The following is a 57,671-nucleotide window of genomic DNA, read 5'->3' as shown; positions in this document are numbered from 1 at the left end:
TCGCCCTCCTTCATCGGCCGCAGCGGCGTTCCGCACTCCGGGCACTCGGACGGCATCACGAACTCCCGCTCGGTGCCGTCCCGCAGGTCCACCACCGGACCGAGGATCTCCGGGATGACGTCACCGGCCTTGCGCAGCACCACCGTGTCACCGATGAGCACGCCCTTGGCCTTCACCACCTCCTGGTTGTGGAGGGTGGCGAACTCGACCTCGGAGCCCGCGACCGTGACCGGCTCCACCTGCGCGTACGGCGTCACCCTGCCCGTCCGGCCCACCCCCACCCGGATGTCGATCAGCTTGGTGTTGACCTCCTCCGGCGCGTACTTCCATGCGATCGCCCAGCGCGGCGCCCGCGAGGTGGAACCGAGCCGCCCCTGGAGCGGGATCTCGTCCAGCTTGACGACCACGCCGTCGATCTCGTGCTCCACCGAGTGCCGGTGCTCGCCGAAGTACGCGATGAACTCCCGTACGCCGTCGATGTCGTCGACCACCTTGTTGTGCCGGGCGGTCGGCAGGCCCCACTCGCGCAGCAGCCCGTACGCCTCGGACAGGCGGGTGATCTCCAGGCCCTCCCGGGCGCCGATGCCGTGCACCACCATGTGCAGCGGGCGCGTGGCGGTGACCTTCGGGTCCTTCTGGCGCAGCGAACCGGCCGCCGCGTTGCGCGGGTTGGCGAACGGCTTGTCACCGGCCTCCACCAGGCGGGCGTTGAGCTCCTCGAACTTGTCCATCGGGAAGTAGACCTCGCCGCGGATCTCGACGAACTCCGGGATCCGGTCGCCCTTCAGCCGGTCCGGGACGTCGGCGATCGTGCGGACGTTGGGCGTGATGTCCTCGCCCGTGCGGCCGTCGCCACGGGTCGCCGCGCGCGTGAGACGGCCCTTCTCATACGTCAGGTTCACGGCCAGGCCGTCGACCTTGAGCTCGCACAGGAAGTGATAGCCGGAGGTGCCGACGTCCTTGGCGACCCGGTCCGCCCACGCCACCAGCTCCGCCTCGTCGAAGGCGTTGTCCAGCGACAGCATCCGCTCGCGGTGCTGGACGGCCGTGAACTCCGTCTCGTACGACCCCGCGACCTTCTGGGTCGGCGAGTCGGGCGTACGCAGCTCCGGATACTGCTCCTCCAGGGCCTCCAGCGAGCGCAGCAGCCGGTCGAACTCGGCATCGCTGATGACCGGCTGGTCCTTGACGTAGTACCGGAAGCGGTGCTCCTCGACCTGCTCGGCCAGCTGCGCGTGCTGCTCCCGTGCCTCCGCCGGCACGACATCCTGCTGTTCGACAGCCACCGTCATTCCTCCCGTTACTGACGTCACTCAGGGTTGTCCGCGAGCGATCTCGCCGCCTTGACGCAGTGGGCGAGCGCCGAGCGGGCATACGCGGGCGAAGCGCCCGCCAGCCCGCACGTCGGGGTGATCACCAGCGACTCGGCGAGAGTCCCCGGATCCAGCCCCAGCCTGCGCCACAACGTCCTGACACCCATGACGCTACCGGCAGGGTCCGACAATGGGCCGTCCGTGGACCCCACCACGCCCGCGAACAGCTTCGTACCGCCCTCGACCGCCTCACCGAGCTGCTCCTCGTCACGCTCCGTGAGCAGTCCGAAATCGAACGAAACGCCCGCCGCGCCCGCCCGCCGCAGCAGCGCGAACGGCACGTCCGGCGCGCACGAGTGCACGATCACCGGCCCGCCCGAGGAGGTGTGCGCGGCCATCACGTCCCGCAGCGCGCTCTCCACGGCCTGGCGGTCCACCGCCCGGTACGTCCGGTACCCGCTCGCGGTCCTGACCTGCCCGCGCAGCACGGCGGTCAGGGACGGCTCGTCGAGCTGGAGCACCACCCGCGCGCCCGGCACCCGCCGCCGCACCTCCGCGAGGTGCGCCCGCAGCCCCTCGGCCAGCGAGGCCGTCAGGTCCCGGCAGGCGCCCGGGTCGCCGAGCGCCGCCTCGCCGCCCCGCAGCTCCAGGGCGGCGGCCAGCGTCCACGGCCCCACCGCCTGGACCTTCAGCGGGCCCTGGTACCCCTGGGTGAACTCCTCCAGCGCGTCGAGGTCCTCCCGCATCCACGACCTGGCCCGCCGTGTGTCACGCCCGGGCCGGTCGCTGACCCGCCAGCCGCTCGGCTCGACGTGCGCGTACATCTCCACGAGCAGCCCGATGGTCCGCCCGATCATGTCGGCGCCGGGGCCGCGCGCGGGCAGCTCCACCAGGTGCGGGAAGTCCTCGAAGGTCCCGGTGACGGTCCGGGCGGCCTCCCGCGCGTCACCGCCCGGCATGGACCCGACCCCGGTGGCCGGGCCCCAGCTGAAGTCGTCGTTGTCGCTCACCCGGGAAGCGTACGCGGCGCTTCTAGCGTCCCGGTCGCACCGTCAGGTCGTTGATCTCCGCGTCACGCGGCAGGTCGATGGCCGTCAGGATCACCGTCGCGACCGACTCGGGGTCGATCCAGCGCGCGGCGTCGTACTGCTTGCCCTCCTGCTGGTGGACCTTGGCCTGCATGGGGCTGGCCGTACGGCCCGGGTAGACGGAGGTGACGCGTACGCCGTTGCCGTGCTCCTCCTGGCGCAGCGAGTCGGCCAGGGCCTTCAGGCCGTGCTTGGAGGCCGCGTACGCGGACCATTCGGCGTGGGCGTTGAGGCCGGCGCCCGAGTTGACGAAGACGACGTGCCCCTGGGAGAGCCGCAGTTGCGGCAGGAGCAGCCGGGTGAGCTCGGCGGGCGCGATCAGGTTCACGTCGAGCTGGTGGCGCCAGGTCTTGGTGGTCAGGTCGCCGACCCGGCCGAGGTCGACGACGCCCGCGATGTGCAGCAGCGAGTCGAGCCGGTCCGGGACGGACTGGTGGGAGAAGGCCCAGGAGAGCCGGTCGGGGGTGGCGAGGTCGCCGACGAGGGTGCGGGCGCCGGGATAGGTGTCCGCCAGCTCCTTGGCGCGCCCGGCGTCGCGGGCCAGCAGGACGAGGTCGTCGCCCCGCTCGTGCAGCCGGCGCGCGACGGCCGCGCCGATGCCGGAACCTGCTCCGGTGATCATGTGGGTAGCCATAAGGGCCATGCTCGCATCAAGGGGCGCCACCCGGCCCCGGCGCCTTCCTTCAGGCCGTCGTGGAAACCGGCCGCCTTCAGCGGCACGACCGGCTCGGTGGCGGGGAATCCGGCGCCGTGGGCGGCTGTTGTGCCGGTCATGACCTCAGGACACCGCATCACCGTCGAGCCCGGCACCGACCACGTACGCGTGGTCCACGACGGGAAGCTGATCGCGGAGAGCAGCCGGCCGCTGCTGCTGCGCGAGACGGGCTGCCCCGTGCGTTACTACCTGCCGGCGGAGGACGTACGGATGGAGCTGCTGACCGCGTCCGACACGCACACGTACTGCCCCTTCAAGGGCACCGCGTCCTACTGGTCCCTGCCCGGCGCGAAGGACGCCGCGTGGGCGTACCCCGACCCCAAGCCGGAGGTCGCCGCCATCGGCAACCACCTCTGTTTCTACGGAGCAGAGGTGGTGGAGCGGTGACTCAGGCGCTGACCGCGGCCCTGCGGGTCGTCGTCGCGATCGTGGCCGAGCCGACCACGCGGGTGCCGTCGTAGAGGACGATCGCCTGGCCGGGGGCCACGCCGCGGACCGGTTCGGCGAAGGTGACGCGCAGTTCGCCGTCCTCCAGCCAGGCGGTTACGGGGGTCTCCCCGCCGTGGGCGCGGAGCTGGGCCGTGTACGTGCCCGGGCCGGAGGGGGCCGTGCCGCACCAGCGGGGCTTGATCGCGGTCAGGCCGGTGACGTCCAGGGCTTCGGCAGGGCCCACCGTGACGGTGTTGTTCACGGGCGAGATGTCCAGGACGTAGCGCGGCTTGCCGTCCGGGGCCGGGTGGCCGATGCGCAGGCCCTTGCGCTGGCCGATGGTGAAGCCGTACGCGCCCTCGTGCGTACCGATCCTGGCGCCGGACTCGTCGACGATGTCGCCCTCCGCCTTGCCCAGGCGGGAGGCCAGGAAGCCCTGGGTGTCACCGTCGGCGATGAAGCAGATGTCGTGGCTGTCGGGCTTCTTGGCGACGGCCAGGCCCCGCCGCTCCGCCTCGGCGCGGATCTCGTCCTTGGTGGTGAGGGTGTCGCCCAGCGGGAACATCGCGTGCGCGAGCTGCTTCTCGTCCAGGACACCCAGGACGTACGACTGGTCCTTGGCCATGTCGCTCGCCCGGTGCAGCTCGCGGCTGCCGTCCTCGCGGACCACGACGGTGGCGTAGTGGCCGGTGCACACGGCGTCGAAGCCCAGGGCCAGCGCCTTGTCCAGGAGCGCCGCGAACTTGATCTTCTCGTTGCAGCGCAGGCACGGGTTGGGGGTGCGGCCCGCTTCGTACTCGGCCACGAAGTCCTCGACCACGTCCTCGCGGAACCGCTCGGCCAGGTCCCACACGTAGAACGGGATGCCGATCACATCGGCCGCGCGGCGGGCGTCGCGCGAGTCCTCGATGGTGCAGCAGCCGCGCGCGCCGGTGCGGAAGGACTGCGGGTTCGCCGAGAGGGCCAGGTGCACCCCGGTGACGTCGTGCCCGGCTTCGGCGGCACGGGCGGCGGCGACGGCGGAGTCCACGCCGCCGGACATGGCGGCGAGCACACGGAGGGGGCGCTGGGAAGTCTGAGTCATAGCCCTACCAGGGTACGGGCCCCGGGAACCTTGGTCGCGTGGGTATGCGTTGACGATCACATGGGCGAGAAAAAGCGGGGGATCGGCCGGCGCGCGGTGCTGATCGGCGGCGGGGCGGCCGTGGTGGGCGGGGCGGTCCTGGCGCGGGACGAGCTGCGGCGCGCCTGGTACCGGGTGCCGGGGGTGGAGAAGGACCGCGTGGCGGGCCGGCTGGACCATCCGGGCGCTGTGTGGACGGCGGCGTCCCCGGCCAACTGGCGGCTCGCGGACCGCCCGGCGGACTTCACCATCGACCGGGTCGTCATCCATGTCGTCCAGGGCAGCTTCCCGACCGCGCTGAAGGTGTTCAAGGACCCGGGGCACGGTGCGGCCACGCACTACGTCGTACGCAAGGACGGGCACATCGCGCAGATGATCCGCGAGCTGGACGTGGCGTTCCACGCGGGCGACCGGGCGATGAACGAGCGCAGCATCGGCATCGAGCACGAGGGGTTCGTTGACCGGCCGCAGGACTTCACGGACGCCATGTACGCGTCGTCGGCGCGGCTGACGGCCGGAATATGCGCGCGGTACGGCATACCGGTGGACCGGGAGCACATCATCGGCCATGTGGAGGTGGAGGGCACCGACCACACGGATCCGGGGCCGCACTGGGACTGGGACCGGTACATACGGCTCGTACGGTCGGCTCCCGCGCCGACGAAGAACGGCGGGAACGGCGAGACGGCGCGGACGACCGCTAGCTGAGGCCCGCCGTGCGGGCGCGTGCCACGGCCGGGCCGATCGCCTTCGCGACGGCCTCGACGTCCGCGCGCGTGGAGGTGTGGCCGAGTGTGAAGCGCAGCGTGCCGCGGGCGAGGTCCGGGTCGGTGCCGGTGGCCAGCAGGACGTGGCTGGGCTGGGCGACGCCGGCGGTGCAGGCGGAGCCGGTGGAGCACTCGATGCCCTGGGCGTCCAGGAGCAGCAGCAGCGAGTCGCCCTCGCAGCCGGGGAAGGTGAAGTGGGCGTTGGCCGGGAGGCGGCCCGCGGGGTCGGGGTCGCCGCCGAGGAGGGCGTCCGGGACAGCCGCCCGGACGGCGTCGGCCAGTTCGTCGCGCAGGGCGCCGATCTCGCGGGCGAACCGCTCGCGGCGCTCGGCGGCGAGCCGTCCCGCGACCGCGAAGGCCGCGACGGCGGGCACGTCGAGGGTGCCGGAGCGGACGTGGCGCTCCTGGCCGCCGCCGTGCAGCACCGGGACGGGGCTGTACTCACGGCCCAGCAGCAGTGCGCCGATCCCGTAGGGCCCGCCGATCTTGTGGCCGGAAACCGTCATGGCGGCCAGGCCGGAAGCGGCGAAGTCGACCGGGACCTGGCCGAAGGCCTGGACGGCGTCGGCGTGCAGCGGCACGTCGAACTCGCGCGCCACGTCGGCCAGTTCGCGTACCGGCATGACGGTGCCGATCTCGTTGTTGGCCCACATGACCGTGGCGAGGGCGACGTCGGCCGGTTCCCGCTCGATGGCCTCGCGCAGCGCGTCGGGGTGGACGCGCCCGTACGCGTCGACGGGCAGGTACTCGACGGTGGCGCCCTCGTGCTCGCCGAGCCAGTGCACGGCGTCCAGGACGGCGTGGTGCTCGACCGGGCTGGCCAGCACCCGGACGCGGCGCGGGTCGGCGTTCCGGCGGGCCCAGTACAGGCCCTTGACGGCGAGGTTGTCCGCCTCGGTGCCGCCGGAGGTGAGGACCACCTCGCTGGGGCGCGCCCCGAGGGCCTCCGCGAGGGTCTCGCGGGCCTCCTCGACGGTACGGCGGGCCCGGCGGCCGGCGGCGTGCAGCGAGGAGGCGTTGCCCGTCACGGCGAGCTGGACGGTCATCGCCTCGATCGCCTCCGGCAGCATCGGAGTGGTAGCGGCGTGGTCGAGGTAAGCCATGGTGACCCGATTCTACGAGTCCCCTGGTCGCGGAGGTTCAGCGCCGTACCGGCCGTATCCGCCGCCGTACCGTGCGAAGCCGGTCGGGTGACCGTCAGGCGAAGCTCCAGGACACGGTGCCGTCGAGCGTGACCAGGGTGGCGAGCACGATGAGATCGGCGATGCCGAGCCCCAGGCCGAGCAGGGCGCGGCCGCGGCGCGCGGTGCCGCGCCGCAGGGCGATGACGGCGAGACCGATGGCGATCGGCCCGAGGAGGATGTTCATCACCAGCAGCCCCACCAGTCCCAGGACGAACGCGGCGACGGCCATCCCGTCCGCGTCACGCAGACCGGTACGGGGGCGCGGGGTGGACAGGGCACGTTCCATGACGGGCTCCTCAGCGGTGCTGTCGTTAGCGGTGCTGTCGTTAGCGGTGCTGTCGTTCCCGGATGGTGAAGATCGCCAGCCATGCGGCGATGGCGATGGCCGCGACGAGGCTGACGGGGACCGGCACATGAGCCACGGTCCCGAGCAGGACGCCCAGCATGAGCAGGGCGGCGACGATGAAGAACATCGGAAGACCTCCCTCGGTCTCTCGGATCTCTCCGGTCTCTCGGTCTCTCCGGTCTGTCCGGTCTGTCGGGTCCGTCCGGTCTCTTACTGCCGGTACTTCCACGACACCGCGGGCCTCGGCGTCGCCCTTGTCGACGAGGCCCCGGGCAGCCTGCACGGCACGATCCGTACGACCCTGACCGCGACGGGCGACAGCGAGGAACGTGCCGCCGCCACGGTCGAGTTGATCGGCCGGCTCGTGGGCGAGTACCCCGCCCACGCCGGTTTCATCGCACCAGAGCCCATGGCGGGACTGACGCGGGGGCCGTCAACCCCGTGGGGCGCGGGCGAGTTGGCGGGACTGGGCGACGAGCCGGTCGGCGCTGTCCCAGACTTCGGCGTCCTCCTCCAGGAAACCGCCGGCCAGGTTACGGGTGGTGATGGAGACCCGCAGCGGACCCGGGGCGGGGCGGCAGCGTATGTGGGTGGTGAGCTCCACGGTCGGGGTCCAGCCCTTGAGGCCCAGCTCGAAGGAGGTCGGCGGCAGGGCGTCGACGGTGAGCAGCAGGGACAGCGGGTCGGGGTCGCGGCCGTCCGCCAGGCCGAACCAGCCGCGCATCTCGCCCTTGCCGGACGGGGCGCCCACGGCCCAGCCGAGCGTGGTGGGGTCGAGTTTGATGTCCAGGCGCTCGGTGATGGCGGACGAGCCGGGGATGGGCGCCGGGCTGTCGGACGGGCCGAGGCAGTGCTCGCGCGGCGGGATGGCGGGCGGCTTGGCGGTCGTCCGGACGTCGTCCGGGAGGGAGTCGAGGTCTCCGTAGGAGGCGAGGACCCGGATGCGCTCGACCTCGGTGCCGTCCTCCGCGTACTGCGAGAGCGACGCCTGACCGGTGGAGAGCGTGCGGCCGGTGCGGACCGTCTCGGTCCGGATCACCGCGGGGCCGGGTACGGACGGCGTCAGGTAGTGCGCCGATATCGTGAACGGGTCCGGGTGCGGCAGCGCGTCGCCGAGTGCGCGGCCGAGCAGGGCGAGCAGGTAGCCGCCATTGACGGCCTGGATGATCGTCCAGCCGGCGGAGAGCTCCGCGTCGTAGACGCCGGGCTCGCGGAGGGTCACCGCGGTGTCGCGGTCGAACTCGCTGTCCATGGGCGGAACGGTACAACAGCCAACTACTAAGCGGTAGCTTTCTCGGCGAGCCGCTCCTCCGAGGCCGCCGAGCGCCGGTTCCAGGCGCGGGGCGCCCGCCAGTGGAAGCGCATGGCCAGCAGGCGCAGCAGGAACGTGGTCACGGCGGCCAGCGCGCTGGTGAAAGGGTTCAGCATCTCGAAACGGATGCAGAGCGCGACCATGGTGGCGCCCACGATGGCCGGCACGGCGTACAGGTCGCGGTCCCAGCGCAGCAGCGACGGCACCTCGTTGGCCAGCACGTCGCGCAGGACGCCGCCGCCGACGCCGGTGGCCAGGCCGAGCACGGCCGAGAACGTGAGGCCGAGACCGTGCTCGTACGCCTTGGTCGTGCCCGCGACGCAGAAGAGCCCCAGCCCGGCGGCGTCGAAGACATTGACCGCGGCCTGGGTGCGCTCGACGACCGGATGCAGGAAGAACACGAGCCCGGTGGCGATGAGGGGCATGAGGAAGTAGCCGAGGTCGGTGAACGCGGCCGGCGGTACGGCGCCGATGACCAGGTCCCGGAACAGCCCCCCGCCCAGTGCGGTGACCTCGGCGAGGACGGCCATGCCGAAGACGTCGAAGTTCTTGCGTACGGCGAGGAGAGCGCCGGAGATCGCGAAGACGAAGATGCCCGCGAGGTCGAGCGCGTGTTGCACGGAGGGGGTGAAGAATTCCTGGAGCACCGCCCAATTGTGCCGGTTCCCCCCGGGGGCTCCCGCCCCCGCCGGACGGCTACCCCCAGCCGCGTCCCCCGGCCCGCCGGGCGCGGTGCTCCCGCACCGCCGGTGCGGTCCTCCCGGCTCCCGCCGTGGACCGGGGCGGGGCCGAGAACTCCGGTCGGGGGTGTGCGGACTCTCCCTCGCAAGCTCGGTCGTTTTACGTCCGCACACCCCCCACCTCCGCCCCCGTCCCCTCACGCCGGTGGGGTCCGGGGGGCCGACCCCGGAGGGGACCCAACGGCAGCCGAACCGGAAGGCCGGCCGCGTTACAGCTTCTTCGGGGCTGGGCCCTCCGGCACGGCGGGCGACGCCGCTGTCTTGGGCGTGGCGTCCACGACCTCGATCGCCTCCCCCGCCGAGGCCAGGGCCGGGTCGCCCGGGGCCTGGTCCGGGGCGTTCTCCGGGTGGTGGCAGGCCACGCGCCGGCCCGGCGCCAGTTCCAGGAGCGGCGGCTCCTGGGCGCGGCAGATCTCCGTGGCCTTCCAGCACCGCGTGTGGAACCGGCACCCGCTCGGCGGGGCGATCGGCGACGGCACGTCGCCCTTCAGAAGGATGCGCTCGCTCTTCGCGCCGCGCCGCCTGGGGTCCGGCACCGGGACCGCCGACATCAGGGCCTTGGTGTACGGGTGCATCGGCGCCTGGTACAGCGACGTACGGTCCGCGAGCTCCACGATCTTGCCGAGGTACATCACCGCGATCCGGTCCGACACGTGCCGGATGACCGACAGGTCGTGCGCGATGATCACATACGTGAGCCCCAGCTCGTCCTGGAGGTCGTCCATCAGGTTGACCACCTGCGCCTGGATCGACACGTCCAGCGCCGAGACGGGCTCGTCCGCGACGACGAGCCGGGGCTTGAGCGCCAGGGCCCGCGCGATGCCGATGCGCTGGCGCTGGCCGCCGGAGAACTCGTGCGGGTAGCGGTTGTAGTGCTCGGGGCTCAGCCCCACCCGCTCCAGCAGGCCCTGGACCTCCTTCTTGACCCCGCCCTCCGGCTCGACGCCCTGGAGCCGGAAGGGCGCCGAGACGATGCTGCCGATGGTGTGACGCGGATTCAGCGAACCGTACGGGTCCTGGAAGATCATCTGGATGTCGCGCCGCAGCGGCCGCATCCCGCCCGTGCTCAGGTGCGTGATGTCGGTGCCGTCGAACTCGATCCTGCCGCCGCTCGGCTCCAGCAGCCGCGTGATCAGGCGGCCCATCGTCGACTTGCCGCAGCCCGACTCGCCCACGACGCCGAGGGTTTCCCCGCGCCGTACCTCGAAGTCGATGCCGTCGACCGCCTTCACCGCGCCGGACTGGCGCTGGAGCAGGCCCTTTTTGATGGGGAAGTGTTTGACCAGGCCCTCGACCTTCAGAAGGGGGTCGTTCGTACGCGTGGGTTCGTTGGTCACAGCTTCGGCGCAATCTCTTCGGTCCAGATCCGCGTGCGCTCCTCCTGGGCCATGTGGCAGGCGGAGAAGTGGCCGGAGGCCACCTCACGCAGTTCCGGGCGCTCGGTGCGGGTGATCCCGCCCTTGGGCACATCCGCGTACGGGCAGCGCGGGTTGAAGGCGCAGCCGCTGGGGACGTTGATGAGGGACGGCGGCTGCCCCTTGACCGGGATGAGCCGGTCGGTCTGTTCCCGGTCGATGCGCGGCATCGACCCGAGCAGACCCCAGGTGTAGGGGTGCTGCGGCTCGTAGAAGAGCTTGTCGACCGGGCCGCGCTCGACGCACCGGCCGCCGTACATCACGAGAATGTCGTCGGCGATCTCGGCCACCACGCCCAGGTCGTGCGTGATGATGACGACCGCCGAGCCGAACTCCTTCTGGAGGTCGCGGATCAGGTCGAGAATCTGTGCCTGGACGGTGACGTCCAGCGCGGTCGTCGGCTCGTCGGCGATGAGCAGCTCGGGGTTGTTGACCAGCGCCATCGCGATCATCGCGCGCTGGCGCATACCGCCGGAGAACTCATGCGGGTAGGCGTCCACGCGCTTGGCGGGCTCGGGGATGCCGACGCGGTCGAGCAACTCGATGGCGCGCCTGCGGGCGACCTGCTTGGACACCTTGTTGTGGACGCGGTAGGCCTCCACGATCTGGCTGCCGATCGTGTAGTACGGGTGCATCGCGGACAGCGGGTCCTGGAAGATCATCGCCATCTCGCGGCCGCGCAGCCGGCGCACCTCGTCGGGGTCGGCGTTGACCAGCTCCTTGCCGTCGAGCCAGATCTCGCCGCTCATGCGGACGTGTCTGCCGCGCGCGCCCAGCCGGTGCAGGCCCATGATGGCGAGCGAGGTGACGGACTTGCCGGAGCCGGACTCGCCGACGACGCCGAGCGTCTTGCCCTTCTCCAGCTGGAAGGACAGCCCGTCCACGGACTTGACCAGGCCGTCGTCGGTCGGGAAGTGGACTTTGAGGTCGCGTACGTCGAGGAAGGCGCGCGGCTCGGAGGTGCCCGGCCGCTCGTCCACCACGGCGCCGGTCTTGGACAGTTCGGTCATGACACCCTCACGCGCGGGTCGACGACGGCGTACAGAAGGTCAACCACGAGGTTGAGGAAGACGACGAAGAACGCCGCGAGCAGGGTGACGCCGAGGATCGGTGGCAGGTCGTTGGCGACGATCGACTGCACCGCGTACTCGCCGATGCCGTGCAGCGAGTACACCGACTCGGTGATCACCGCGCCGCCGAGCAGCAGGCCGATGTCCATGCCGAAGACGGTGACGATGGGGGTGAGCGCGGCCCGCAGGCCGTGCTTGGCGACCACGGTGCGCTCGCGCAGGCCCTTGGCCCGGGCGGTGCGGATGAAGTCCTCGCTCATCGCCTCCAGCATCCCGGAGCGGGTGAGGCGGGCGTAGATCGCCGCGTACAGCAGTGCCAGCGAACACCACGGCAGGAAGAGGGTGTTGGCCCACTGCGAGGGGTTCTCGGTGAACGGCACATAGGTGCGTCCGAAGATCTCCAGCTTGTAGCTGAAGAGCAGCAGGAACAGCTGGGCGGTGAAGAAGATCGGCAGGGACACGCCGGCGAGGGCGCCGCCCATGGCGGCCCGGTCGAAGAACGAGCCGGGCTTGAGGGCCGAGATGACACCGACCACGATGCCGGAGACCAGCCACAGCAGGGCCGCGCCGACGGCGAGGGAGATGGTGACCGGGAGCCGGTCGACCAGCTGCGGCCAGACCTCCAGGTTGTTCTTGAAGGAGTAGCCGAAGCAGGGGGCGTCGCAGCGTACGGCGGTCGGGCCCCGCTCGTAGGTGGCGCCGGTGACGATCCCCTTGATGAAGTCCCAGTACTGGGCATAGACCGGGTCGTCGAGGCCAAGGTTCCGCTTGACCGCCTCGATGTCCTCGGGCGTCGGGTTCTTGCCGATGTACTGCTGGGCCAGCTGATCGGCGGTCTGTCCGGCCAGCTTCGGCAGGATGAAGAAGATGCCGAAGGTGACCGCCGTGACGACCAGCAGCAGGATCACTGCCGCGATCAGCCGGCGGATGATGTACGAGATCACGGGGACCGGCGCCGGTGCCCGCGGGCCGCGCGCGGTGCGCGGGGGCCCGCGGGCACCAATGCCTTCACCTGCCTTCCGGGGCTACTTCTTCGTGGTGCCGATGTTGAGGTAGTCGTACTGACCGCTCCACGCCGCCGAAGCGGTCATGTTCGTGCCGTGCGGCGAGCGGTAGTGCAGGACCTTGAAGTAGGTCAGGGGCACGATGGCCGCCTGCTCCATGACCTTCTTGTCGATCTCCGCGTACGCCGCGTCACGCGCCGCCTTGTCGGTGTTGGCGATGGCGTTGTCGAGCAGCTTGTTGATCGTCGGGTCGTTCAGCTCGGAGAGGTTGGTGTTGCCGGACTGGCCGATGGCCTTGCCGTGCACGATCTGCTTCAGGTAGCCGTAGCCGGTCGGCCAGTCGGCGCCCCACTGCATCATGATCAGACCGATGTTCTCCTTCTTCGTGAAGGACGGGACACCGGCGTAGTCGGTGAAGTACTTGCTGCCCGGGTACTGCTTGATCTTGGCGTCGATGCCGACCTTCTTCAGCGACGCGACGACCGCGGTGGCGGCGTCGACCTCGGTCTGGCGCTCACTGCGCGCCGAGATGAAGGTGGAGATCTTCTCCTGGCCGCAGGCCTTCAGGTGCTGCTTGGCCTTGGCGACGTCACCCTTGTTGTCCTTGGTGGGGTACAGGTCGAACTTCTGGTAGCCCGGCAGGTCGTTCGGCATCACCGTGGTGGCGATGTCGCCACGGATGGGACCGCCCATGGACGTCTGCACGGAGACCTTGTCGATGGCGTACTGCACGGCCTTGCGGCACTCGACGTTGTCGAACGGCTTCACCTTGGTGTTGATCGCCGTGTAGACGAGACGACCGCCGTACGCGTTGTCGGTGTTGGCCTTCAGCTCCTCCTTGGCCAGCACCTGCGCCTGGGTCTGGGCGTCGACTCCCGCGCCCTTCAGGTCCGCGATGATCTCGCCGGCCATCAGGTCCTTGTCGATGGTGGCCTGGCTGACCTTGAGGTTCAGGACGATCTTGTCCGGGTACTGCTTGCGCAGGGGGTCGGTCTTGGCGTCCCAGTGCTCGTTGCGGACCAGGACGACCTGCTTGCCGTCCTCGTACTTCTCGAACTTGTACGAGCCGGAGGAGACGATCGACTTGGTGTAGTCCGCGCCCTTGTCCTTGGCCTTCGGCACCGGGGCGGTCTGCGGGGCGCTGACCAGGTAGTCGAAGTCCGCGAACGGCTCCTTGAGCTTGAAGACGATGGTGTGGTCGTCCGGCGTCTGTATGGACGCCAGGCCCTTGTCGCTCTTGTCCTTGTAGGGGCCCTTGTACGCGTCCCCGCCCGCCAGGAGCGTCTGGAAGTAGTTGGGGCCGTTGGACAGCACGTCACGCGCGAAGTTCGAGCGCTCGACGGCGTACTTGACGTCCTTGGCCGTGACCGGCGTGCCGTCGCTGTACTTGACGCCCTGGCGGATCTTGTACGTCCAGGTCTTGCCGCCGTCGCTGGGGACACCCATGCCCTCGGCGAGGTCGGGGACCAGCTCGTTGCCCTTCTCGCCGGGGGCCGGCTTGAAGGTCGTCAGCGGACGCGCGTAGAGGCGGCTGAAGTTGTAGATGAAGGCGTAGTACGTGTTGCCCGGGTCGAACGACTCGGGGGCGTCGGCCATCGCGTAGGTGACCGTGCCGCCCTTCTGGTCCGAGACGTTGACGACACCGGTCGTCGCCGCGTTCGCCTTGGCGTTGCCCTTGGTGCCGGAGCCGCCGTCGTCCGCCTTGCTGCAGCCCGCGAGGAGCAGGCTGGCACTGCTGACGACCGCGAGAGCGGCCACTGCTGACCTTCGCATTTTCGTCGAACTCCCCTTTGTTTTCGGAAACTTGCCGGTACGGTTCCGGCCCGGCGGAAGCCGCCGCGGATGACGTGGCAGACGTCAGCGGCTGCGCGGGTCGAGAGCGTCCCGAAGGCCATCACCGAGCAGGTTGAAGGCCAGTACGGTGATGAAGATCGCGAGGCCGGGGACGAGCATGAACTGCGGGTCGACTTCGAAGAAGGTGACCGCCTCCCTCAGCATGCCGCCCCACGAGGCCTGCGGTGGCTGGATTCCGACGCCGAGGAAGCTGAGCGACGCCTCGAAGATGATGTTGGTCGGAATGAGCAGTGTCGCGTAGACGGTGATCGGCCCCACGAGGTTCGGCAGCAGCTCGCGGAAGAGGATGTACGGGCCCTTGGCCCCCATCCCGCGCGAGGCGTCGATGAACTCGCGCTCGCGCAGCGCCAGGGTCTGCCCCCGCACGATACGGGCCATGTAGGGCCAGTTGAAAAAGCCGATCACGAAGATGAGCACACTGATGTGCAGGGGCAGGCCCTGCAGGCCGAACGCGCCGCCCTGGAGGGTCGCCGAGATGGCGATGGCGAACAGCAGCAGCGGGAAGGCGAGGAAGGTGTCCATCAGCCGGCTGACGAAGGTGTCCACGCGGCCGCCGTAGTAGCCGGCGATCAGGCCCATCACCACGCCGATGACGTTGGACAGGACCGTCGCGCCGAAGGCGACGACCAGCGAGACCCAGGAGCCTTCGAGGATGCGGGCGAGGATGTCGCGGCCGAACTTCGGGTCGACACCGAGCGGGTGGTCCCAGCTCATGCCGCCGAACCCGCCCTTGGGGAGCGAGGTGTTGGGGTCGACGAGGTCCTGCTGGAAGGCGTTCGGGTCGAGGCCCAGCATCGCCTGGATCGGCCGGGAGAGCGCCGCGATCAGGATGAGCAGAATGACGACCACTCCGCCGGTCACGGCGATCCTGTCCCGCTTGAAGCGGGTCCAGGCGATCTGACCGAGTGAACGACCTTCGATCTGCTTGGACTTGACACCTTCGGGTACGGCCTCAGGCGCTGCTTCGGCCTGCGATCCGGTGGTCTCCATGGGTGCGGTCATCGTCCCTCGTGCTCGCCCGTGCCGACGGTCGCCGACAGTGCTCGACAGGCCGCCCGGGTCTGCGGTGCGGTCCGTTCAGGGGGTACGGAAGTGCGCAGCACGCATGTACGACGCCCCCTGGTTGGGGGGAGTCTTCAATGGGTTCACGATCACCCGCCAGCCCTCACGGGGAATGTTTGCGCAACCGTGATGCGGTCCGTGGGCTTCCGTTATCCGGACGAGGTGATCGCCTGAGCGGACCAACTCGGCCGCTACTCCACCGAAACGGACAAGTGGTCGCGTCAGCCCCGGGGCGGGTAGCCGTACCCGGCGCCGGGCACGAGGGGGGCGGTGGCGTGCGCCTCGCGGTCGTAGAAGGGGCGGGCGTTGGCCCGCAGCCACATGGTCACCGGGTCGTACTCGTCGGACATCGCGACCGTCGACACGGGCAGCCCGTCGGGGACGGCGGCGACCGTCTGCCGCATCATCGCGCGCACCGCGTCCACCGCCGCCTGGCCGGTGTCGTACAGGTCCAGGCCGATGGCGAGGTACGGGGTGCCGAGGGCCGGCTGCACCCAGGCGCGGCGCAGCGAGCGGACGGCGGGGGTGCGGTGGGCGTTCTGCGTGAGCAGGGCGTAGAACTGGGGGATCTCGATGGCCGGTTCGGACAGCTTGAGCGGTCCGGCGGGCATCCGGTCGAGGCCGGTGGCGATACGGCGCAGGTCCGGCCACGGGATGCCGAGGCCGCCGCCCGGGGCGTGCGGGTTGAGCCAGATGCCCCAGCGCTCGGGGTAGAGGGCGCGGGCGATGTCGCGCCCGCTGATGACCTCGTGGGCGCGGTTCCAGCCGGAGGCGGCCAGCTCCTGGGTGGAGGTGACGCACGGCGCGTACCCGAGGCCGTCGACCTCCATGTTCCCGTACTGGGCGTCGGGCGAGCCGGCCTGACCGTGCCACAGCAGCATCCAGAGCCGGCCGTCGGCGAGGGCGTGCAGCAGCGCCTCGTACGCGTCGTAGCGTCCGGGCGTCACCTGGCTCAGCAGGTGCTCGACCTGCCCGGCCGCCTGCCCGGCCGCCGCGGTGCCTGACGCGCTCACCCTGGGTCCCGCCCCTCTTCCATCCACCCCACCAGCTTATGCGTGCCCGCGCTGGTAGAAGGGCCGTATCTTCTCCAGCATCCAGTCGCCCACGGGGTCGTGCGCGATGTCGAGCAGGACCATGTTGACCGGCCATGGCACCCGTACGCGGCCCAGCGCCCGGCCGAGGGCGTCCATCGGTACGTTACGGTCGGCGCCCTCCCAGGAGGACAGCTGGACGCCGATGAAGAGCGTCGGGCTGTCGCCCTCGATGCTGGCGAGGCAGCGGCGGGCGGTGAGGACCGTGCCGGTGGCGTCGAACTCGGCGGCCGCGGCGGACAGCAGGTCGACCGGGTCGTCCTGCCAGTCCGGCTCGAACAGCCGTACGCGGGCGCCGCTCGCGCCGTCCAGGGGTGTGCGGCCGGCCCGGCACAGCTCGGCCACGGCGGGCGGCGGCAGCGGGGCGCCGACCGCGCCGCCGGGGTTCACGGCGATACCGAGCTGCGGCGGCAGGCCGCGCGCGAACTCGACGGCCGGGGCGACGGTGTACGGCATGTGGGCGCCGACGCAGCGCAGGAACTCCTGCTCGGAGCTGAAGACGGGGACGTACGCCTGGCCGTCGATCTCCAGCGTCGGCAGGTCCAGGTCCGGACTGTCGGGGCCGCCGCCGTTCGGCAGGGGCACCCACAGGGGGCTGCGGCCCAGCACCTCGACGAGGCGGCCGCCGGCCGCGGGGTTGCCGAGCGAGGCGGCGAGCACCTCTTCGAGTTCGTTGCCCGGCCATGCAGTGTCCACTGGTGCTTCCGGTCCTTCCCGCGCGTGCCTGTCGCTGCCCGCAGCACCCTAACGCGGGGCCGGCCCGCCCGTGTCAGGCGAACGCGATACGCGTCAGCGCGGAGGCGGCCGGGCGGTCCAGCAGCACCGCGGACGCGCAGCCCCAGGGCACGACGCCCCGCTCCGCGTCCCGCACCAGCCGCCCGACCGCCCTGCGGTGCCGCGCGAAGGCGTACCCCGACACGCCACGGCCGCGCTCCCGCTGGCCCTCCCGGGCCGTGCCGGGCTCGACGTCCAGCAGGAGCAGGTGCAGGGCGCTGCCGCGCCGCCCGGCCTCGCGGGCCAGCCAGCGCCGCACCCAGGCCTGCGTACCGCAGTCGTGGACCACCACGCTCTTCCCCGAGCGCAGCGCCCGGCGCAGCCCCGCGTAGTGCGCGAGCCGGACGAGGGGGCGGTAGACCGCGTACGGCAGGAAGCCCGGCACCCGGCGCTCCCACCGCTCCCGGGCGTCCTGGGAGTCGATGCCCCGTCCCTGGGCGGCGCGGGCGATGAGGGTGGACTTGCCGCTGCCCGGCAGTCCCGAGACGACCACCAGGTCACCGGCCGCGAAGGTCAGCGCCCGTGGGCCGCGCCCGCCCCGGTCCCGCAGGTCGCGCACGACCGGCAGGGCGGGCGCCACGAGGGCCCGCCCGCCCGCGGGCACCCCGGCGGTCGTCGCGTACGCCTCGGTCCGCTGCACCGTCATCGCTGCTCCCCCTGCTAGGTCCGGAACCGACCCTTGCCCAAGAAGTGTAAAGAAAGGGTAATGAGTCACAAGTGATTTGCCGATCAGACCCCGCGTGCAATGATGTGCGCGCCAAGCGCAGTGCGGTCCCCACGACCGTACCGACAACCGCATACCGGCCGCTCGAATCCGCGCGGGAGAGTTCCGGGGCCTACCGCCCCGGGCGCCGAAGGAGCAAGTTCCTCCCTTGAATCTCTCAGGCCCCGTACCGCGTGGATGAGGCAGATCTGAAAAGCGGGCCGCCCCGGCGGCTCCACCCAAGGTGCAAGCCGAAGACCGTCCCGTACGGTCACGGTGAACCTCTCAGGTTCCGATGACAGATGGGGAGGACCGTCTTCGAGCCATGCCCCCTGGGAGCCACATCCATGAGCACTGCCCCCCGCCTGACCGCCCTCGATGCCGTGCATCGGGCGCTGGGCGCGACCATGACCGACTTCGCGGGCTGGGACATGCCGCTGCGGTACGGGAGCGAGCGCGACGAGCACAACGCCGTCCGCACGAAGGCCGGCCTCTTCGACCTCTCCCACATGGGTGAGATCACCGTCACCGGACCGCAGGCCGCGGACTTCCTGAACTACGCGCTCGTCGGCGACCTCGCCGGCGTCGGCGTCGGCCGCGCCCGCTACACGATGATCTGCCGCGAGGACGGCGGCATCCTGGACGATCTGATCGTGTACCGGCTCCAGGAGCAGGAATACATGGTCGTCGCCAACGCCTCCAACGCCCAGATCGTGCTGGAGGCGCTGACCGAGCGGGCCGCCGGGTTCGACGCCGACGTACGCGACGACCGCGACGCGTACGCGCTGCTCGCGATCCAGGGCCCCGAGTCCCCCGGCATCCTGAAGGCTCTTACCGACGCCGACCTGGACGGGCTGAAGTACTACGCGGGCCTGCCCGGCACCGTCGCGGGCGTCCCCGCGCTGATCGCCCGTACCGGCTACACCGGCGAGGACGGCTTCGAGCTGTTCGTCGAGCCGCGGCACGCCGAGAAGCTGTGGCAGGCGCTGACGGAGGCGGGCGCCCCGGCCGGCCTGATCCCGTGCGGCCTGTCCTGCCGCGACACGCTGCGCCTGGAGGCGGGCATGCCGCTGTACGGGCACGAGCTGAGGACCGACCTGACCCCGTTCGACGCGGGTCTGGGCCGGGTGGTCAAGTTCGAGAAGGGCGACGACTTCGTCGGCCGGGACGCCCTGGCGGCCGCCGCCGAGCGCGCCGCCACCAAGCCGCCGCGCAAGCTCGCCGGGCTGGTCGCCCGGGGCCGCCGGGTGCCGCGCGCCGGGATGGCCGTGGTGGCGGACGGCACGGTCATCGGCGAGGTGACCTCCGGCGCCCCGTCGCCGACGCTGGGCAAGCCGATCGCCATTGCGTACGTGGACGCGGAGCACGCCGCGCCGGGCACCGAGGGCGTCGGTGTCGACATCCGCGGTACCCATGAGCCGTACGACGTCGTGGCGCTCCCCTTCTACAAGCGCCAGAAGTGACCTCGCGCACCACTCCCCCGTTCACCAGCACTCCCCCGCGTACAGGAGAATTCCAGTCATGAGCAACCCCCAGCAGCTGCGCTACAGCAAGGAGCACGAGTGGCTGTCGGCCGCCGAGGACGGCGTGTCGACGGTCGGCATCACGGAGCACGCGGCGAACGCCCTGGGCGATGTCGTGTACGTCCAGCTCCCGGAGGTCGGTGACACGGTGACCGCGGGCGAGACCTGCGGTGAGCTGGAGTCGACCAAGTCCGTCAGCGACCTCTACTCCCCGGTGACCGGTGAGGTCGTCGAGGCCAACCAGGACGTCGTGGACGACCCGTCGCTGGTGAACACCGCCCCCTTCGAGGGCGGCTGGCTCTTCAAGGTACGGGTCGCGGAGGAGCCGAAGGACCTGCTCTCCGCGGACGAGTACACCGAGTTCTCCGGCGCCTAAGGACGGATGGCCATGTCGCTTCTGAACACCCCTCTCCATGAGCTCGACCCGGACGTCGCCGCCGCCGTCGACGCCGAGCTCCACCGTCAGCAGTCCACCCTGGAAATGATCGCCTCGGAGAACTTCGCTCCGGTCGCGGTCATGGAGGCCCAGGGCTCCGTCCTCACCAACAAGTACGCCGAGGGCTACCCCGGCCGCCGCTACTACGGCGGCTGCGAGCACGTCGACGTGGTCGAGCAGATCGCCATCGACCGCGTCAAGGCGCTCTTCGGCGCCGAGCACGCCAACGTCCAGCCGCACTCCGGCGCGCAGGCCAACGCCGCCGCGATGTTCGCGCTGCTGAAGCCCGGCGACACGATCATGGGTCTGAACCTCGCCCACGGCGGGCACCTGACCCACGGCATGAAGATCAACTTTTCCGGGAAGCTCTACAACGTCGTCGCCTACCACGTGGACGACACGACCGGCCAGGTCGACATGGCAGAGGTCGAGAAGCTCGCCAAGGAGCACAAGCCGAAGCTGATCGTCGCCGGCTGGTCCGCCTACCCCCGCCAGCTGGACTTCGCGGCCTTCCGCCGGGTCGCGGACGAGGTCGGCGCGTACCTGATGGTCGACATGGCACACTTCGCGGGCCTGGTGGCCGCCGGTCTGCACCCCAACCCGGTGCCGCACGCCCATGTGGTCACCACCACCACCCACAAGACGCTCGGTGGCCCGCGCGGTGGTGTCATCCTCTCGACGGCCGAGCTCGCCAAGAAGATCAACTCGGCGGTCTTCCCCGGTCAGCAGGGTGGTCCGCTGGAGCATGTGATCGCGGCCAAGGCGGTCTCCTTCAAGGTCGCGGCCTCCGAGGAGTTCAAGGAGCGCCAGCAGCGCACCCTGGACGGCGCCCGCATCCTGGCCGAGCGCCTGGTCAAGGCGGACGTCGCCGAGCACGGCGTGTCCGTCCTGTCCGGCGGCACGGACGTGCACCTGGTCCTGGTCGACCTGCGCAACAGCGAGCTGGACGGCCGGCAGGCCGAGGACCGGCTCCACGAGGTCGGCATCACCGTCAACCGCAACGCGATCCCGAACGACCCGCGGCCCCCGATGGTCACCTCGGGTCTGCGGATCGGCACGCCGGCCCTGGCCACGCGCGGTTTCCAGGCGGAGGACTTCACCGAGGTCGCCGACATCATCGCCGAGGCGCTGAAGCCCGCCTACGACGCTGACGCCCTCAAGGCCCGGGTCTCGGCGCTGGCCGCGGCCCACCCGCTTTACCCTGGTCTGTAGCCTCTGTCAGCGTTAGGTATGTAACAGACTGGATTGCGGGGCACCGCGCACACTGAACAGTGAGTGCGGTGCCCCGTCCCTTGCCCCACCCCAGCCCCTCCTGCACCACCCCGGCAGACAGCGGCGCCTTCCCCACCCAAGGAGTTTCCCGTGGCCATCTCGGTCTTCGACCTGTTCTCGATCGGCATCGGCCCGTCCAGCTCCCACACGGTCGGCCCCATGCGCGCGGCCGCGATGTTCGCCCGCCGCCTGAAGAACGAGGGCCTGCTGGCCCACACCGCTTCGGTACGGGCCGAGCTGTTCGGCTCGCTGGGCGCGACCGGCCACGGCCACGGCACCCCCAAGGCCGTCCTGCTGGGCCTGGAGGGCAACTCGCCGCGCACGGTCGACGTCGAGACCGCCGACGAGCAGGTCGAGCGGATCAAGACCGCCGGGCGCATCAACCTGCTGGGTGTCCACGAGATCGGCTTCGACGTCGACGAGGACCTGATCCTGCACCGCCGCAAGGCACTGCCGTACCACGCCAACGGCATGACCCTGTGGGCGTACGACGACCAGGGCACGGCCCTGCTGGAGAAGACGTACTACTCGGTCGGCGGCGGGTTCGTCGTGGACGACGACGCGGTGCGCGGCGAGAACCCGATCGTCCCCGACGACACCGTGCTGACCTACCCCTTCCGCACCGGTGACGAGCTGCTGCGGCTCACCAAGGAGACCGGCCTGTCGATCTCCGCGCTGATGCTGGAGAACGAGAAGGCCTGGCGCAGCGAGGCGGAGATCCGCGAAGGGCTGCTGGACATCTGGCGCGTGATGCAGGCGTGCGTGGCGCGCGGCATGTCCCGCGAGGGCATCCTGCCCGGCGGTCTGAAGGTCCGCCGCCGCGCCGCGAACACCGCGCGCAAGCTGCGCTCCGAGGGTGACCCACAGGCCCTCGCCATGGAGTGGATCACGCTGTACGCGATGGCCGTGAACGAGGAGAACGCCGCCGGCGGCCGGGTCGTCACCGCCCCGACGAACGGCGCCGCGGGCATCATCCCGGCGGTCCTGCACTACTACATGAACTTCGTGCCCGGCGCGGACGAGGAGGGCGTGGTGCGCTTCCTGCTCGCCGCGGGCGCGATCGGCATGCTGTTCAAGGAGAACGCCTCCATCTCCGGCGCCGAGGTCGGCTGCCAGGGCGAGGTCGGCTCGGCCTGCTCGATGGCGGCCGGCGCGCTCGCCGAGGTCCTGGGCGGCAGCCCCGAGCAGGTGGAGAACGCCGCCGAGATCGGCATGGAGCACAATCTGGGCCTGACCTGCGACCCGGTCGGCGGCCTGGTCCAGATCCCCTGCATCGAGCGCAACGGCATGGCGGCGGTCAAGGCCGTCACGGCGGCCCGGATGGCGATGCGCGGCGACGGCAGCCACAAGGTCTCCCTCGACAAGGTCATCAAGACCATGAAGGAGACCGGCGCCGACATGAGCGTCAAGTACAAGGAGACCGCCCGCGGCGGCCTCGCGGTCAACATCATCGAGTGCTGAGGGGCGACGGCGCCGCCGCCTCGCGCGGGGCGACGGCGCCGTTCGTCCGGGTGGTCACGCCTTGCTGAGGTGCGCCCAGAACTCGTCGAAGGTGAGCAGGCCGTCACCGTTGCCGTCCTGGGCGTTGATCACGGCCTGGGCAACGGTCTCCGTGACGTTGAAGTCGCCCAACTGGGCCATGACGCTCTTGTACTCGGCGGCCGAGATGAGCCCGTCCCCGTTCACGTCGTACCGCTCGAATGCCTTGCGCGCCGACTCGATGTCCGCCACTGTCCACCCCTTCTTGGTGCATAACTGACGGCGGTCAGATTATCGGCAGGGTGGTGGGGACCGGCCCGGGGGCCATGGTCAGCGGAACACTCCGGTGTGGCCGAGCGAGTAGCGGCCCGGCTGCGGGTAGACGGCGAGGCCGTGCGGGCCGCCGCCGACCGGGATGCGGGCCAGTTGCCTGCCGGTCCTCGTGTCGATCGCGTACACCTCGGAGTCGTACCGCCCGGACAGCCACAGCACCTTGCCGTCGGCCGACACCCCGCCCATGTCCGGGGAGCCGCCGTCCGGGAGCCACCACTTCTTCGTCAGCTTGTTCTGGGCGAAGTCGAACACGGAGATGGAGCCCTCGCCGCGGTTGGGGACGTACATCTCCCTGGAGTCCCGGGAGACGTACAGGCCGTGGCAGCCCTTGCCGGTCGGCAGGAGCGTGGGGGTGGTGAAGCGGTCGCCGTCGAGCACCCACATGCCGTGCGCCATCATGTCGGCGATGTAGAAGGTCTTGCCGTCCGGCGAGAGCTTCACGTCCTGTGGCATGGCGCCCTGGAACGGCAGCTTCTGCTGGGCGACGACCTTCATCCGCTCGGTGTCGACCTTCAGCAGTTCGCCGGAGAACTCACAGCTGACGATGAAGTACCGGCCGTCGGCGGAGAAGTCGGCGTGGTTGACGCCGTAACAGGTCACCGGCTCGGTGTGGCGCCGCTCCATGGTGTGCGGGTCGAGGAAGACCAGCTCACGGTCGAGGGAGGCCATGACGACGGCGTACCTGCCGTTGGGCGTGAAGTACAGGTTGTACGGGTCGTGCACCTCGACGTCCTTGCCCCTGGTCCCGGTCGCCGGGTCGATGGGGGTGAGCGTGTGGCCCCGGTTGTTGTTGACCCACAGGGTCTTCAGGTCCCAGGAGGGTACGACGTGCTGCGGCTGGACGCCGACCGGGATGGTCTCGATGACCTTGTACGTCGCGGGGTCGATGACCGAGACGGTGTTGGAGAGGGTGTTGGGGACGTACACCCGGGACGGGAAGCCCTTGACCACCGGGGACAGCTTGCCCGGCCGGTCGGCCGCGTAGATGTCCTTGGGGTCGAGGACGGGCGGCATGCCCGGCAGGCCCGCCGGGGCCGTCTTCCCGGGTACGGCGACGGGCGCGGCGGACCGCGAGGCGCCCGGCCCGGTCGGTTCGCCGGCGCCGCCGCACCCGGCGAGGGCCGCGAGCAGGGCGGCCGCGAGCAGGCTCTTCGATCGCTTCGTCAGATGCAGCATCGTCACGCGCCCATTTAAGGGGCGTAAGGGGTGCGGTCCGCCTGGCCGACCGGCGCCCAGCCCCCCGCTGCCACGCCATACGGGCGATGAATCAACCATCGAATCCCATAGTTATTCATGCTTTACGAGGTCCATGAGCCAGCTCACCTACGATCCATTTACCGACTGACCCGATTTGCTGATTTTCATCCCGGTTTGGTCTTTTGGTGGCAAGGCCGCCCGTCTGCCATAGTCGATGGCACGACCCCCATTGACCCGGGCCAGGTCGTTCCGCGCCCGTGGATACACCCCCAACGTCCACGGTGCGCTCCACACGGAAGCCCCCACGGCGCCGCATCACGGCGCGAGGGGGCTTCCGCGTTTCCGGAGCGGTGTCAGCGGTCGGACACACGCATTTCGAACCACGTGGTCTTGCCGCGCGGCAGCAGGTCGACCCCCCACCGGTCGGACAGCTTGTCGACGAGGAAGAGCCCCCGCCCACTGGTGTCCAGCTCGTGCACCGGCATCAGACAGGGCAGCCCCCGCGACGGGTCACGCACCTCGACGCGGATCCACCCCCGGCGGCGCACCATGCGCAGCCCGAAGACCCGCGCCCCGGTGTGCCGGACGGCGTTGCCGACGAGTTCGGAGACGAGCAGGATCGCGTGCTCGGCGATCTGCGGGGTGAGCGCCCACTGACGGAGGACGACGCACTGGGTGAGCCGGCGGGCGGTCGCGGCGGACTCCGGAAGGGACGGCAGCCGCACCTCGCTCTCCGTCGGGTTGCCGAACAGTTCGAGCGCCTTGAGCGCCTGCTCGTCATCCGCGGCCGGTACCCACCGCGCGGCGGTAGCGCCGCCGCGCTGCCGTGGTTGCTCTGCACCTTCCAGCCCCGCCATGCCCACCATCATGGCCGCCCGGCGGCCTCCGTGTGGCCGTTCCGGGTGAATCGATGCCCCGGAATGAACCATTCCGGGGACACCACCCGACATATGCCGCTGGCAGAAGGAATCCATGAAATCCCGGCTGACCTGCGGCAAAGCGGGGCCCGTCAAAGCCCGCCGCGGCATGCGGAGATGACGCGCTTAAGGCACCCTTAAGGCCCCGCTAAACCACCCGTACGGCTGACAACTCGCTTTCGCTTACAGGAACTTGGCCTTGCCGGGGCCCTCCTCCACGAAGCTGCGCATCCCGCGCTCCCGGTCTTCCGTCGCGAACAGCCCCGCGAACCAGTTGCGTTCGACGGTCAGGCCCGTGTCGATGTCCGTCTCCAGGCCCGCGTCGATGGACTCCTTGGCCGCGCGCAGCGCCAGCGCCGGTCCCTGGGCCAGCTTCGCGGCCCACGCGTGCGCCTGCTCGTACACCGCGGCCGCCGGTACGACGCGGTCGACCAGCCCGATCGCCAGGGCCTCGTCGGCCCTCACATGACGCCCGGTGAAAATCAGGTCCTTGGCCTTGGACGGGCCGACGAGACGGGCCAGGCGCTGTGTACCGCCCGCGCCCGGGATGAGCCCGAGCAGGATCTCCGGCTGACCCAGCTTCGCGTTGTCACCGGCGATACGGAAGTCGGCGCACAGCGCCAGCTCGCAGCCGCCGCCCAGCGCGTACCCGGTGACGGCGGCGACGACGGGCTTGGGGATCCGGGCCACGGCGGTGAACGAGTCCTGGAGGGCCTTGGAGCGCAGCACCATGGCCGCGTGGTCCATGGCCTGCATCTCCTTGATGTCCGCGCCGGCCGCGAACACCTTCTCGCCGCCGTACAGCACCACGGCACGGACGTCGTCCCGGCGCCCCGCCTCCTCGGCGAGCTCGCGCAGCCGGTCCTGGGTGGCGATGTCCAGCGCGTTCATCGGCGGGCGGTCCAGACGGATGGTGCCGACGCCTTCGGAGACTTCGAGAGTGACTGTCATGCAGGGCAGGTTAGCCGTGGCGGGTCTGGGGGGTCTGCCCCACGGAGCACGGCATGACGAGGGGCCCGGTGCCGTCCCTCACCACGACAGCACTGGGCCCGCACAGCTCACCGTGTTACTTGATCCACTCCGACCAGGGCATGTTCCAGCCGTTCAGGCCGTTGTCCGGCTGGATCTGCTTGTCCTTGGAGTTCTTCACGATCACCACGTCACCGATGATCGAGTTGTTGAAGAACCAGGCCGCCGGGGTGGAGTCGTCGTACGCGCCGCGCACATCGCGCAGCCCCACGCACCCGTGGCTGACGTTGGCCGAGCCGAAGGTGTCCCTGGAGGCCCAGTAGTTGCCGTGCACGAAGGTGCCGGAGGTGGACAGGCGCATCGCGTGCGGCACGTCCTTGATGTCGTACTCGCCGCCGAAGCCGACCGTGGCGCCGTTCATCCGCGTGACCTCGTACTTCTCGCTGATGACCATCTGGCCGTTGTACGTGGTCGTGGACGGGGCGCCCGCGGTGATCGGGATGGTCTTGATCAGCTTGCCGTTCCGGACGACCTTCATCGTCTTCGCGCTCGCGTCCACCGTGGAGACCTGGCTGCGGCCGATGGTGAACGTCACCGTCTTGGCCTGCTTGCCGTACACCCCGGGGCGGCCCTCGACGCCGTCCAGGTTGAGCCGCACCGTGACCTTCGTCCCGGGGGCCCAGTACTTCTCGGGGCGGAAGTCGAGGCGGTCGTTGCCGAACCAGTGGCCCTCGATCCGCACGGACGGCTCGGCGGTCACCGTGATGGCCTTCTCGACGGCCTCCGGGTTGGTGATGCCACGGGTGAAGTTGATGGAGACCGGCATGCCGACGCCGACGGTCGAGCCGTCCTCCGGCGTGTAGTGGCCGATGAAGGTGTTCTTCGGTACGAGGGTGGTGAAGGTGGTGTCCTTCGCCGACTCACGGCCGTCCGCGTCCTTGGCGACCGCGTGCACCTTGTACTTGGTGGCGGCCGCCAGGTGCCGGACCGGCTCCCAGCTGGTGCCGTCCGCGGCCATCTTGCCCTCGACCCGGTTGCCCTTGGAGTCCGCGACCGTCACCGCGGTCAGCTTGCCCTTCTCGGCGGTGATCTTCAGAGCGCCGCTCGTCGGGACCGACGCGGCGCCGTCCTTGGGAAGGATGGTCACGACGGCCTGCGAGGCCGCGTTCTCCACCGTCCCGCCGTCGCGCTCCTTGCCCCCGCCCTTGCCGCCGCCGGCCGGGCCCGGTCCCCCGCACGCCGTCACCAGCAGCAGCAACGCCCCCAGTACCAGGGCCGGCAGACCCTTGCCGGCCCCGCCCCCGCGCCTGCCAGTCGCCCCGGCCGATGCACCCGATATCGGCTGCACGTTCACTTTGCTGTTCTCCCCTCGCACGGCCTGGCACCGCCACGGCCCGCACCCCCGCGCGCCCACTCGCACGCACCGCGATAGATAATCACACCGCAGGCGCGGCCCAGCACCTACGAATGTCACCGTTCAGTCCCAAGTTGTCCAGAACGGGGGCGCGCCACGCCCGGCCGGCGGGGGTGGCGAGGTCAGCGCAGGGCGGAACCGGCCTTCCACCGCCTCCAGTCCATGTTCCAGCCGCCCAGGCCGTTGTCGGGAGCGACCTTCCGGTCACGTGAGTTGACCACTTCCACGACGTCCCCGATCAGCGTGCGGTCGAAGAACCAGCCCGCCGGCGCCGCCGCGCTGCCGCCCTTCACATCGCGCAGCCCCACGCACCCGTGGCTGACGTTGGCCGAGCCGAACGCCGAAGCCGGCGCCCAGTAGTTGCCGTGCAGGAACGTCCCCGACTCCGTCAGCCGCATCGCGTGCGGAACGTCCTTGATGTCGTACTCGCCCTTGCCGTCCTTCTTCTTGAAGCCCACGGTGGCGCCGTTCATCCGCGTCACGTCGAACAACTCGGTGACCACCATCTTCCCGTTGTACGTGGTGGTCTTGGGCGCCCCCGCCGTGATGGGCAGTGTGGCCAGGAGCCTGCCGTCGCGCCGTACCTCCATGGTGTGCTTCTCCGCGTCCACCAGGGAGACCTGCGAGCGGCCGACCGTGAAGCCGACCGTCTTGTGCTGGATGCCGTACACCCCCGGCGCCGCCTCCACATCGCGCAGTCGCAGGTCGACGGTGACCTGGGTGCCCGGCTTCCACAGCTCGCGCGGCCGGAAGTCCAGCCGCTCCTTGCCGAACCAGTGGCCCACCACCTCCACCGGCGGCCGGGCGGTGACGCGGATGGCGCGCTCGACGGCCGCGCGGTTCTCGATCGGCCGGCTGAAGCCGAACGAGACGATCATGCCGGTGCCCACGGTGGAGCGGTTCTCCGGCTTGAAGTAGCCGATGAAGCGGTGCTCGGGGACCGCGGTGGTGAACGTGGTGTGCCGGGCCGAGCGGCGTCCGTGGCCGTCCAGGGCCACCGCGTCCACGCTGTACTTGGCGGCCAGCGCGAGCCGCGTACCGGCCGCGGGCCGCCAGCGCAGACCGTCCTCGGAGACCGCCCCCGCCACCTCGGCGGGCTGCGCGTCCTCGACCTTCCTCACCGTGACGCGCTCCAGCCGCCCGCTGGGCACCCGCACCTCCAGCGGGTCGTCCGGAGCCACCCCCTTCGCCCCGTCCTCCGGCACCACCCGGATCGTGTCCCCGGACGAGCCCCCCTTGCCGCCGATGCCGAGGTCCAGACCGCCGTCGCCGGTGCATCCGGCCAGCGCCGCCACCAGCCCTGCCCATGTCGCGGCAGCGGCCATGCCGAGCCCTGCCCGCTTGAGTACGTGTCTCACGACGCGATCAACGAGTGCGCCCCTCCAGGGGAAACGTGAGTACGGGTCATGTTGGGAGGCGGGCAGTCCGGGCAGAACAGGTGGAGGACCTAGTGCGGGACCACGGCCGGGACGCCGTGCGTCCCGCCCTTGGGTCCATGGAGCCGGACGAGCCGCGGGAGGCCGGCAGGTGTCGAGCGCAGCCGAACAGCAGGCAGTGCAGCGTGCGGTGGGTGACGCACTGCTGGACGGGAGGTCGGCCCCCGCCGGGGCGCGGCGCCATGGGCTGAACGGGCTCCCCCAGGGCCCCGACACGCCCGCCCCACCGGTGTGGCCGGGGGCGCCCACCCCCCTGGGTGCCCGGTTCCGGGCCGGGCCCGGCGGGGCGGCCGGAACGAACTTCGCGCTGTGGGCGGGCGGGGCCGAGGCCGTCGAGCTGTGCCTCTTCGACGAGGGCGGCACCGAGACGCGGTTGCCGCTGACCGAGCTGACGCATGAGATCTGGCACGGCTTCGTGCCGGGCGTGCGGCCCGGGCAGCGGTACGGCTACCGGGTGCACGGCCGGTGGGACCCGTGGACGGGTGCCCGCTGGAACCCGGCGAAGCTGCTGCTGGACCCCTACGCGCGGGCGGTGGACGGAGAGTTCGAGCTGCCGCCCGAGGTGTACGGGCACGTCCGCGACTGGCCCGACCAGCACGTCGCCGACACGGTGCGCGACGACCGGGACTCCGCGCCGTACGTGCCCAAGGGCGTCGTCGTCCACGATGACGACGACTGGGCGGACGACCGGCGGCCCAAGACGCCGTGGGCCGACTCGGTCATCTACGAGATGCACGTACGCGGCTTCACCAAGCGCCACCCGGGGATCCCGGAGGAGCTGCGGGGTACCTACGCGGGGCTGGCGCACCCGGCCGCGATCGAGCACCTGGTGGGGCTCGGGGTGACCGCCGTCGAGCTGCTCCCCGTCCACCAGTTCGCCCACGAGGATCATCTGCTGCGGCGGGGGCTGAAGAACTACTGGGGCTACAACTCCATCGGCTATTTCGCGCCGCACGCCGCCTACAGCGCGTCCGGCACGACCGGGCAGCAGGTCGGTGAGTTCAAGCGGATGGTGAAGGCGCTGCACGCGGCCGGCATCGAGGTCATCCTCGACGTGGTCTACAACCACACGGCCGAGGCGAGCGAGCTGGGGCCGATGCTGTCGCTGCGCGGCATCGACAACCGCGGCTACTACCGGCTCCAGGCCGACGCCCGCCGGTACGCCGACTACACGGGCTGCGGCAACACCCTGCATGTCGTCCAGCCGCACGTCCTGCGCCTGATCACGGACTCGCTGCGCTACTGGGTCACCGAGATGGGCGTCGACGGGTTCCGCTTCGACCTGGCGGCGGCGCTCGCCCGCTCCATGCACGACGTCGACATGCTCTCTCCGTTCCTCGCGACCATCGCCCAGGACCCGGTGCTGCGGCGGGTGAAGCTGATCGCCGAGCCGTGGGACGTCGGCACCGGCGGCTACCAGGTGGGGGCCTTCCCGCCGCTGTGGACGGAGTGGAACGACCGCTACCGGGACGCGGTGCGGGACTTCTGGCGCGGCGCCCTGCCCGACGTACGGGAAATGGGCTACCGGCTGTCCGGGTCCAGCGACCTGTACGCGTGGGGCGGGCGGCGCCCGTACGCGTCGATCAACTTCATCACCGCCCATGACGGCTTCACGCTGCGCGACCTCGTCTCCTACGAGCGCAAGCACAACGCGGCCAATGGGGAGGGCAACCGGGACGGCACCAACGACAACCGGTCGTGGAACTGCGGCGCCGAGGGCGAGACCGAGGATGCGGCGATCAACGCGCTGCGCCGCCGTCAGGTCCGTAACCTGCTCACCACGCTGCTGCTGTCGACGGGTGTGCCGATGCTGGTCGCGGGCGACGAGATGGGGCGCACGCAGGGCGGCAACAACAACGCCTACTGCCAGGACAACGAGATCGGCTGGCTCGACTGGTCGCTGCCGAAGCGGCCGGGGCCCAAGGGGCTGCTGGAGCTGACGTCCCGGCTGCTGGCGCTGCGCCACGCCCATCCGGTGCTGCGGCGCCGGGCGTTCTTCTCGGGCCGCCCGCAGCGGGCGGACGGCCTGCGGGACCTGGCGTGGTTCACGGCCGGGGGCGCGGAGATGACGGAGGCGGACTGGTACGCGCCGACCGCGACGATCGGCCTGTACCTGTCGGGCCGGGACATCCCGGGCCGGGACGCGCGCGGGGAGCCCATCGCGGACGACAGCTTTCTGGCGGTCCTCCACGCCGGTGCCCAGCCGGTGGACTTCCGCCTGCCGGGGCCGCCGTGGGCCCAGGCGTACGAACTGGTGGTGGACACCTCCCGCGAGGACCAGGCCGAGGCCCCGGGCACGGTGCACCCGGGCGGGGAGGTGGTGACGGTCCCGGAGAGGTCCGTGCTGCTGTTGCGCGTACGGGAGTAGGAGCGGGCCGGTCGGCCGAAAAGCACGTGAGCGTTGTCAGTGGTGAACCGTAGGCTCGGTGCTGATGACTGACCGTTCAAGCACTCGCTCGCTGCTGCGTCTGTGGCCGTATGTCCGTCCGGTGCGGACGCGGCTGTGCGTCGCGGCGCTCGTCGCCGTCGTGGCGTCCTGTCTGGGCCTGGTCATTTCGCTCGTACTGAAGTGGATCGTGGACGGCCCGGTGGCCGGGCGCGACCCGGGCGGGGTGTGGTGGGGGGCGCTGGCGCTGCTGGTGCTCGGGCTCGCGGAGGCGGCGCTGTTCGGGCTGCGGCGGTGGCTGGTGGCGCGGCCGCTGGCCGGGGTGGAGTCGGCGATGCGCGCCGATCTGTACCGCCATGTGCAGCGGCTGCCGATCGCCTTCCACGACCGGTGGGCGTCGGGACAGTTGCTGTCGCGGGCGACGACGGATTTGTCGCTGATACGGATGTTCCTGGCGTTCCCGCTGACGTTTCTGTTCGTCAACGGCGTGACGGTGCTCGTCGGTTGTGGCCTGCTGCTGGCGCAGGACTGGGCGCTGGGGCTGGTGCTGCTGGTCCCGGTCGTGCCGCTGATCGTGCTCTGCTCGCTGTTCGAGACGCGGTACGCCCTGGTGGCGCGGCGCGCCCAGGACCAGGTGGGCGATCTGACGACGGTCGTCGAGGAGAGCGTGCTGGGCATCCGCGTCATCAAGGGCTTCGGGCGTCACCGCAGCCAGGCGGCCGCGTTCCGGGCGCTGTCGCGGCGGCTGCGCGGGACGGAGCTGGCCAAGGCGCGGCTGCTGGCGGGGATCTGGGCGGTCATCACGATCGTGCCGGAACTGGCCATCGGGGCGGCCCTGGTGCTGGGCACCGTGCGGGTGGCGGACGGGGGGCTGTCGGCGGGGACGCTGGTGGCGTTCTTGTCGATGGCGCTGGCGCTGCGGTGGCCGGTGGAGTCGATCGGCTTCCTGCTGGCGATGAGCCAGGAGGCGGCGACGGCCGTGGAGCGGTTCTTCGAGGTGATGGACGAGGCGGAGGAGGACGGCGGGGGCGCGGGCGGGGGCGGCTCGGTCGCCGGGCGGTCCGGTGGGCTGCGCTTCGAGAACGTCACCTTCCGCTACCCGGACGCGCCGCCCGACGCGCCGCCGGTGCTGGCCGGCGTCGACCTGTGGGTGCGGCCGGGCGAGACGCTGGCGCTGGTCGGCGCCACCGGCTCCGGCAAGACGACGCTGACGGCGCTGGTGCCGCGGCTGCACGAGGTGACGGGCGGGCGCATCCTGCTGGACGGCGTCGATGTGGCGGCCATGCCCCGGCAGCGGCTGCGGGAGCTGGTGTCGGTGGCCTTCGAGGAGCCCACCCTGTTCTCGGCGAGCGTGGCCGAGAACGTGCTGATGGGCGCGGAGGGCGCGGACGACGCCGAGCTGCGGCGCGCCCTCGGCGTCGCGCAGGCCGGTTTCGTACGCGAGCTGCCGCAGGGCGCGGCGACCCAGGTCGGCGAGCAGGGGCTGAGCCTGTCGGGCGGCCAGCGTCAACGGCTGGCGCTGGCCCGCGCGGTGGTGGGACGGCCGCGGTTCCTGGTGCTGGACGACCCCCTGTCGGCGCTCGACGTGCACACGGAGGCGCTGGTCGAGGCCGCGCTGCGGGAGGTGCTGCGGGAGACGACCGCGCTGGTGGTGGCGCACCGGCCGTCCACGGTGATGCTGGCCGACCGGGTGGCGCTGCTGTCGCGGGGCCGGATCGCGGCCGTGGGCACGCATCGGGAACTGCTGCGGGACAGTGCGGAGTACGCCTGGCTGATGTCGGGCGCGGAGACGGGGACGGGCGGTAGGGGATGACGGAATCGGGCGACGCGTTCGACCGGGACACGCTGCCGGCGCCGGAGGGGGCCACCGGTGCGCTGCTGCGGTCGTTGCTCCGGCCGCGGCGCCTGCGCGTCGCGGTCGCCGCGCTGCTGCTGGTGCTGCAGCAGGCCGCCGTACAGGCCGGGCCGCTGCTCGTCGCGTACGCCATCGACCGCGCCGTGCCCGCCCTGCGGCGTGAGGACTACGGGCCGCTGATCGCCGTCGCCGCCGGGTACGCGGGGTGCGCGGCGGGCGCGGGACTGCTCCACTACGGCTTCATCCGCACCTCCGCCCGGGTCAACCAGGACGTCCTGTTGGACCTGCGGGGGCGGATCTTCCGGCACGCGCAGGCGCTGAGCGTCGACTTCCACGAGCGGTACACGTCCGGCCGGCTGATCTCCCGCTCCACCACCGACGTCGAGTCGCTCCGCGAACTGCTCAGCGAGGGGCTCCAGGAGCTGGTCGGGGTCGTCCTGTCCTTCGCGTACATCTCGGTGCTGCTGCTCTGGCTGGACCTGGGCATCGGCGCGGTGGCGGTGGCCTCGTTCGTCCCGCTGTATCTGCTGGTACGGCTCTACCGGCGGCGCGCGGCGGTCGCGTTCAGCGCGCGGTCGACGGCCATCGCCGCCGTCATCGTGACGTTCGCGGAGACGATGAACGGGATCCGGCCGGTCCGGGCGTTCCGCCGGGAGCCGGCGAACGACGCGCGGTTCCACACGCTCAACCACCGCCACGAGCGCCGCAACGGCGACGCCATCCTGGAGATGGCCCGCTATGTCGTCGGCTCCCGGCTGGTGGCGAACACGGCGGTCGCGGGCATGGTCCTGTGGGGCGCCCACCGGGTGGCGGGCGGGACCCTCGCGCTGGGCATCCTGGCGGCGGCCGTGCTGTACGTACGGCGGCTGTACGACCCGATCGACCGGCTCGGGATGTTCCTCAACTCCTACCAGTCGGCGGCCGCGTCGCTGGAGAAGATCGCCGGGCTGCTCGCCCAGACCCCGTCCGTCCGGGAGCCGGCCGCGCCCCGGGAGCTGCCGCCGGCGCGCTCGGGCACTCCGGGGCGCGAGGTCGTCTTCGAGGACGTCCGCTTCGCGTACCGCACGGGCGGCGAGGTCCTGCCGCGTTTCGGCCTGACGATCCCGGCCGGGCAGACCGTCGCGGTGGTCGGCTCGACGGGCGCGGGCAAGTCGACGCTCGCGAAGCTGCTGGCCCGCTTCTACGACCCGACCGAGGGCCGGGTGCTGCTCGACGGCGTCGACCTGCGGGACCTGGCCACGCCCGAACTGCGGCGCGGGGTGGTGATGGTGACGCAGGAGGCGTTCCTGTTCTCCGGGACGGTCGCGGAGAACATCGCGCTGGGGCGGCCGGAGGCGACGCGTGCGGAGATCGAGCAGGCGGCGAAGGCGATCGGCGCCCATGACTTCATCGCGGACCTCCCGGACGGCTACGACACCGACGTACGCAAGCGCGGCGGGCGCATCTCGGCGGGCCAGCGCCAACTGGTCTCCTTCGCCCGCGCCCTGCTGGCCGACCCGGCGGTGCTGATCCTGGACGAGGCGACCAGCTCCCTGGACATCCCGGGCGAGCGGGCGGTGCAGCGCGCGATGGACACCGTGCTCCACGGCCGCACGGCGGTGGTGATCGCCCACCGGCTGTCGACGGTGGAGATCGCCGACCGGGTCCTGGTCATGGAGGGCGGCCGGATCGTGGAGGACGGCCCCCCGGCCCAACTGATCGGCGCGAAGGGCCGTTTCGCGGGCCTGCACCGGGCGTGGCGGGACAGCGTGGTCGGGTGACGGCGGCGGGGAGAGCCGGGTGGGCCGTACGAAAATCCCACCGGCCGCCCGGCCTGGCCGGGGTACAGTCCCCGCCCGGGCAATCGCCCGCGCCGCCCGTCACCCCATCGGGAGTTCATGTGACATCCCTCATCCGGCACATCACCGTCGACTGCGCCGAGCCGCACGACCCGTACGAACTGGCGGAGTTCTGGAGCCAGGTACTCGGCTTCCCGGTCGACCCACGGGACGAACGGGGTGATGACGAAGTGGCACTGGAGGTGCCCGCCGGGCATCCGGCGCTGCTGTTCCTGCGGGTGACGGGCGAGAAGACGGTGAAGAACCGGGTGCATCTCGATCTCCAGCCGGAGCTTCCGCGCGACAAGGAGGTGGCGCGGGTGGTGGCGCTCGGCGCGACCGTCGTCGACGACCGGCGCACACCGAACGGCCGGGGCTGGGTGGTCATGGCGGACCCGGCCGGCAACGAGTTCTGCATCGAGGTCAGCGCGGCCGAACGCGCGGCGCTCAGCGGGACCAACGGCTGACGGAGCGCCGGAACGTCCGGTTAACGGACATGACTTTTCGGGCAACGGACGAATTCTGGCCAATCTGTTGACGCGGTCCTGACAGTAAGCCGTCGCGACTGCCACTCTTCCCCCATTCTCCGCACCACTTGTTCGGCACACGTTCGGGTGTTCGTCCCGCAGGTGTTCCGCGCGTGTTCAGACTCGCTCCGCCCCGGTCGGTTCACCCAGCCGCCCGGTACCCCCCTCGCAAAAGGAGTCTGCGTGAGATCCACGCCAAGCCGTCGCGCCACCGCGACCGGTGCTCTGATAGCCGCCGCCGCCATGCTCGCCGTCGGCGTGCAGACCGGCCCCGCCACCGCTGCCGCCGCCCCGAAGGCACCGGTCGCCGACACGGCCGACCCCGGCGCCCTGCCCGCCGACCTCTCCCCCGCCCAGCGCACCGCGCTGATACGCGCGGCCGACGCGGCCAAGGCCACCACCGCGAAGGAACTGCGCCTCGGCGCTCAGGAGAAGCTCGTCGTCCGCGACGTCGTCCAGGACCGCGACGGCACCACCCACACCCGCTACGAGCGCACCTACGCCGGGCTCCCCGTCCTCGGCGGCGACCTCGTCGTCACCGAGACCAAGGCGGGGCGGACCGAGGCCGTCAGCAAGGCCTCCCGGGCCGAGCTGAAGGGCGTCGACACCAGCGCGGACATCGCCCCGGCCGCCGCCGAGAAGCAGGCCCTGAGCGCCGCCCGGGCCGAGGGCTCCAAGGCGACCGACACCGAACGCGCGCCGCGCAAGGTGGTGTGGCTCGCGCAGGGCACGCCGGTCCTCGCGTACGAGACCGTCGTCGGCGGCCTCCAGCACGACGGCACCCCGAACGAGCTGCACGTCGTCACCGACGCGACCACCGGCGAGAAGCTCTTCGAGTGGCAGGCCGTCCACAACGGCACCGGCAACACCCAGTACAGCGGTCAGGTCACGCTCGGCACCGCACCCTCGTACACGCTGACCGACACCGGGCGCGGCAACCACAAGACGTACAACCTCAACCGCGGCACTTCCGGCACCGGGACGCTGTTCTCCGGACCCGACGACATCTGGGGCGACGGCACCCCGCAGAACCTGGAGACGGCCGGCGCCGACGCCCACTTCGGCGCCGGGGTCACCTGGGACTACTACAAGAACGTCCACGGCCGCTCGGGCATCAGGGGCGACGGCGTCGGCGCGTACTCCCGCGTGCACTACGGCAACGCGTACGTCAACGCCTTCTGGACCGACAGCTGCTTCTGCATGACGTACGGCGACGGCGCGAACAACGCCAAGCCGCTCACCTCCATCGACGTCGCCGCCCACGAGATGACCCACGGCGTCACGTCCCACACCGCCAAGCTGGTCTACAGCGGCGAGTCCGGCGGCCTGAACGAGGCGACCTCGGACATCTTCGCCGCCGCCGTCGAGTTCTACGCCAACAACGCCCAGGACAAGGGCGACTACTTCGTCGGCGAGAAGATCGACATCCGGGGCAACGGCACCCCGCTGCGCTACATGGACAAGCCGAGCAGGGACGGCTCGTCGAAGGACTCCTGGTACTCCGGTATCGGCGGCATCGACGTGCACTACTCCTCCGGCCCGGCCAACCACTGGTTCTACCTGCTCTCCGAGGGCAGCGGCACCAAGACCATCAACGGCGTGACCTACGACTCGCCGACCTCCGACGGCCTGCCCGTCACCGGGATCGGCCGCGACAAGGCCGCGCTCATCTGGTACAAGGCGCTCACCACCAAGTTCACCTCGACCACCAACTACGCCGGCGCCCGCACCGGCACCGTCGCGGTCGCCACGGAGCTGTACGGCGTCGGCAGCGCCGAGGTGAAGGCCGTCGAGAGCGCCTGGGCCGGCGTCAACGTCGGCTCCCGCCCCGGCGGCGGCGACCCCGGCACGGGCAAGGTCTTCGAGAACACGACCGACGTCGCCATCCCGGACAACGGCGCCGCGGTCACCTCGGCCGTCAGCGTCACCGGCGTCGCGGGCAACGCCCCCTCCACCCTCAAGGCGGACGTGGACATCGTCCACACCTGGCGCGGGGACCTGGTCGTCGACCTGGTCGCCCCGGACGGCACCGCCTACCGGCTGAAGAACTCCAGCAGCAGCGACTCGGCCGACGACGTCAAGGCCACCTACACGGTCAACGCCTCCAGCGAGGTCGCGAACGGCTCCTGGAAGCTGAAGGTCCAGGACGTCGCCGCGCGGGACACCGGCTACATCAACGGCTTCAAGCTGACCTTCCCGTAAGCCGGGAGGGATATGACAGACCGCCCGGTGGCACTCCCTGTGCCGCCGGGCGGTCGTGCGCCCGCCGGTGGTAGAGCAGGGGCGTACGGTCCGGGTGGTGGACGCTGTGCACCACCCGCCCCACCAGCAGCGTGTGGTCCCACACGTCATAGCAGCTGTCGACGGCGCAGACGACGCTGGCCGCCACCCCCGCCAGCACCGGCTGGCCGTCCTGGATCGCCCACGGCACGCCCGTGAACCGGCGGCACGGCGGTTCCTCGGCGAACCGCCGCGTCAGGTCCCGCTGTTCCCAGCTGAGCAGGTTGACCGCGAAGGCGCCGACCCGCCGGATCTCGCGGGCGGTGCGGCCGGCGGCGGCCAGGGAGACCAGCAGACCCGGCGGGTGCAAGGAGAGCGACAGGACGGCACTGGCCGTGCAGCCGACGGGGCCGTGCCGTGCGGAGGCGGTGACGACGGTGACGCAGGTGGGCATGTGCGCCATCGTGGCCCGGAAGGCGTCGGCCTCGGCCGTGCCGGTGGTGTCGGTCATGTCCCGCTCCGGTACGGCGCGAGCGCGGCGCGCAGCTCGTCGGGCACCGGAACCGGCCGCATTCCCTGCTCGGTGCGGCGCATGCACGCCACTGTCTGGCCGCCCCGCGCGACGAGCTCGGGCACGGCGGAGTTGGTGCGGTAGTAGGCGAAGCCCATGCCGACCTGGTGCTCGCCCGACGCGGTCAGCGACATCCGGATGGCGACCCGGTCCATGGCGTACAGCTCGCTGAAGAACGCGCAGTGGCAGTCCACGGTCACCAGCGCGAGCTCGCCGCGCAGCGCCCGCAGCACCCCCGGCGCCCGCTCGCCGAGAAAACGTTCCCGGCAGTGCCCCTGCCAGCGCAGGTAGTTGGTGAAGTACACGTTCCCGACGAGGTTGGTCTCCTCCAGGGTGACCAGATGGTCGTACGTGTACGTGGGTGTCGTCACCGTCGTCATCGGCTCTCCTCCGGTCCGCTCAGCACCGCCACCGCCACCGGCCGCTCCACCCGGGCCACCCGTACGACGCCCGAGGCGATCAGGGCGTCACCGGAGCGCAGCCGGACCCAGCCGCCGTCGAAGACACCGTCGACCGAGAGCGGGGCGCGGGGCGGCCGGCCCGCCTTGGCCAGGCACTCGACCGCCGTCCACACGCGGGTGGCGGCCACCGCGAACGGTTCGCCGCTCCGGCGCCGCAGCAGCTCGGTCAGGGCGAGGTGGTCCGTACCGAGCGTCCGCCGCCAGTCGTCCTCGCCGCGCGCCGTCACCGCCTCCCAGTCGCAGGCCACCCGCCGGTGAGCGGCGCCTTCGATCTGGAGGACCAGTCCGTCGAGGTGGCTGCGGGAAAGCCCCGGCCGGGGCCGGTGTGCGTGCGCGGAGCGCTCGCCCGCCCCGATGGTGATCGTGAGGCCGTCGCCGAGGCCCAGCGCCGTGGCCGCCCGCTCCAGGAGGACGGCCAGCAGCGGCGCCGGCCAGGGGCGCTCCCCGCGCGGGAGCGGCCCGACGTCCTTGAGCCGCAGGCCGCGCCACCGCACGACCACACCACCCGTGGCGTCCAGCCCCTCCGCGTCCCAGGTGTACTCGCCGTCCGCCGCGCCGAGCTCCTCGCCCCGTACCCGGGTGACGGGCCCTCCTTCCGGGCGGATCGTCAGCGACTCGGCGGCCACCGGCAGCAGCCGGCGGTGCGGCACGCACGCCTGGAGCGCGTGCAGCGTGGTGTCGTTGGCGGACGGGTCGCCGAGCAGCGGGGCGGCGAGCGGTGCCGGGAACCACGGGGCGGGCTGCCCGGCCGACAGGGTGGCCAGGCAGGCGCGCGCGGACGGCGCGGTCAGGCTCCGCACCCGCCGGAAGCGGCCGGTGTGGAAGTACAGCGGCCCGTACAGCTCGTCGGCGCCCAGCGCCTCACCGCTCCCGGCGGGCCACGGGCGTTCCCCGTCCGGGGAGGGCGCCGCGAGCGGGAAGACGGCCCGGAAGTGGTCTACGCAGAAGTCGTCCTCGTCGCTGCGCAGCACGGCCTCGACGCGCTCCCCCCGGTGCAGGGCGCACACCCGGACGGTACGAGGTCCCTCCTCCGGTACGGTCACCGGGCGCGCCCAGGCGATGTCGCGGGCCTCGTACAGCGGCCGGCCGGCCACGGCGGACGCCGCCTGGGCCATGGCCTCCAGACCGAGGACGCCGGGGAGCCAGACGACCCCGTCCAGCCGGTGGCCGTCCAGGTAGGCGTCGGTGCCCAGGTCGAGCCGCGCTTCGGCGACCAACTCGACGGCCGGGTAGTGGACACGGAGGTCCGCCAGGAACCGCTGCGGGGGGCCGGGCGGAGGCGGCACCGGCATGTCGTGCCCCAGCCTGCCGTGCACGGCGACCGTCGGCGGCGTGGAGCCCCCGGCCGCCAGGAGGCGCAGGAACAGGTCGACGCCGGTCTCCGGCGCGATGGGCGTGACGTCCTCGCGCACGAGTGCGTCGAGCACGCCGAGGCGCACGCCCATGCCGGCGCCGCTCCACACCGACCAGTCGACGTTCAGCACCCGGCAGTGCGCCGGCGCTCCGGCCGCCAGCCGTTCCAGCTCGGTGCGCAACAGGCCGTTGGCCAGGGCGTAGTGGCTCTCGCCGGGCAGGCCGTACCGGCCGATCACCGAGCCGAAGGCGACGAGCAGCCGCAGCCGGTCGGTCGGCAACGCCGCGAGGAGGTGGCGCAACCCGGCCACCTTCGGGGCGACATGGGCCTCCACGCGCGCCTCGTCCAGGTCGGTGAAGCGCACCGGTTCGTTGACCCCGGCGGCGTGCAGGACGCCGGTGACCGGGCGGCCGAGCCGGCCGGTGAGGCGGCGCACCGCGTCGGCCACCGCCGTGGCGTCGGTGAGGTCGGCCGCCTCGTACGCGGCGCTCACCCCCGCCGCGTCCAGCGCCGCCAGGTTCGTACGCAGCGTGTCGTCGCTCTCCGGCCGGGCCCGGCCGATCAGGGCCAGCCGCACCCCGGTGCTCCGCGCGAGCGCCAGGGCGCAGGCGTGGCCGATGCCCTTGCCGCCGCCGCTGACGAGCAGGACGTCGTCGGGGCCGAGCGGCAGCGGGCCCCCGGGGCCGGGGAGGCGCAGGGCCTGTGCCGTCGGGACGTGCGGCGTGCCGTGGTCGTCGAGGACCAGTTCCCGGTACCGGCCCGGTTCGGCGCCCGCCCAGCGGGTGGCGTGGCGCAGGCCGGACGCGGTCGGCGGGACGCGCAGCAGGGTGACGCCCAGGGCGGGGTGCTCCTTGCGGAGGCTGCCGAGGAACCCCGCGAGGGCGGTGTCGTGCGCCACGACGACCAGGCGGCCGGTGCGCAGGGCGGCGCGGGCCGTGGCCAGGAGCCGGGCGATCGGCGGCGGGCCCGAGGCCGGCGGTACGTAGAGGAGCTCGGTGTCCTCGCCGGCGGCGGAGCCGTACAACTCCTTGGCCTGTACGGACAGTTCGCCGTCCCCGAGCACGGTGGTGCGCCACCCGGCGCTCGGCGCCGGCAGGCCGCGCCGGGCCGGGCGCAGCCGTTCGGTGAAGCAGTGGACCCAGGTGTCGACGCCGGTGGCGGCGGTGTCGGGTCCGGGTTCGCCCGCGGACGGCAGCGCGTCGAGGGCGTCGACGAGGTCGCGGACCCGGGCGTCGGCCAGGGAGAGCGGGGCGGCCGGTGGGCGGCGGCCCGTGCGGTGGGCGGCGGTGGCGGCGAGCTGGGTCACCGTCAGGGACGTGAGGTGCAGGTCGGTCAGGAGCCGGGTGTCCATGCCGATCAGCCCGGGGTCCAGTTCGGTGGCCCGCGCGAGGAGGTCCCGGACGGCGGTGGCGGTGTCCGGGGCGGCGGCGGTGTCTGCCGCAGGTGTGGCCGACGGTGCCTGCGAGGCCGGTGCTTCCGACGGCGCTTCCCGGCGCGGCTCGCCGAACGGCGGCGGCGCCGAGCAGGGGCTGCTGAGGAAGGTCCTCTCCCGCCAGATGTCGATCGGCCTGGCCGCCCGGCCCGCCGTCAGCGCGTCCAGCCGCGCGCACGCCCCGGCGGCGAACAGGGCGGCCGCCGCCTGGGCGGTCGCCGCGGCGCCGGGGTCGTCCGGGCCCACGGTGACCACGGGGACGCCGCAGCCCTGGTCGGCGAGGAGGGAGGCCAGGCCCTGCCCCGGCCCGCAGGCGCACAGCAGGTCGGTGTCCGGCAGGGCGCCGCTGACCGCGTCCCAGAACCGCACGGGCGCGGTGACCTGGTCGGCGAGGAGGGCGGCCAGGTCGTCGTCCGGGGTGAGCGCCCTGCCGTGGACGGTGGACAGCAGCCGGCGCGAGGGCGGGCCGAAGTCCATGGTGTCCAGCACCTGGCGCAGCGGCGCCACGCAGGGCCGGACCGCCGGGGAGTGGAAACCGTGCGACACGGGAAGCAGCGTGCGGGCGATCCCCGCCCGGTCGGCGCGCCCCGCCACCTCCCGCAGGTCCGCCACCGGTCCGGCCACCACCACCGAGCGCGGGCCGTTGTACGCGGCGACGACCAGGTCGGTGCCCGCGCACAGCGCGAGGGCGGCGGCCGGCTCCGTACGCAGGCTGAGCATGCCGGTTCCGGAGGTGCCGAGGGCGGCCATGAGCCGGCCGCGCGCGCGTACCAGCCGGAAACTGTCCCGTACGGACAGGGCGCCGGACCACACCAGGGCGGTGATCTCGCCCAGGCTGTGCCCGACCGCCGCCGACGCCGTCACGCCCAGGGCGTCCAGCGTGCGCAGACCGCGCAGGGCGGCGCGGTGGATGGCGGGCTGGGCCGTCTCGGTGCTCGCGGAGCCGGCCAGGCCGGGCGCGCCCTGGCCGGGGAACAGCAGCGTGACGCGCCCGCGTACGCCGTACCCCACCCACACGCCCGGCAGGCGGGTCAGCCCACCGGGAGCGCCGCCCGCCGTCAGGCAGGCGGCCACGGAGGCGGCGCGGGCGGCCAGTTCGTCGGGGGTGGCGGCGACGATCGCGGCCCGCACGGGCCCGGCGGCCCGCTCGCGGGCCAGTTGGGCGGCCAGGTCGTGGATCTCGGCGAAGGACAGCCGGGGTGCGGTCTCGGCGACCCGCGCGAAGAACTCCCGCAGCTGGCCGGGGTCGTCCCCCGCGACCGCGATGACGGCATGCTCGGGCGCGGGACGCCGCACGGCCAGCCCAGCGCGGGGTACGGGAGGGACAACCCCGGTCAGGGGCACGCCGGTGCGGGCCTCGGGCGCGGGCAGGCCGCCGCGAGGGTCGAGCACGGCGGCTCCGGCCACGGGCACGGCGGCTTCGGCCAGGGGCAGGCCGGCACGGGGCTCGGGCCCGACGGTTCCGGTCAGGGGCACGCCCGTGCGGGCCTCGGGCGCGGCGGCTCCGGCCACGGGCCCGGCGGTTCGGGTCAGGGGCACGCCGGTGCGGGCCTCGGGCGCGGGCAAGCCGCCGCGAGGGTCGGGCCCGGCGGCTTCGGCCACGGGCAGGCCGGCACCGGGCTCGGGCCCGAGCCCCGCACCGGCCACCGGCGCGGCGGCGTCACGCGCCTTCTGCCGGGCGGTGCCCCGTACCGGCCGGGAGGGTGCGGACAGCACCAGGTGGGCGTTGATGCCGCCGAAGCCCATGGAGCTGATCCCGGCCAGCCGGGGCCCTTCCGGCCAGTGTTCGGCCTTGCGCAGGACGCGCAGCGGCGCGCCCGGCGACCGCAGCAGGGCGTGCGGGGTCTCGCAGCCGGTCGTCGGCGGCAGGACCCCGGTGTGCAGGCTCATCGCCGCCTTGATGACGCCCGCCGCGCCGGCCGCCGCCTTGGTGTGCCCGATGTTGGCCTTCACCGTGCCGAGCGCCGCACGCGCGCGTGCGGTCTCCCGCAGCGCGGTCAGCGCGCTCAGCTCCACCTCGTCGCCGACCTGCGTCCCGGTGCCGTGCCCCTCGTGGAACAGCACCTCGGCCGGGTCGGCGCCGGCCAGCTCGTACGCGCGGCGCAGCGCGAGCAGTTGCCCGTCCCGGGCGGGCCGGGTGATGCCGCCGCTGCCGTCGGAGGAGACGCCCCAGCCACGGATCTCGGCGTACACGCGCAGTCCGGCGGCCCGCGCGTCGGCCGCCCGCATCAGCGCGAGCATGCCGCAGCCCTCCCCCGGCCAGAACCCGGCCGAGCGCTCGTCGTACACCCGCATCCGGTCGGTGGCGAGCGCGCCGGTCTTGGCGAACCCGACCAGTTCGAAGGGGTCCAGGCTCAGGTCGACGCCGCCCGCGAGGCCGAAGTCCACGCTGTGGTCCCGCAGCGCCCGGCACAGCTCGACGACCGCGAGGAGGGAGGAGGCGCAGGCGCCGTCCACCGTGTAGCCGCCGCCGTGGAAGTCGAAGTGGTTGCAGACGCGGCCGGCGATCGTGTTGGACAGGGCCCCGGCGAGCGACTCCTCGGTCGTCGGCGGGAAGGGCGCGAGGTACCCGGCCGCGGCCCGGCGCACCACGTCGTCGCGTACGTCCCCGGTGATGTCGGCGGCCTCCAGGGCGGCGGCGAGGACCCGGCGCACATACGGCCAGCGCAGCCGCAGCGTCCCGGCGCGGGTGGTGTCTCCGGTGAGGCTGTTGCCGAGGATCACGGCGACGCGGTCGCGGGCCAGGCCGGTCCCGCCGGGGAAGCCGGCGTCCTGAAGCGCGCGGGCGGCGGTCTCCAGGGCGAGCCAGTGGGCGGGGTCGCCGGCCCGGAACACCGGCCCGGGGATGCGGAACGCCGACCGGTCGAACGTCCAGCCCTCCAGGACGGCCGCGTAGAGGCTGTACGTCCGGTCGGGGGCCGTGGGGTCGCGGTCGTAGTAGTCGTCGGCGTCCAGCCGTTCCTTGGGGAGGCGGCGGAAGACCCGGCGCTGGTCCAGGACCATCTCCCACAGCCGGTCCGGCCGGTCGGCGTCCGGGTAGCGGCAGGCCATGCCGACGATGGCGAGCGCGGGAGCGTGGTACGTGTCGCTCATCGTGACTCCGGGAGGAGCGAGGTACGCCCCTGGGCCGGCACCGCGGCCGAGGCGTCACGGGAGGCGGCGGGCGCCCGGGCCGGCACCCGCGCGAGCCGCTCGGCGGCCACCAGGACGACCGCGCGCAGCACGCACACGATCACCAGCGCGAAGAAGAGGCCGAAGACGATGTGGAGGTGGACGAGCACGCCGTAGACGGCGGCGGTCGCCGCCCCGAAGAGGGCCTGGTGACGCGGGCGCGACGGGGTGGTGCCCGGGTCGGTGATCATGTAGTTGGTGAACAGCACGAACGCGACCCCCGTCATCGGCAGCAGCGCGCTCGCGACCGAGATGTCCGTCAGCGCCCAGCGGATGACGCCCTGGGCCACGAATCCGGCGGCCCAGCCGGCGATCAGCGGCACCTTGCCCGTCAGTTTGGCGTTCAGCATGGTCCCGGCCGCGAGCACCGCCAGCGGGATCAGCCAGTCCACCGCGCCGGAGGTCCACTCGGTGAACTGGTAGGGCGGCGCGATGCCCACCCACGGGAACAGCAGCAGGACCAGGACGATGCCCGTGTTGCTGGGGTTGAGGACGTGCCGCGGGCGCCCGGCCACGCGTACCCGCACGACGTACTTGCTCGCCACGCCCGCGACGGTGGCCAGGACGGTCGGCATCAGCCGGTCGTTGGCGTACAGCAGCATGGCGCACGCCAGGGCGGTGATGTACGCGGGCAGCAGCAGGTCCACCATCTCGCCGGGGGGACGCCCGGCGTACCAGGGGCGTACGCGCCGGGCGTGGGCGTCGATGGCGCCGAGGACGCCCTCGGCGGCCAGGCCGGACACCACCGCGACGACCGGTGTGAGGTAGGCCTGTTCGAAGCCGAGCAGAGTGTGGCCGATCACGGTCAGTACGGTGATGGACAGTCCGAACCGGCGCAGTGCGGCGCTGCGCGGGTCGTCCGGGCCGCCGAGCACGTGGCCCATCGTGCGGCCGAGTCGGTTCATCGTGTCTCCTCGGTAAGGGCCTTGTGGGTGACGGCCTCGGGGGTGACGGCCTCGGGGGTGGCGGCCTTAGGGGTGGCGGCCTTGCGCATCACGGCCTTGGGCGGGACGGGCTTCGGCGTGACGAGCTTCGGCGTGACGGCCTTCGCCGTGAGGACCAGCTCGTGCCATCCCGGGCGGAGCGTCGCGGTGCCGGTGTGGACGCGGCCGTGGCCGTCGCGCCAGGTGAGGCGCACCGGCAGCGCGCGCGGCGGGGCGTTCTTGCCGAGCCCGAAGGTGATGTCGGGGGCGTTGACCCCGTTGTGGCCGTTGGCCGGGTACACCTGCTCGGTACGGACGGAGCCGTCCGGCAGCGTGAGGGTCGCGGTGGCGCCGATGGCGAGCCGGGTGGCGCCCCCGGCACCCGGCAGCCGCAGCCGGAGGCCCAGGACGGCGCCCGCCGGGCCGGTGTTGCGGAACATCACCGAAGGCGCCCACTGGTTGGCGACGACGAAGTCGAGCCGGCCGTCCGCGTCGACGTCGCCGACCGCGAAGGCGCGGCTGACGGCGTCCGTGCCGACGCCGGTCTCACCCGCCACGTCGGTGAAGCGGCCGCCGGAGCCGGTGCGGACGAAGAAGGTGTTGCGGTTGTGGCCGGACAGTTCGGTGCCCGCCGGGAAGTGCGGCCACAGCCGGGGGTGGTCCAGGATCAGGTCGTTGGACATGGCGGTTTCCTGCAACTGCGCCCAGCTGTTGGTCCGTCCGGCGACGAAACCGGTGGCGTGCATGATTTCCGGGCCGCCGTCGTTGTCGAAGTCGGCGGCCTTCACGTCCCAGGTCCAGCCGGTACGGGACAGGCCCAGCGGCTCGCTCTCGTCGTCGTACGGGGCCGTGCCCCGGTGGAGGGCCCGCCCGGCGGCGCCGGGGCTGCCGGTGGCGGTGAACGCGAAGTTGCTCTCGTGCAGGGCGAAGTTCTCGCCGATGTTGCTGACCAGGATGTCGGGAACGCGGTCGGGGCCCAGGTGGGTGAAGGCCACGCCCATGCCCTTGAAGGAGTCCCGGCCCAGCACCTTGGACTTGGGGGTGGCCGCGTGCCGCGTCCCGGTCGCCTCGCGGAACCGGATGTGGCCCGGGGCCGACTGGTTGACCAGCAGTTGGTCGGGGCCGAAGTCGTTGGCCACGTACAGCTCGGGGCGGTGGTCGCCGTCGAGGTCGTACGTCCCGAGGGCGAGCGTCCAGCCGCGTGCCGCCGCGGTGTCGAAGGCGCCCGGCACCTCCGTGAAGCGGGCGTCGGGGGCGGGACCGCGGGTGGCGCCGGTGAAGCGCAGCAGCCGGTTGGTGCCGCCGTTGCGGGCGTTGGACAGGGAGGCGTTCATCACGAGCCGGTCCGGCTGGTGGGCGGTCGGGTCCAGGACGCGGGCGCCGTCCGGGAAGTAGTTGCCGAAGACCAGGTCGACGTGCCCGTCACCGTCGTAGTCGCCGATGGTCGCGGCGTTGGTGTTCCACACGGCGCGGGGGCGGACGAGTTCGCGGGCGACGAAGGCTCCGGCGCCCGGCGGCCGGCCCGCGTGGCGGATGAACAGGACGGGCGAGCGGCCCCAGTAGTAGACGATCACGTCCTGCCACCCGTCCTCGTTGAGGTCGGCGGGCAGGCACCCCATGGGCGCGGCGTACGACGGCAGGGCGGGCGCGGGCGGGCGCAGGACGAAGGGCGCGTAGCGGTGGCCGGTGCCGGGGGCCGGGCGGACGGTCACCGTGTCGGTGCGCGGGTCGACCAGGCAGATGTCGTGCGACACGCTGCCCCCGTCGGTGGCGAGGAGCGCCACCCCGGCGCCGACGGAGGAGATCCAGGACGGGATGTCCTTGTACGCGGGGGCGACCGGCCGCAGGGTCCGGTCGGTGGGCCGGTGGGCGGGGGACACGAGGTGGGGGGTGAAGGCGAACCGCTGGGCCAGGCGGTCGCGCTGGGCCTCGGACGCGGCGGGCGGCTGGGTGAGGTGCCACAGCAGCAGGCAGGTGAGCAGCGCGGTGACCCGCGCGAGGTTCCGGCGCACCAGTGTCGTCATCGTCGTCATGGTCAGCGGTCCCCTCTGTGGCCGAGCGCGGCGTACTGGGCCCGGATGCCGGCGCGCCACCGCTGGTAGTGGCCGGTGCCGGTGGCGGCGGGGCCGAGCGCGGCGAGGGAGCGGTCGGTCCAGTCGGCCGCCTGCTCGACGCCGGTTCCGGTCAGCACGGGCGCGGCCTCGGCGGTGTGCGCGGGGACGGCGCCGGCGATGTGGTGTGCCTTGCAGGCGAACGCGGCGCCCTGGGCGAGGTCCGGGCGGTGTTCACCCGCCAGTGCGGCGAGGTGCCGTAGTTCGTGCGGGGTGGCGCCGCCCGCGTACGTGGCGGCGAGGCCGGCGCCGCTCCACAGGTCGGCGCGCCGCCCGGCCGGGAACTCGGCGATCCGCAGCGCGATGCCGTCCGGGTCGGCGCACTCGTGGAACCACAGCGCCCGGCCCAGGCCCTGGTCGCGGATGGCCCGCTCGTCGGGGTTGAGCCCGCGCTCGACGTACTGCCGTCCGATGACCCGGTCGGGGTGGAAGAACCCCTGGTGGAATCCGTATCCGTCCCAGGCGAGCCAGCACTCGGGCGGGCTCGCGCCCGGGATGCCGTCCCGTGGCCGCAGCCCGAGCCGTGCGTACGCCCACCCCGCGCCGACCTGCGCGAGGTGGGGGTACCGGGCGGCGGGCCCGGCCAGCAGGGCGGCGAACCGGCGGCCGCGCGAGGCGGTGAGCAGGTCGAGCAGGCCGCAGGCCATGCCGGCGCCCTCGTAGGCGAATCCGCGCCGCTCGGCCGGGAGCCGCTCCACCTCCGCGGCCAGTTCGGGCAGGGCGCGGGCGCGCAGGGCGGCGTGGAAACCGCACAGGAAGGCCTGTGCGGCCGCTTGCAGGATGCCGCGCGCGGGGCCGGGGCGGAGCCGGAAGCGCCGTACGCCGAAGTCGACTTGCGCCGTGTCCTGGCGCAGCAGGGGAATCACGACGCGGCGCAAGGGACGCGGCACCACGGAAGGGGAGGAGGAAAAAGAGGAAAGCATGTCAGCCGGACTCCTGTTTTCTCTGAGCGGCGGCAATCGCGCGTTCCATGAGGGCGATCATCAGATACGGCTTCGCCACGGCCTGGAAGTCCAGACCGGGGCCGAGCGCGCGGACCGTGCCCTCCAGAACCAGCAGCGACAGAATGGGGAAAACGAATTGGGGGTCGGCGTAGAGACCGTGGCGGCGCTGGAGGGCGAAGAGCTGTACGGCGAAGTCCATCAGGTCGAAGGTGGCGGCGGTCGCTCCCCCGCAGGACTCGATGAGTGCGGCGAGGTCGCGCCGGAACGCGGCGGTGTCGGTGTCCCGGCCGGGGCGTGCGGTGGAGAGCACGATGTCGGCGCAGGCCTGTCCGTCGCCGAGGCTCATCGCGTGGAAGAAGTCGGTGAATTTGTGCCGGGCATGCTCGGTCAGGCGCACGGTGAATCCGGCGTCGACGATGGTCACGGCGCGGCCGGGGCCGCAGCTGAGGTTGCCGGGGTGGAGGTCGCAGTGCACGAAGCCGTCGAGGAAGAGCATGTGGTACGCGGCGCGCAGCGCGGTGACGGCGGCCTGTTCGCCGTCCGTCCCGGCGGGCGGTCGTTGGTGCAGGTCGTCGAGGTACTCCATGACGAGGACCTCGGGGCCGCACAGCTCGTCGTACACCTGCGGCACCCGCACATCAGGCACCTCGGCCAGGTTCTCCTTCAGGAAGCGGAGGCTGCGCCGTTCCCGGTGGAAGTCGAGCTGTCCGCGCAGGGATTCGGCGAGCTGCCGCATGATGTCGGCCACCGGCACGCCGCGCAGGGGCGGCAGCGGGGCGACAAGCCGCGCGAGGGCCAGCATGATGGCCAGGTCGGTGGACAACTGGCGTACCACACCGGGCCGCCGGACCTTCAGGGCGACGGTCCGGCCGTCGGCCAGGTCGGCCCGGTAGACGCAGGCGATGGTGCCGGCCGCGACCGGATGGCGCGCGGCGAGGCCGGCGCCGTCGTCCCGCAGCGCGCGTCTCAGCTCGGGGCCGAAGTGCCGTGACGCGTCGCCGAGCGGCAGCGGGCGCACCTGGTCGTGCAGGGTGCTCAGCACCCGTGCGACATGACGGGGGACCACGTCGGCACGGGTGCTGAGGATCTGGGCGACCTTGACGAAGGCGGGCCCGAGGGCGGTCACCGTGGCCAGGAGCCAGGCGTCCCGCCGTGGCGTGAAACCGCTCCTGCCCGGCGCCAGTGAGCAGCGGAGGGCGAGGCCGCCGAGGACGGCCAGCCGGGCCATGAGCACGAGGCAGATGCGCACGCCCCGTACGACACCGGCGACCACCGTCACCTTCGGAGTGTCGGCATGGCTCATCAGGCACCCCCGCCCCCCGCGGTCACCGGCTCGGTTCAGCCGCCGACGCGGACCGGGAACTTGTCGATCGTGGCGATGACCTGGTCGCTGTCGGGGTCGACCAGCTTGATCGGGTTCTCCAGCCGGTAGAAGTCCCCGTCCGGCGGGAACTTGCTGAGCTCCGGGCTCAGGAGCTTCGCGGGCTCCTTGGTCCGCAGGACCAACGGCTCCGGCCTCGCGCCCTCGTTGCCGCCGTCACCGGGCGGCCGCTCGATGGTCAGCGTGAACGACAGGAACATCACCGCGCTGAGCTTGGGCGGGAAGTGCTGGACGATGTTGAGGAGGCTGTCCGGCGTCGCCTCCATGTCGTCCTGGTTGATGGTGATGCGGCCCAGCTCCGGGTGGTCGGCCTCCACCTTGTGGCCGATGACCTTGAGGACGACGGCCTTGTGGGGCGGCTGGCTGGGGTGGGCCTCGACCCGGACCTTGATGCCGCCCTTGAACTCGACGTTCACGAGGGCGGTGCGGATCTTGAGCGGCACGTTCGCCGCGTAGCAACTACAGGGGATTTCGGCGCCGATGGACGGCAGCACGGTGGCCGTGGTCACGAGTGGAACCTCCGAACGTTACTCGGGGAGTGTGTGGGGTGCACTTCTGACATGCCCGAGTACCGCCATTCGGACCACTCCCCGGGCGGCATTCACCCGTCCGAGTGGTGAATTCCCCTGCTGTTGGCGAGAACTAGACAGAAAGGGGTCGACCAATAAAACGGCGGCCAGGAAAAGGCCGGCCACAATGGCGCGGCACCGGAAATTCAGACACGCTGGTCAGTTCTGCCCCCTCCGTACGGAACGTGCCGGAAATGACTCGTCGCCCCCTCCTGCGAGGAGGGGGCGACGAGCAGGGAAACGGACCGCGTCAGCGCATCAGCACTCCCGCGCCCTCGCCGGTCGTCTGCGTCGGCATCGCGACCAGGCCCAGGTCCGCGCCGGCCGCGAGCAGGCGGTGCGTGGGCAGTATCCGGACCGTGTAGCCGAAGGGGCCCGTCCGGTCGAGGGTGAGCGGGCCCTCGTAGACCCACCGCCCCTGCTGGTCCGGGCCGCCGGCCGGCTTGAGCGGCACCGTCTGGGCGTCCCGCAGCCGGTCGTCGGTGTCCACCCGGCCCGCGACCGCCTGGACCTCCACGTCCTCCGGCTGGAGGTCCCCCAGGGCGACCCGGACCCGCAGGGCGAGCGTGGAGCCGAGCTCCGCGGTGCCGTTGGACTCGTCCACCTCGACGTGGTCGACCGCCACGCGGGGCCACGCGGCGCGCACCCGCGCCTTCCAGGTGGCCAGCTCGCGTGCGGCGCCCGCGTCCATGGAGCGGTGGGCGAGCGCGGCCGGGGTGTAGAGCCGTTCCACGTACTCGCGCACCATGCGGCCCGCCAGCACCTTGGGGCCCAGGTTGGCGAGGGTGCGGCGGACCATCTCGATCCACCGCTCGGGCAGGCCGCCCGCGCCCCGGTCGTAGAAGCGGGGTGCGACGCGCTGCTCGATCAGCTCGTAGAGCGCGGCCGCCTCCAGGTCGTCACGCCGATCCTCGTCCGTGGTGGGACCGTCGGCGGTGGGGATGGCCCAGCCGAAGTCCGGTTCGTACCACTCGTCCCACCAGCCGTCCAGGACGGAGAGGTTGAGGCAGCCGTTCAGCGCGGCCTTCATGCCGGACGTCCCGCACGCCTCCAGCGGGCGCAGCGGGTTGTTCAGCCACACGTCGCAGCCGGGGTACAGCTTCTGAGCCATGCCCATGCCGTAATCCGGCAGGAAGACGATGCGGTGGCGTACGCGCGGGTCGTCGGCGAACCGCACCAGCTCCCGCACCAGCCGCTTGCCGCCGTCGTCCGCCGGGTGGGCCTTGCCCGCCACCACGATCTGCACCGGCCGCGTCGGGTGCAGCAGCAGCTCCATCAGCCGGTCGCGGTCCCGCAGCATCAGCGTCAGGCGCTTGTACGAGGGGACCCGGCGGGCGAACCCGATGGTCAGGATGTCGGGGTCCAGGACCCCGTCGATCCAGCCCAGCTCCGCCGCACCGGCGCCGCGCTGCCGCCACGAGGCGCGCAGCCGGGTGCGTACCTCCGTCACGAGCTGTTCGCGCAGCTCGCGGCGGAGCTCCCAGATCTCGCCGTCGGCGATGTCGGTGACAGAGTCCCACCGCTGCGAACCGCCGACGCTCAGCGCGTCCTCCGCGCGCTGGGAGCCGATCTTCCGGGCGCCGAGCCGGAACACCTCGGGCGCGACCCAGGTCGGGGCGTGGACGCCGTTGGTGATGGAGGTGATGGGCACCTCCTCCGGGTCGAAGCCGGGCCACAGGCCGGCGAACATCTCCCGGCTGACGGCGCCGTGGAGGGTGGACACGCCGTTGGCGCGCTGGGCCAGGCGCAGGCCCATGACGGCCATGTTGAAGAGGTTGGGTTCGCCGCCGGGGTAGGTCTCCATGCCGAGCTGGAGGATGCGTTCGACGTCGACGCCGGGCAGTTCGGCGCCGTCACCGAAGTGGCGGGCGACCAGCTCGCGGTCGAAGCGGTCGATGCCGGCGGGGACCGGGGTGTGGGTGGTGAACACCGTCCCGGCCCGGACCGCCTCCAGCGCGGCGTCGAATTCGATGCCGTCCTCGCTGAGTTCGCGGATGCGTTCCAGGCCGAGGAAGCCGGCGTGGCCCTCGTTGGTGTGGAACACCTCGGGGGCCGGGTGCCCGGTGAGCTCGCAGTACGCCCGTACCGCCCGGACACCTCCTATTCCCAGCAGCATTTCCTGGAGCAGCCGGTGCTCGCTGCCGCCGCCGTACAGCCGGTCGGTGACGTCGCGCTCGGACGGGCCGTTCTCCTCCACGTCCGAGTCGAGCATCAGCAGCGGTACGCGGCCGACCTGCGCCACCCAGATGTGGGCGTGCAGGCAGCGGCCGCCGGGCAGGGCGAGGGAGACCCGCACGGGGGCGCCGCCCGGCTGCCGCAGCAGGCTGACGGGCAGCTCGTTGGGGTCGAGGAGCGGGTAGTGCTCCTGCTGCCAGCCGTCGCGGGAGAGGGACTGGCGGAAGTAGCCGTGCCGGTAGAGCAGGCCGACCCCGATCAGCGGGACGCCGAGGTCGGAGGCGGCTTTGAGGTGGTCGCCGGCGAGGATGCCGAGGCCGCCCGAGTACTGCGGCAGGGCGGCGGTGACGCCGAACTCGGGCGAGAAGTAGGCGACGGCGGTGGGCAGGTCGGCGTACTGGGCGGACTGGTTCTGGTACCAGCGGCGGCCGCGCAGGTAGTCGTCGAGGTCGTCGGCGGCGGCGGACAGGCGGCGCAGGAAGCGCCGGTCCCTGGCGAGTTCGGCGAGTCGGGCGGCGGACACGGAGCCCAGCAGCCGTACGGGATCGCCGCCGGCCGCCCGCCATCCCTCGGGGTCGACGGCCTGGAACAGTTCACGGGTCTCGGCGTGCCAGGACCAGCGCAGATTGCGGGAGAGGTCGCTGAGCGGCCGGAGCGGGTCGGGCAGGACGGGGCGCACGGTGAATCGACGGATTGCCTTCACGTGTTCCACCTTCGCAGGGGAGATACGTATCGGGGCGGACGCACAACGGTGTGCGCCCGCCTTCACTCTCCGACGTTAGTGCCACCCCGCCCTTCTCAACCACGGCGCACTCAGGGGAGCGCGCTCGCCGGGACCTGATAGGGGGAGCCCGCGTTGACGGTTTCCGGGTCGAACGCGCCGGTGGCGGCGTACCGAGCCGCGATCTCGCGCAGTTCGTGCGGCGGGATCACCTCGTCGATACGTTCGAAGCCGTCCGGGGCGCGCTCGTGGGCCAGATTGATGACGACTTCGGGGCCAAGACGCCGGTTGGCGCGCTGAAGCTCCGTCATGGCGGGGCGCCGCTCCGCCTCGTAGGCGGCGAGCGCGTCGGCCGGCTCGGGGTGCAGGGCCATCGCGTGCGCGAGGGCGCGGGCGTCGACGATGGACTGGGTGGCGCCGTTGGAGCCGATGGGGTACATGGCGTGGGCGGCGTCCCCGATGAGGGTGGTGCGACCGTGGCTCCAGCGAGGCAGCGGTTCGCGGTCGACCATCGGGTACTCGAAGGCGCCGTCCGCGGCGCGCAGTACGTCGGGGACGCTGACGCCGTCGAACTCCCAGCCCTCGTAGTGGTGGAGGAACCGGGTGACGGGCACGGGACGGTTCCAGTCCCCGCGTACGCAGGCGGCGGTGCGGTCGGCGGGCATCGCCAGCGCCCAGTTCACGAGGACCTCACGGCGGGAGAGCGTCGGTGTCGTCATCGGGTAGACGACGGCCTTCTGCCGGTCGTCGCCCGCGATGAACATGAACGGCGCGGCGCGGCGCGCGTCCATCCGGGAGATCCCCCGCCACACCAGCATGCCGTTCCACGAGGGCTCGCCCTCGCGGGGGTTGAGGGCCGCGCGGACCGCCGAGCGGATGCCGTCGGCGCCGATCAGGACGTCCGGTTCGAGCGAGGCGCGGCCGCGGGTGGAGCCGTCGCGGTGTTCGAGGCGGACCCGCGGGCGCCCGTCGGGGAGCTGCTCCAGGCCGGTCACCCGGACCCCGCCGACGATGGCGGACGGGCCGAGCCGGCGGCGTACCGCGTCGGCCAGGACCAGCTGGAGGTGGCCGCGGTGGACGGAGAGCTGGGGCCAGCGGTAGCCGGCGCGCAGCCCGCGTTCCTCCCGGGAGATGAGCCCGCCGGATCGGTGGTAGTAGCGCAGTTCCCGGGTGCGTACGGCGTCGGCCTCCAGCTCGTCGAGGAGTCCGAGCGCGTCCAGTTCGCGTACGGCGTTGGGCATGATGTTCAGCCCGGCGCCGATGGGCCGGATCTCGCGGGCCGCCTCCACGACGGTGACGCGGGAGAACCCGGCGGCGTGCAGGGAGAGCGCGGCGGTGAGGCCGGCGACTCCGCCGCCGGCGATGAGTATGTGCGGGGTCATGTCGGTGTCCCGTCAGGCGGCAGGGGTGCGGGGCCGCTCCAAGGACCGGCGCACCAGCGTTTCGTTGTCCCTGGTCAGGTCCAGTACGGAGCGCAGCAGCGCGACCGGCGCGCCGCCGCTGCCCTGGTCGTACAGCCGTATGTCGTCGCTGTAGGCCTTGCGGGCGATGCCGAGGTGGCGGGCGCGGAAGGTCTTGAGGATGCGCAGCACCCGCGCCAGCGACACGGCGGCCGCGGCGAGCTCCGGCGGCATCCGGTGGACGGTCTCCCAGCTGAGGGCGGCGGACAGTTTGCTGACGGCCGACGTGCCGCCCTTGTGCACGGCGTGGAAGGCGCGCCACGCGGGGAGGCTGTAGGCGACGGACTCGGCGAGGAAGGCGTCGTACGCGGGGTGGGGGCGGTCGCACTGCCAGACCGTCAGGTCGACCAGCCACAGGGGGACCTGGGCGGCGGCCGGGCCGAGGTAGTCGCGGCCGGCGACGTCGATCTCCTCGAAGTAGGGGCGCAGCACGCGCGCGAAGAAGCCGGGTGAGACGTTGTCGACGGTGAAGTCGATGGCGTCGACCATCGACTGGACGTGCTGGGCGGTGCGGTCGAGGGCGAGGGCGAAGCCCGGGTCGTAGGGTTCCAGCCCGGCCAGGTCGGTGCAGGTGCGCAGGGCGGCGACGAGGCTGGGGAAGACCATCCGGACGGCGTCCTGGAGGTGGGCCTCCATCTCCTCGCCCGTGTACATCCGCTGACGGCTGCCGAGCGGGTTCCACGTGGTGTAGTGGTGCACGGTGTCGCGGGGCACCATGTCGGTGCGGCGGGCCAGTTCCTCCAGTACGGGCAGGACTTCGGGGACGGCGGCGACCGGCTGGACGCCGTGCCGCTTGAGGGAGCCGAGCAGCATGCCGAGGTCGCGCATCGCGGCGAGTGCCTCGATGACGCACCACTCGGAGACCCGGTCGAGATCGGGTACGAGGGCGCGCAGGGCGACGGTGAGCGCGGGGATGTCGGCGTCCCGGTTCATCGCGGGGAGCGCGGCGAGCAGCGCGTCGGCGCCGAGCGGGTCGGCCTCGCGTATCTCGGCGATGCGGTAGCGCGGTTCGGCACAGGTATCGAGACCGGGCGCGACAAGGTCGTACAGGGTCAACGGAAAGCCCCCCTAGGGCTGGTGTGGATGCGGGAGTGGCGCGGTGGCCGCTGGTCAGGCGGTCACCGCGGGTCGCCCACCCGGTCCTGGCGTGACGGCGCCGGGCTGGGCGCGGGCCTTTTCAGCCGTACGGAGAGAAGTGCGGCCGCCGCGGCGAAGGCGGCGCCGACGAGCAGCGCCGCCCGGAAGCCGGCGGTCTCGGCCTGGGGTGTGGCCGAGCCGGTACGGGTGGTGGCGACGGCCACGAGGACGGCCAGGCCGAGAACGGAGCCGAACTGCTGGCTGGTGTTGATGAGCCCGGAGGCCAGGCCGGTCTCCTCGGGCGTGGCCTCGGCCGTGGCGGCCACATTGGTGGTGACCATGACCAGCGGCAGCGCGACGCCCAGCACGAGGCTGGGTGCGAGGACCGTGGTGGCGAAGGTGCCGTGCGCGCTGAGTGCGAGGGCCAGCCAGACCATGCCCGCCAGCAGGAGGGTGAAGCCGAGCGTCATGGTGCGGCCGAGGCCGAGGTGGTCGATGAGGCGGCCGGTCAGCGGGGCGGTGGCGACGACGGCCAGGGACAGCGGCAGCAGGCCGAGCCCGCCGGCCAGCGGCGACTGCCCCAGCACGGTCTGGAGGTAGAGGCTGACCAGGAAGAACATCGGGAACAGCGCCATCTGGGCGAGGGCGCTGAGGCAGTTGGCGAGCCGGAGCGTGGGCCGCGCCAGCACGGCGGGCGGCACCAGAGGGCTGGTGGTGCGGCTCTCCACCAGCGCGAACAGCGCGAGCAGGGCCAGGCCCGCCGCGCCCGCGAGGAGGCTGCGGCCGACCAGGGCGTAGGCCAGCAGGCCGAGGCCGCCGGTGGCGGTGAGCGCCCCGAGCAGGTCGAAGCCGGGTTCGGCGCTGCGGGTCGAGCCGTCGAGGAGCCGGAGCGCGAGCAGGCCGAGCAGCAGGGCGACGGCGACGTTCAGCCAGAAGGTGGAGCGCCAGCCCAGCAGGTCGGTGAGGACCCCGCCGAGCACGGTGCCGAGCACCCCGCCGAGGCCGCCCATCGCGGCGAACGCGCCGAGCGCCCGGTGCCGGGCGGGCCCGTCCGGGAACAGGATCAGCAGCAGCGCGAACGCGGCGGCAGCGGCGAGCGCCGCGCCGACGCCCTGCACGGCGCGGGCGGCGATGAGCGCGCCGGTGCTCTGCGCGAGCCCGCCGGCCGCGGAGGCGGCCGCGAGCAGCGCGAGCCCGCCGGTGAACAGCCGCCGGTGCCCGAGCAGGTCGGCGGTGCGGCCGCCGAGGAGGAGCAGCCCGCCGAAGGTGATGAGGTAGGCGTTGGCGACCCAGGACAGCCCGGCGGACCCGGCCCCCAGGTCGTCGCCGACCGACGGCAGCGCGACGTTGACGATCGCGGTGTCCATGATGAGCAGCAGCTGCGTCGCCGCGAGCAGCCCGAGCGCCCCCCGCGTCCCCCCGTGGCGTACATGCGGCTGACGCAGGGCGCCGTGGACTACCGCTCGACCGACGACCAGCGGGCCGGGCTGATGCAGCAGCCGCCCATGGGGTACGCGCCGCCGCCGGTGGTCATCCCGGAGGTGCCGCAG

General features: G+C 72.3%; 46 protein-coding genes and 1 riboswitch (1 of these 47 running past the window's edge). Of the genes, 11 read left to right on the top strand and 35 right to left on the bottom strand.

All coding sequences use genetic code 11. From position 1 onward, the window contains the following. The 3 genes in view from ligA to QWM81_RS18480 are tightly spaced (at most 22 nt apart) and all read right to left on the bottom strand, a layout consistent with a single transcriptional unit that may run on beyond the window. A protein-coding gene (gene ligA, locus QWM81_RS18490; protein WP_435372393.1) for an NAD-dependent DNA ligase LigA crosses the window boundary here: on the bottom strand, positions 1-1,292 show its 5' portion. The gene continues 898 nt to the left of window position 1, outside the view; only the first 1,292 of its 2,190 coding nucleotides appear in the window; its start codon is at positions 1,290-1,292; its stop codon lies off the left edge, out of view. Positions 1,293-1,309: 17 nt separating this feature from the next. Then, positions 1,310-2,323: a methionine synthase gene (locus QWM81_RS18485; protein WP_290113170.1), complete on the bottom strand. Its 1,014-nt coding sequence runs from the start codon at positions 2,321-2,323 to the stop codon at positions 1,310-1,312. Between the two features lie 22 nt (positions 2,324-2,345). Beyond that, entirely contained in the window at positions 2,346-3,044 is a 699-nt protein-coding gene (locus QWM81_RS18480) for an SDR family oxidoreductase (RefSeq protein WP_290113169.1), read from the bottom strand. A gap of 129 nt (positions 3,045-3,173) precedes the next feature. Here QWM81_RS18480 and QWM81_RS18475 point away from each other — a divergent pair, with 129 nt between their 5' ends. Further along, the gene (locus tag QWM81_RS18475; RefSeq protein ID WP_290113168.1) at positions 3,174-3,503 is read left to right on the top strand and encodes a DUF427 domain-containing protein; all 330 of its coding nucleotides are present in this window, start codon (positions 3,174-3,176) and stop codon (positions 3,501-3,503) included. A gap of 1 nt (position 3,504) precedes the next feature. On the opposite strand, the gene mnmA is transcribed toward QWM81_RS18475, so the two are convergent. Next, positions 3,505-4,629 carry a tRNA 2-thiouridine(34) synthase MnmA gene (gene mnmA / locus QWM81_RS18470; RefSeq protein WP_290113167.1) on the bottom strand — a complete coding sequence of 375 codons (1,125 nt, stop codon included), beginning with the start codon at positions 4,627-4,629 and terminating at the stop codon, positions 3,505-3,507. 60 nt (positions 4,630-4,689) lie between these two features. Between mnmA and QWM81_RS18465 the strand changes: the two genes are divergently transcribed. Continuing rightward, on the top strand, positions 4,690-5,376 hold the full coding sequence (locus QWM81_RS18465; RefSeq protein WP_290113166.1) for an N-acetylmuramoyl-L-alanine amidase: 687 nt from the start codon (positions 4,690-4,692) through the stop codon (positions 5,374-5,376). Here QWM81_RS18465 and QWM81_RS18460 read toward each other — a convergent pair. The 13 genes from QWM81_RS18460 to QWM81_RS18400 form a co-directional block, all read right to left on the bottom strand. Beyond that, entirely contained in the window at positions 5,369-6,538 is a 1,170-nt protein-coding gene (locus tag QWM81_RS18460; RefSeq protein ID WP_290113165.1) for a cysteine desulfurase family protein, read from the bottom strand. The genes QWM81_RS18465 and QWM81_RS18460 overlap by 8 nt on opposite strands. A gap of 94 nt (positions 6,539-6,632) precedes the next feature. Further along, positions 6,633-6,905 (bottom strand): DUF4190 domain-containing protein, encoded by a 273-nt coding sequence (locus tag QWM81_RS18455; RefSeq protein ID WP_290113164.1) that lies wholly within the window; start codon positions 6,903-6,905, stop codon positions 6,633-6,635. 40 nt (positions 6,906-6,945) lie between these two features. Next, positions 6,946-7,092, bottom strand: a complete 147-nt coding sequence (locus tag QWM81_RS18450) for a hypothetical protein (protein ID WP_290113163.1) — start codon at positions 7,090-7,092, stop codon at positions 6,946-6,948. Positions 7,093-7,398: 306 nt separating this feature from the next. Next, complete coding sequence (locus QWM81_RS18445) at positions 7,399-8,217, bottom strand: thioesterase family protein (protein ID WP_290113162.1); 819 nt, start codon at positions 8,215-8,217, stop codon at positions 7,399-7,401. Positions 8,218-8,243: 26 nt separating this feature from the next. Continuing rightward, complete coding sequence (locus QWM81_RS18440) at positions 8,244-8,924, bottom strand: trimeric intracellular cation channel family protein (protein ID WP_290113160.1); 681 nt, start codon at positions 8,922-8,924, stop codon at positions 8,244-8,246. A gap of 302 nt (positions 8,925-9,226) precedes the next feature. Further along, positions 9,227-10,354: an ABC transporter ATP-binding protein gene (locus QWM81_RS18435; RefSeq protein ID WP_290113159.1), complete on the bottom strand. Its 1,128-nt coding sequence runs from the start codon at positions 10,352-10,354 to the stop codon at positions 9,227-9,229. Beyond that, positions 10,351-11,442, bottom strand: coding sequence for an ABC transporter ATP-binding protein (locus QWM81_RS18430; RefSeq protein WP_290113158.1), 1,092 nt, complete (start codon positions 11,440-11,442; stop codon positions 10,351-10,353). The genes QWM81_RS18435 and QWM81_RS18430 overlap by 4 nt, the downstream gene beginning before the upstream one ends. Continuing rightward, positions 11,439-12,446, bottom strand: a complete 1,008-nt coding sequence (locus QWM81_RS18425) for an ABC transporter permease (protein ID WP_290113157.1) — start codon at positions 12,444-12,446, stop codon at positions 11,439-11,441. Before QWM81_RS18425 ends, QWM81_RS18430 begins: the two co-directional genes overlap by 4 nt. Positions 12,447-12,527: 81 nt before the next feature. Next, complete coding sequence (locus QWM81_RS18420) at positions 12,528-14,279, bottom strand: ABC transporter substrate-binding protein (RefSeq protein WP_290113156.1); 1,752 nt, start codon at positions 14,277-14,279, stop codon at positions 12,528-12,530. An 84-nt stretch (positions 14,280-14,363) separates the two neighbouring features. After that, on the bottom strand, positions 14,364-15,362 hold the full coding sequence (locus QWM81_RS18415) for an ABC transporter permease (RefSeq protein WP_290113155.1): 999 nt from the start codon (positions 15,360-15,362) through the stop codon (positions 14,364-14,366). A gap of 281 nt (positions 15,363-15,643) precedes the next feature. Next, positions 15,644-16,435 carry an enhanced serine sensitivity protein SseB C-terminal domain-containing protein gene (locus QWM81_RS18410; protein ID WP_290113154.1) on the bottom strand — a complete coding sequence of 264 codons (792 nt, stop codon included), beginning with the start codon at positions 16,433-16,435 and terminating at the stop codon, positions 15,644-15,646. A gap of 36 nt (positions 16,436-16,471) precedes the next feature. Further along, a complete protein-coding gene (locus tag QWM81_RS18405) occupies positions 16,472-17,209 on the bottom strand; it encodes an enhanced serine sensitivity protein SseB (protein ID WP_290113153.1) in 738 nt (245 codons plus the stop codon). Between the two features lie 73 nt (positions 17,210-17,282). Beyond that, entirely contained in the window at positions 17,283-17,933 is a 651-nt protein-coding gene (locus QWM81_RS18400; protein WP_290113152.1) for an AAA family ATPase, read from the bottom strand. A 163-nt stretch (positions 17,934-18,096) separates the two neighbouring features. Further along, a riboswitch (glycine riboswitch) is annotated at positions 18,097-18,193 on the top strand. Positions 18,194-18,337: 144 nt separating this feature from the next. Here QWM81_RS18400 and gcvT point away from each other — a divergent pair. From gcvT to QWM81_RS18380, 4 genes are all read left to right on the top strand, one after another. Beyond that, positions 18,338-19,453, top strand: a complete 1,116-nt coding sequence (gene gcvT, locus QWM81_RS18395) for a glycine cleavage system aminomethyltransferase GcvT (RefSeq protein WP_290113150.1) — start codon at positions 18,338-18,340, stop codon at positions 19,451-19,453. Positions 19,454-19,511: 58 nt separating this feature from the next. After that, entirely contained in the window at positions 19,512-19,889 is a 378-nt protein-coding gene (gene gcvH / locus QWM81_RS18390) for a glycine cleavage system protein GcvH (RefSeq protein ID WP_290113148.1), read from the top strand. A 12-nt stretch (positions 19,890-19,901) separates the two neighbouring features. Further along, entirely contained in the window at positions 19,902-21,161 is a 1,260-nt protein-coding gene (glyA, locus tag QWM81_RS18385; protein WP_290113147.1) for a serine hydroxymethyltransferase, read from the top strand. A gap of 150 nt (positions 21,162-21,311) precedes the next feature. Next, complete coding sequence (locus QWM81_RS18380) at positions 21,312-22,682, top strand: L-serine ammonia-lyase (protein ID WP_290113146.1); 1,371 nt, start codon at positions 21,312-21,314, stop codon at positions 22,680-22,682. Positions 22,683-22,736: 54 nt separating this feature from the next. Here the strand turns inward: QWM81_RS18380 and QWM81_RS18375 are convergent, their stop codons facing one another. The 6 genes from QWM81_RS18375 to QWM81_RS18350 all read right to left on the bottom strand — a co-directional run bounded on the left by QWM81_RS18375 (position 22,737) and on the right by QWM81_RS18350 (position 28,888). Next, positions 22,737-22,952, bottom strand: coding sequence for an EF-hand domain-containing protein (locus QWM81_RS18375; RefSeq protein WP_290113145.1), 216 nt, complete (start codon positions 22,950-22,952; stop codon positions 22,737-22,739). A gap of 78 nt (positions 22,953-23,030) precedes the next feature. Then, complete coding sequence (locus tag QWM81_RS18370; protein ID WP_290113197.1) at positions 23,031-24,209, bottom strand: YncE family protein; 1,179 nt, start codon at positions 24,207-24,209, stop codon at positions 23,031-23,033. Between the two features lie 374 nt (positions 24,210-24,583). Then, positions 24,584-25,099, bottom strand: a complete 516-nt coding sequence (locus QWM81_RS18365) for an ATP-binding protein (RefSeq protein ID WP_290113144.1) — start codon at positions 25,097-25,099, stop codon at positions 24,584-24,586. 231 nt (positions 25,100-25,330) lie between these two features. Next, on the bottom strand, positions 25,331-26,098 hold the full coding sequence (locus QWM81_RS18360) for an enoyl-CoA hydratase/isomerase family protein (RefSeq protein WP_290113143.1): 768 nt from the start codon (positions 26,096-26,098) through the stop codon (positions 25,331-25,333). A 115-nt stretch (positions 26,099-26,213) separates the two neighbouring features. Continuing rightward, positions 26,214-27,470, bottom strand: a complete 1,257-nt coding sequence (locus QWM81_RS18355; RefSeq protein ID WP_290113142.1) for a L,D-transpeptidase — start codon at positions 27,468-27,470, stop codon at positions 26,214-26,216. 182 nt (positions 27,471-27,652) lie between these two features. Further along, entirely contained in the window at positions 27,653-28,888 is a 1,236-nt protein-coding gene (locus tag QWM81_RS18350) for a L,D-transpeptidase (RefSeq protein ID WP_435372392.1), read from the bottom strand. A 169-nt stretch (positions 28,889-29,057) separates the two neighbouring features. On the opposite strand from QWM81_RS18350, the gene glgX reads away from it, so the two are divergent. From glgX to QWM81_RS18325, 5 genes are all read left to right on the top strand, one after another. Beyond that, complete coding sequence (glgX, locus tag QWM81_RS18345) at positions 29,058-31,334, top strand: glycogen debranching protein GlgX (protein ID WP_435372391.1); 2,277 nt, start codon at positions 29,058-29,060, stop codon at positions 31,332-31,334. 64 nt (positions 31,335-31,398) lie between these two features. Then, entirely contained in the window at positions 31,399-33,165 is a 1,767-nt protein-coding gene (locus tag QWM81_RS18340) for an ABC transporter ATP-binding protein (protein ID WP_290113141.1), read from the top strand. Next, on the top strand, positions 33,162-34,967 hold the full coding sequence (locus QWM81_RS18335) for an ABC transporter ATP-binding protein (protein WP_290113139.1): 1,806 nt from the start codon (positions 33,162-33,164) through the stop codon (positions 34,965-34,967). The genes QWM81_RS18340 and QWM81_RS18335 overlap by 4 nt, the downstream gene beginning before the upstream one ends. Positions 34,968-35,086: 119 nt before the next feature. Further along, positions 35,087-35,491, top strand: coding sequence for a VOC family protein (locus tag QWM81_RS18330; RefSeq protein WP_290113138.1), 405 nt, complete (start codon positions 35,087-35,089; stop codon positions 35,489-35,491). 243 nt (positions 35,492-35,734) lie between these two features. Next, positions 35,735-37,753, top strand: a complete 2,019-nt coding sequence (locus tag QWM81_RS18325) for a M4 family metallopeptidase (RefSeq protein WP_290113137.1) — start codon at positions 35,735-35,737, stop codon at positions 37,751-37,753. Here the strand turns inward: QWM81_RS18325 and QWM81_RS18320 are convergent. The 12 genes from QWM81_RS18320 to QWM81_RS18265 all read right to left on the bottom strand — a co-directional run bounded on the left by QWM81_RS18320 (position 37,734) and on the right by QWM81_RS18265 (position 57,500). Next, positions 37,734-38,282 (bottom strand): flavin reductase family protein, encoded by a 549-nt coding sequence (locus QWM81_RS18320; RefSeq protein ID WP_290113136.1) that lies wholly within the window; start codon positions 38,280-38,282, stop codon positions 37,734-37,736. The two genes, QWM81_RS18325 and QWM81_RS18320, sit on opposite strands and share 20 nt — an antisense overlap. Beyond that, entirely contained in the window at positions 38,279-38,722 is a 444-nt protein-coding gene (locus tag QWM81_RS18315; RefSeq protein ID WP_290113135.1) for an acyl-CoA thioesterase, read from the bottom strand. The genes QWM81_RS18320 and QWM81_RS18315 overlap by 4 nt, the downstream gene beginning before the upstream one ends. Beyond that, positions 38,719-44,682 carry a type I polyketide synthase gene (locus QWM81_RS18310; protein ID WP_290113134.1) on the bottom strand — a complete coding sequence of 1,988 codons (5,964 nt, stop codon included), beginning with the start codon at positions 44,680-44,682 and terminating at the stop codon, positions 38,719-38,721. Before QWM81_RS18310 ends, QWM81_RS18315 begins: the two co-directional genes overlap by 4 nt. After that, on the bottom strand, positions 44,679-45,665 hold the full coding sequence (locus tag QWM81_RS18305) for an enediyne biosynthesis protein (RefSeq protein ID WP_290113133.1): 987 nt from the start codon (positions 45,663-45,665) through the stop codon (positions 44,679-44,681). The genes QWM81_RS18310 and QWM81_RS18305 overlap by 4 nt, the downstream gene beginning before the upstream one ends. After that, positions 45,662-47,707, bottom strand: coding sequence for a CRTAC1 family protein (locus tag QWM81_RS18300; protein ID WP_290113132.1), 2,046 nt, complete (start codon positions 47,705-47,707; stop codon positions 45,662-45,664). The genes QWM81_RS18305 and QWM81_RS18300 overlap by 4 nt, the downstream gene beginning before the upstream one ends. A gap of 11 nt (positions 47,708-47,718) precedes the next feature. Then, positions 47,719-48,672 (bottom strand): DUF1702 family protein, encoded by a 954-nt coding sequence (locus QWM81_RS18295; RefSeq protein ID WP_290113131.1) that lies wholly within the window; start codon positions 48,670-48,672, stop codon positions 47,719-47,721. 46 nt (positions 48,673-48,718) lie between these two features. After that, complete coding sequence (locus QWM81_RS18290) at positions 48,719-50,041, bottom strand: ABC1 kinase family protein (RefSeq protein WP_290113130.1); 1,323 nt, start codon at positions 50,039-50,041, stop codon at positions 48,719-48,721. A gap of 35 nt (positions 50,042-50,076) precedes the next feature. After that, a complete protein-coding gene (locus QWM81_RS18285; RefSeq protein WP_290113129.1) occupies positions 50,077-50,628 on the bottom strand; it encodes a hypothetical protein in 552 nt (183 codons plus the stop codon). A gap of 310 nt (positions 50,629-50,938) precedes the next feature. Further along, a complete protein-coding gene (locus tag QWM81_RS18280; RefSeq protein WP_290113128.1) occupies positions 50,939-53,566 on the bottom strand; it encodes a glycosyltransferase family 1 protein in 2,628 nt (875 codons plus the stop codon). A 110-nt stretch (positions 53,567-53,676) separates the two neighbouring features. Beyond that, positions 53,677-54,966 carry a flavin-dependent oxidoreductase gene (locus QWM81_RS18275; RefSeq protein ID WP_290113127.1) on the bottom strand — a complete coding sequence of 430 codons (1,290 nt, stop codon included), beginning with the start codon at positions 54,964-54,966 and terminating at the stop codon, positions 53,677-53,679. Positions 54,967-54,978: 12 nt separating this feature from the next. After that, complete coding sequence (locus QWM81_RS18270; RefSeq protein WP_290113126.1) at positions 54,979-56,100, bottom strand: monodechloroaminopyrrolnitrin synthase PrnB family protein; 1,122 nt, start codon at positions 56,098-56,100, stop codon at positions 54,979-54,981. 62 nt (positions 56,101-56,162) lie between these two features. Beyond that, positions 56,163-57,500: an MFS transporter gene (locus tag QWM81_RS18265; protein WP_353938315.1), complete on the bottom strand. Its 1,338-nt coding sequence runs from the start codon at positions 57,498-57,500 to the stop codon at positions 56,163-56,165. Positions 57,501-57,671: the final 171 nt, after the last annotated feature.

The sequence above is a fragment of the Streptomyces ficellus genome, from assembly GCF_030406405.1.
Lineage (GTDB): Bacteria > Actinomycetota > Actinomycetes > Streptomycetales > Streptomycetaceae > Streptomyces > Streptomyces ficellus_B.
This window is presented reverse-complemented; position numbering and strand designations above follow the sequence as displayed.

What these genes read in the sequence shown, in the direction of transcription:
- QWM81_RS18480 (WP_290113169.1), bottom strand. Translation starts at nt 3,044, where the DNA reads ATGGCCCTTATGGCTACCCACATGATCACCGGAGCAGGTTCCGGCATC.
- QWM81_RS18475 (WP_290113168.1), top strand. Translation starts at nt 3,174, where the DNA reads ATGACCTCAGGACACCGCATCACCGTCGAGCCCGGCACCGACCACGTA.
- mnmA (WP_290113167.1), bottom strand. Translation starts at nt 4,629, where the DNA reads ATGACTCAGACTTCCCAGCGCCCCCTCCGTGTGCTCGCCGCCATGTCC.
- QWM81_RS18465 (WP_290113166.1), top strand. Translation starts at nt 4,690, where the DNA reads ATGGGCGAGAAAAAGCGGGGGATCGGCCGGCGCGCGGTGCTGATCGGC.
- QWM81_RS18460 (WP_290113165.1), bottom strand. Translation starts at nt 6,538, where the DNA reads ATGGCTTACCTCGACCACGCCGCTACCACTCCGATGCTGCCGGAGGCG.
- QWM81_RS18455 (WP_290113164.1), bottom strand. Translation starts at nt 6,905, where the DNA reads ATGGAACGTGCCCTGTCCACCCCGCGCCCCCGTACCGGTCTGCGTGAC.
- QWM81_RS18450 (WP_290113163.1), bottom strand. Translation starts at nt 7,092, where the DNA reads ATGTTCTTCATCGTCGCCGCCCTGCTCATGCTGGGCGTCCTGCTCGGG.
- QWM81_RS18445 (WP_290113162.1), bottom strand. Translation starts at nt 8,217, where the DNA reads ATGGACAGCGAGTTCGACCGCGACACCGCGGTGACCCTCCGCGAGCCC.
- QWM81_RS18430 (WP_290113158.1), bottom strand. Translation starts at nt 11,442, where the DNA reads ATGACCGAACTGTCCAAGACCGGCGCCGTGGTGGACGAGCGGCCGGGC.
- QWM81_RS18420 (WP_290113156.1), bottom strand. Translation starts at nt 14,279, where the DNA reads ATGCGAAGGTCAGCAGTGGCCGCTCTCGCGGTCGTCAGCAGTGCCAGC.
- QWM81_RS18415 (WP_290113155.1), bottom strand. Translation starts at nt 15,362, where the DNA reads ATGACCGCACCCATGGAGACCACCGGATCGCAGGCCGAAGCAGCGCCT.
- QWM81_RS18400 (WP_290113152.1), bottom strand. Translation starts at nt 17,933, where the DNA reads ATGACGGTGCAGCGGACCGAGGCGTACGCGACGACCGCCGGGGTGCCC.
- gcvT (WP_290113150.1), top strand. Translation starts at nt 18,338, where the DNA reads ATGAGCACTGCCCCCCGCCTGACCGCCCTCGATGCCGTGCATCGGGCG.
- gcvH (WP_290113148.1), top strand. Translation starts at nt 19,512, where the DNA reads ATGAGCAACCCCCAGCAGCTGCGCTACAGCAAGGAGCACGAGTGGCTG.
- glyA (WP_290113147.1), top strand. Translation starts at nt 19,902, where the DNA reads ATGTCGCTTCTGAACACCCCTCTCCATGAGCTCGACCCGGACGTCGCC.
- QWM81_RS18370 (WP_290113197.1), bottom strand. Translation starts at nt 24,209, where the DNA reads ATGCTGCATCTGACGAAGCGATCGAAGAGCCTGCTCGCGGCCGCCCTG.
- QWM81_RS18365 (WP_290113144.1), bottom strand. Translation starts at nt 25,099, where the DNA reads ATGATGGTGGGCATGGCGGGGCTGGAAGGTGCAGAGCAACCACGGCAG.
- QWM81_RS18360 (WP_290113143.1), bottom strand. Translation starts at nt 26,098, where the DNA reads ATGACAGTCACTCTCGAAGTCTCCGAAGGCGTCGGCACCATCCGTCTG.
- QWM81_RS18340 (WP_290113141.1), top strand. Translation starts at nt 31,399, where the DNA reads ATGACTGACCGTTCAAGCACTCGCTCGCTGCTGCGTCTGTGGCCGTAT.
- QWM81_RS18335 (WP_290113139.1), top strand. Translation starts at nt 33,162, where the DNA reads ATGACGGAATCGGGCGACGCGTTCGACCGGGACACGCTGCCGGCGCCG.
- QWM81_RS18320 (WP_290113136.1), bottom strand. Translation starts at nt 38,282, where the DNA reads ATGACCGACACCACCGGCACGGCCGAGGCCGACGCCTTCCGGGCCACG.
- QWM81_RS18315 (WP_290113135.1), bottom strand. Translation starts at nt 38,722, where the DNA reads ATGACGACGGTGACGACACCCACGTACACGTACGACCATCTGGTCACC.
- QWM81_RS18310 (WP_290113134.1), bottom strand. Translation starts at nt 44,682, where the DNA reads ATGAGCGACACGTACCACGCTCCCGCGCTCGCCATCGTCGGCATGGCC.
- QWM81_RS18305 (WP_290113133.1), bottom strand. Translation starts at nt 45,665, where the DNA reads ATGAACCGACTCGGCCGCACGATGGGCCACGTGCTCGGCGGCCCGGAC.
- QWM81_RS18300 (WP_290113132.1), bottom strand. Translation starts at nt 47,707, where the DNA reads ATGACGACACTGGTGCGCCGGAACCTCGCGCGGGTCACCGCGCTGCTC.
- QWM81_RS18290 (WP_290113130.1), bottom strand. Translation starts at nt 50,041, where the DNA reads ATGAGCCATGCCGACACTCCGAAGGTGACGGTGGTCGCCGGTGTCGTA.
- QWM81_RS18275 (WP_290113127.1), bottom strand. Translation starts at nt 54,966, where the DNA reads ATGACCCCGCACATACTCATCGCCGGCGGCGGAGTCGCCGGCCTCACC.